Below are 57,671 nucleotides of genomic sequence, written 5' to 3'. Positions count from 1 at the left end.
AAACTCTATAATCTATTGTATTAACGGAAGTCGATGAAAACAAAAAAGCTGAACAAAGATCACTTCATTCAGCTTTTATAAAAGTATGTGTTTTTAAATTATAATTTACTCATATTTTCAGCAAGCGTATTTACAAATTTCCCAATTGGTCCTTTGATCATCATAGACATCATTGGGTTGAATTTGCCTTCAAATACCAATTGTGCTTCACATTTTCCTTCTCCAGCTTCCTGAATGTTTCCTGTAAGTGTAAATGGTAATTTATCTGATGCAGCACCAAGTACAACTTGACTGGTTGGTGTGCTTTCTTGTAATTTTAATACAATTTCGGGCATCCCTTTCAATGCGAAAAGAAATTTGCCTTCTGCCAAAACTTCAAACTTGCTGATATTTTCAGGCATTAGTTTTTCAAAATTTTCAACATTCGTCAAAAAATCGTAAAGTTCTTGGGGAGATTTATCTACGTTTACTTTTGGGCTTTCTATGTTCATCTGTGTGTTATATTATTTTAATTCTGTCAGATGGAATTCGCCAATAACTATTTTTGAATGTATCAATATTAGTAAAAGGCTCATTTCATATTGTTATTTTTCAGTAATTAATCAATTAGCGTTCCAATTTGCAGGATCTTTTCGCCAATTCTCCAAAGTTTCTAACTCTGCAGATGTAATGTAATTGGTATCTAAGGCTTGCTCTAAAAGATTTTCGTAGTTGCTTAATGTGTGTAAATTGACACCAGCATTTTTGAAGTTTTCTTTAGAAATATCAAAATTATACGAAAAAATAGCAACCATTCCTTTTACATTTACTTCAGCAGCGTCTAATGCTTTTACGGCATTTAAGCTACTTTTTCCTGTACTAATCAAATCTTCTACAACGACAACATTTTGCCCTTTTTGGATAAATCCTTCAATTTGATTTTGTCTTCCGTGTTTTTTTGCTTCAGGTCGTACATATACAAATGGGACACCTAAATATTCTGCTACTAGAATTCCAATTCCAATAGCGCCAGTAGCTACACCAGCAATAACATCAGGCTTTCCGTACTCTTTGTCAATGTGTTTTGCAAACTGCTCTCTTAGGTAGTTTCGTATCGGTGGAAACGATAAGGTAACTCTATTGTCGCAGTATATTGGCGACTTCCAACCAGAAGCCCAAGTAAAAGGTTCTTGTGGTTGTAATTTAATTGCGTTAATTTGCAACAATAATTCGGCAGTCTTTTTAGCTGTATTCTTATCAAAAATCATAGTGCAAATGTATAAAGTTTTTATCAATGAAAAGCTCATTATTCTATCAAATGAAGTTCAAAAGAGTGAAATTTCTGACACCTATCTGCTGAAAGACGTTGATTTAGAGTGGCTTATAGGGAAATTGGGAGCGGGAAAAATAGATAAAGCGATACTTTATCACGATAAAAGCGAAGAGTTGCTTCCATTGCTTTACACAAAGCTTCCATTAGTAGAAGCGGCGGGCGGTTTGGTGAAAAATGACAAACAAGAAACCTTATTTATTTTTAGAAACGGAAAGTGGGATCTGCCGAAAGGCAAAACTGAAAAAGGCGAAAATATTGAAGAAACAGCCATCCGAGAAGTGGAAGAAGAAACTGGCGTAACAGGTTTGTCAATTACCGAGTTTTTAATGAAAACCTATCATATCTTTAAAAGAAATGGTGAATATCGCTTGAAGTTAACGCATTGGTACAAGATGGAAACGAAATACGAAGGCGAGTTGCTTCCACAGATTGAAGAAGATATTATGCAAGTGGAATGGAGAAATGATGCAGATGCAGTATTAGCATTGCAAAATTCGTATGAAAATATAAAGTTGTTGTTTTAGTTTAGACTACTTAGACTTGTTAGATTTTTAGATGATTAGACTTTTTTATTTTTGATCTAACGATCTAACGATCCTAAAAATAGGATAACGTAAATGTGCTTTTTCGTAATGATCGGATTTTTTGTAAATCCAACGTAATTGTTGTGAAGCACTTTCTGCAAATTCTTTATCGGTAGCTTTTAGTTGTTCAAATTCAGTTTTCCATTCAGGGTTTTTTGCGAGCAATTCTTTGGCTTCATCTTCAAAAACATAGGCTGAAAACCCTTCTTTTTGCTGTAATATAGTATCGAAAAAATTCCAATTAAAGAACGAATCTACAGCTTCTGGTTCTAGTGTTTCTAGTAAATAGCGAAATGCTAGTTGATTGGTGTTTACAATAAAATCACCTTTTTTAAAACTAATTTTTTGCAAGGTTTTAGTTACTTCAGTATTGTAATGTGTATAATGACCTTCAAACGGATTGGTATAAGTTTTAAAATCTTTAATGTGATACACTTCTACATCAATAATAGTATCGTTTTTAAAAGTTTCAAGCGTCACATTATTCAGTTTTAACAAATCAATAATATGATGCCAACCTTGCGGAATAATGTATGCTTTTGGTACGGAAACTTTTTTGGTTATCTTAAAATAATTATAATAATCTACTTCTTTCGTAAACGGTTTGCTAGGATCGTATTTTAAACGCTTTTGACCAGTTAGATCACTATCAACAAAGTTTCCTTCAAAACCTTTAAAGTTTAAGGTGCTTTTTTGCTCTCTATCCAATTTCCATTGCACAGGATACGTTTTAGCATTTACAAAAGATTCGTGTGTTTTTTTGCGAATCGATTTTATGTCTGAATGATGTTTGGTTTCAATATTCTCTATCAATGCATCCATCAACGCATAGGTTCCTTCTACGCGTTGTTTATATGGTTTTAACATGTGTGTTTCTACCATTAAACCTAAGGTGTTAAACAAAGTTGTGTATCCTGTAGAGTAGCGTGGCGAATCCATAAATTGAGAGAATCCCGATTCTGGCGTACGCCCAAAAACATTTACATACGGCGTAATGTCCCAATTAGTTTTTTGTAATGTAGCTTCCAAATCGGGCATCATAGTATTGTGAAGAAATGCTCCAGCTTCATGTCCTAATTTGTTGTGTTGCGTAAATAAATGTGTCAATGTGTATTGATAATCGGCACCATTACTCACATGATTATCTACAAAAACATCTGGTTGTACTTTGTGAAATATTTCTGCAAATGCTTTTGCGTTTCGTGTATCCGATTTGATAAAATCACGATTCAAGTCATAATTTTGAGCATTTCCTCGAAAACCATAGGCTTCTGGACCATTTTGATTGGCTCTTGTGCCAGAATTACGATTTAAACTTCCACCAACATTATATACAGGAATTGCTGCAATTACTACATTTTTAGGCGCTTCTTTTTTTCCGTTTGCCAAATCACGCATGAGCATCATTGTAGCATCAATTCCATCACTTTCGCCAGGATGAATTCCATTATTGACTAATAAAATGGTTTTTTCTTTGCGAATGTTCTCAAAATCAAATTTCCCATCAGGGTTAAAAGTGACTAAGTGTAACGGTTTGCCAGCATCCGTATTTCCAATCGTTTCCAAATGAATTTCATTGTACGCATCCGCCAAAGCGGTATAATAGGAAATTACTTCTGAGTATGTTGGTGTTTGTGTTCCGCCAGATTTTTCAAAAATAGTTGTAAAATCGTAAGTAGTTTTTGTGTCCTTTTTTTCTGAAGAGCAGGCAAAAAATAAAGAAACACAGCAGCAGAATAGTATTTTTTTCATCGAAATAGGTTTTGGCTTTTCAAACTTAGGCAAAAAAATAGAAACGCTACTTTTTAAATTTTATATATAAACGTAGTGCGCACACGAGCTATGTTTTTGTAGTTGCAATTCATATATCGAAAAAACTTGTCAATAGAAATAATAACTGTATTTTTGCCGCTTCTTAATTTTAAGAAAAATTAGAGCAAATAATTATGACTGAGTTTATTAGAAAGCGCGCGGCAAATGCCAAAAATGATATTTTAAGTGGATTAACGGTAGCTTTGGCATTAGTGCCAGAAGCAGTTGCGTTTGCTTTTGTGGCAGATATTCCTCCAATGGTTGGATTGTATGGAGCTTTTATGATGGGAATTATCACCGCAATTTTTGGTGGACGACCAGGAATGATTTCTGGTGCTACAGGAGCCATGGCAGTAGTAATGGTTGCTTTGGTAGCGAAAGGAAATGCGTTTGGAGTTGATGCTGGAATGGGCAAGCAAGGGCTGGAATTTTTATTCATTACCTTATTGATGGTTGGTGTCATTCAAATGTTGGCAGGAACTTTTAAACTTGGAAAATTTGTTCGATTGATTCCACATCCTGTAATGATGGGATTTGTAAATGGTTTGGCAATTGTGATTTTTATGTCGCAATTAGAAATGTTCAAATCAGGAAGTGGAGATACTAAAGTTTGGCTAGAAGGTGTTGCTTTGTGGATTATGCTTGGTTTGGTAGGATTAACGATGTTGATTATGTGGGGATTACCAAAATTAACCAAAAAATTGCCAGAGGCTTTAATTGCTATTATTGTGGTTTCTGCAATTGTTATTTTAGGAAATTTTGATGATGTAGCTACTGTAAAATCATTTATTGTAGAAGGTAGTGATGGAAAAAGTACAGGATTGAAAGGTGGCTTACCACAATTTCAAACAGGTATATTCTCTGCTGAATTGTGGAGTTTGAAAAACCTGTTAATCATGGCACCTTATGCATTTATTTTAGCAGCAATTGGATTGATAGAATCATTAATGACGTTAAATTTAGTAGATGAACTTACAGAAACTCGCGGAAATAGTAACCGTGAATGTTTGGCGCAAGGTGGTGCAAATATTTTAAACGGACTTTTTGGTGGAATGGGAGGTTGTGCAATGATTGGACAATCTATCATTAATATAAAAGGTGGTGGACGCGGAAGACTTTCTGGAGTTGTTGCCGCTGTTGCTTTATTATGTTTTATTCTTTTTGCTTCTGGTTTAATAGAACAAGTACCAATTGCCGCATTAGTAGGAGTGATGTTTATGGTTGTAATTGGAACTTTTGCTTGGAGTAGTTTTAGAATTCTTAATAAAATACCTATTAGTGATGCTATTGTATTAATTGCAGTTTCTTTAATTACTGTTTGGAAAGATTTAGCAGTAGCAGTTATTGCGGGTGTTATTATTTCTGCATTGGTATTTTCATGGGAAAATGCAAAGCGTATTCGTGCACGTAAAAAAGTATTGGAAAACGGAACTAAAGTATACGAAATCTTTGGTCCTTTATTTTTTGGAAGTATTCAAGCATTCAACAGTAAATTTGACATAAAGAATGATCCGGATGTTGTTGTAATTGACTTTATGGAGTCACGAGTTTCTGACCACTCTGCATTGGAAGCAATTTTTAATTTGATACAAAAATACGAAACAGCAGGAAAGCAAGTACGTATCAAACATTTAAGTGAAGACTGTAAAGCGTTAATGGTTAAAGCTTCTCCAAAGTTGGCAAATGTAATTGAGGATGCTATAGATGATCCTAGATATTATGTAATGATGGATTTGCAAAAATAATCTAGTGCTGATAGCGTTAAAAAAATAAAAAGCTACGCTAATTTTTGTATCTTCTGCACCGATTTATAGCCTACTTACTAAAACATGGTTGCCTTACGATTGTTTTTATTATCTTTTGTCTTTGCATCTGTATTGCATGGACAAACAAATCGTACCATAGTAAAAGATAGTATTATCCAACTTCAAGAAGTAGCTAAAGAGCTCTCAGTAAAAAGAAAATTTAATCAAGCAATTAGATATAGTGAGCGTGCATTAAGGCAAGCTATTCATGTAAAAAACGACAGTCTTATTGCTGAAAGTTATTGCACACTTGGTGTGGTGTATGTTCATATGCACTATAAGGAGCGCGCTGTTGAAAATTACAATAAGGCGATTGTATACTTCACAAAAAAGAACAACGAAAAACGTTTAATGCAAATTCATAGTGATCTTGGTTATTACTTATTTCAAAACGGAGAACTAGAAGCAGCAGAAACTCATTTAAAAGTAAGTTTAGTACTTTCCAAAAAATTTAGTAATGACATAAGTTCTATAAGACCAAAATATCATATTGGGCAACTACATGTTGCCAAAGGAGTTTATGGTAAGGCGAAAGATTGTTTTCAAAAAGTTATTGAATATTGTATGGATAATCCTAATTATCCGCCAAATGAAGCTATGCTTCAAGGTTCATATTATTATAGTGGGAAATCTGCATTGTTGCAAGGAAAAATTGATGAAGCTGAAGCGTATTATAAAGATGCAATTTCTATGTGTGATGATTCTCATAAAGAACATTTGGAATTGTTGTCGTTTGCATATAAAGATCTTGCAGATATTTACATAAAAAGAGGAGACAAAAGAGCAGAACTAGAAGCGTTAGCAAAACATATTGAAGCTTATGAATTATATAACTTGTATAAAAAGTCTGCACTACTCTCCGAAATTGTACTAAAATATGGAATTGAAGAATATGAAGGGAAATTGGAAAAAATTGAGCAAGAACAAGAAGATAAAGAGTTATATATAAACGACTACCGAAAACTAACAACGATCTTTATTATCATTTTAGTGATTTTGGTCTTGCTAACAGGTGTTTTCTATTTAAATCAACGAACACGAGTTCGAACAAATGCTTTATTAAGCGGACAAAACAAGCAACTAGTTGAAGCAAAGAAGCAAATTGAAAATGTTTCCAAAATTCGAACAAACTTCTTTTCGTTAATCAGTCATGAATTGCGTACACCTTTGTATGCTATTATCGGAATGACCAATTTATTATTATTAGAAAAACCAGCGGAATTTCAAGAGCGTTATTTAAAGTCTCTAAAATTTTCGGGCGAACATTTACTTGCAATTATTAATAATATTCTTCAAATGAATAAAGTAGAAGCAAGCAAAATGGAAGCTGTTGAAGAAAATGTTGATTTGCGTAAAAATGTAAAAAATGTAATTACTTCCGTAAACTTTTTGGTGAAAGAGAATCGCAATAATATTGATATTAAGATTGACGAAAATATTCCGAACTTATTACTTGGTGACAGCCTAAAGATTTCGCAAATCCTTTTCAATCTGTTAGATAATGCTGTTCGTTACAATATGGAAGCCAATGTTCGATTAAAGATTAATCAGATAGCAGAAACCAATGAAACAGTTACGTTGAAGTTTTCGGTTAAAGACAATGGTTTAGGAATTCCTCAGCAAAAAAAACATGTAATTTTTGAAAACCTTGAAAAAGGAATTGTGCTCAATGAAAATAATGGTTATCTGGATTTAGGTTTAGGATTAACCACAGTAAATAATTTACTAAAAGTATTAAAATCAAAACTGCATTTACGGAGCGTATTAAACAGAGGTACTGAATTTTATTTTGAATTGGAATTGCAAAAAGTAGAAGCTTCTAATGTGGAAGACGAAATTGAGTTTGAAAATAAAACCTATAATTTTAAAGACTTAAGCATTTTAATTGTGGACGATAATGCTGTGAACGGATTGTTGACGCAAAAAATTCTAGAACGAGAACAAATACAAACCAAAGTTGTACTCAGTGGTTTTTCTGCATTAGATATTATAGAAAAGCAAAAGTTTGACCTGATTTTAATGGATATGTTCATGCCTAAATTAAACGGTCTGGAAACGATTCAAAAAATTAGAGAAAACAATAACAACGTTCCAATTATTCTTTTAACAGCAATGGAAATTTCAGATGCGTATTCAAAAGTGGTCAATACTAAAATTAGCGGCGTAATTAGCAAACCATTTGAGCCAGAAATGCTGTACGATAAAATAGATTATGTAATACACCAATCAAGTGAAGAGTAACTATATCTTACATATCATTCTTTGCTGGTTTGCTTGTGCACAATTAAATGCGCAAGAAATATCTATAGATAGTATTTACTCGCTAAATGGTAAAGCATTTAAGCTTGCAAGAGACTTTAGTTTCGGGCAAGCACTTTCATATAGTTACATTGCCATTCAACATGCTACCAATAATGAAAATGACCAAGCATTAGCCTATTCCTATAGTATATTGGCTACTACATATAAGCGAATGCAATATTTAGGAAAAGCAAAGAATTATTATGAAAAATCACTCAAACTATATACGGAACTAGGCAATAAGCGACGAATTGTATTGATATATCACGATTTGATTCGAATGGCAACAATGCAAGAAAACTTCCGAGAAGGACATAATTACCTTAAAACTGGTTATGCTATTGCTAAAACTACACAAAATGTAGAGGATATATTGGTGTTAGATTGGGCAAAAATAGCTTTGTTGCAAGCCGAAAAACGATATGTAGGCGTATTGAAATTTGTTAAAGAAATAGAGCAACGTGTGAAAGCATCTTCAAATAATAAAAACTTTTTTACTGCCAGAATGAACTATCTGGAGTTTACAAAAGGCGATGCATATTATTATTTGGATGACTATGAAAATGCACAAAAGTTCTTAGAGAAACATATCGCAAACGAATATGTCCATGTTAACGATTTAGCAAGTTCGTACCGACAATTAGCCGAAATATATAAGTCGAAAGGAGAAATTGATAAAGAGAGAGAAGCTACGTTAAATTATCATCAAAAGTTAAAAGAGAAACTAGAGAAAGATCGTGCAAGCTTACAAGAAGAATTGTTGGCAAATTATAGTTTAAGTAAAGATCAACTTAAACTTGATGTTTTAGAGGAAAAAAATTACCAAAAAAGCATCATTGTCAACCGATTTAAAGTAGTGTTAGTCATTATTGTTTTGTTATTGATTGGCTGTATTATTTTGGGAACATTGATCGTAAAAGCAATTTATAAAAAGATAAAAAGTAACAAATTGTTGCGAATCAAACAAAACAAATTGGAAGAAGCAAAACTGAAAGCAGAAATGACTTCAAAAACCAAATCAAACTTCTTCTCTATGATGAGTCACGAATTGCGAACACCTTTGTATGCAGTTACAGGAATCACACATTTGCTTTTAGAAGAAAATCCAAAACCATCACAACAGCAATATTTAAAATCGTTAAAATTTTCGGGAGATCATTTATTATCGTTAGTAAATAATATTCTGCAAGCAAATAAACTAGAAGATAACACGATTACAATTGGTGCGTCTACGTTTAATTTAAAAGCGAATATTGATAATATAATTAAGTCGTTTGATTTGTTGATAAAAGACCGAGAAAACGAACTTAATATAGCGTATGATAGGGAAATTCCAGAATTGTTAGTAGGTGATAGTTTGAAAATTTCTCAAATACTAATCAACCTTATTAGTAATGCAATTAAGTTTACCAAAAATGGAATCATTCGTTTGAGTGTTGAAAAACTAGATGAAACAGATGACGATGTGCAATTGCATTTTTGTGTTCAAGATACAGGAATCGGAATTCCGAAAGAAAAGCAGGAAAAAGTATTTGAAATGTTTTCACAAAATTATGATGCAGTCAATGAAGAATATCAAGGTTCTGGTTTAGGATTGTCGATTGTAAAAAAACTTTTGAAATTATACAATAGTGAGATTCATTTAGAAAGTAAAGTGAATGTCGGAACTACATTTACTTTTGATATTAGTTTCCCAAAAGCAACGGATAATGTTGACTTGAATATTGAAACTAGTATTGAAGATGTAGATTTTAGTCATTTAAAAATGTTGGTGGTTGATGATAACAAAATCAATCAGATGTTGACGAAAAAAATCCTATCTACAAAACAAATCACAACAGATATTGTAGCAAGTGGTGCAGAAGCCATTGAAATTGTAAGGAACAATCATTACGATTTAATTTTGATGGATATTCACATGCCGGAAATGGATGGTTATGAAGCAACGAAAGTCATTCGAGGATTCAATAAAAAAGTGCCAATTATTGCATTTACGGCAGTTTCATTGGATGATAGCTTGCCTAAAATCGTCAATTCAGGAATGAATGATATGATTATAAAACCGTTTGTGGCATCGCAATTATTTACGCTGATTCAGAAATATATGGATTGATTTAGACTTGCTTCGCTCTTAGATTTTTAGATTATTAGACTCGCTTCACTTTTGGGGATATAAGAACATTGAGCGGAGTCGAAATGTAGATCGCTTCGCGTGTATTCTTAAACTTCTTTGAAACGTCTTTGCGAGTGTTTTGATAAAAACTTGCGACAATCTCAATCTGTTTCTCAATAACTCAACACGTCACTTCGAGTGAAATTTTAGTATAAAATTTTGTATCGAGAAGTACTTTGAAACCCTTTTTTATTTAAGATTTTACCTAACACCTAACACCTAACACCTAACACCCAATCTAAACCCTAACCGTATCAGGAACTAGTAACGTATAATCTCCATTGTGGCGAATAACTTCACGAACAATAGAAGACGAAATATAAGAAGTACTTGCAGCTGTTAATAAGAAGACAGTTTCAATCGGTGCTAAATCACGATTGGTATGTGCAATGGCTTTTTCAAACTCAAAATCGGCAGGATTTCTAAGTCCGCGTAAAATAAAATCCACATTATGTTTTTCACAGAAATCAACCGTTAAACCTTCATAAGTTACTACAGTAACTTTTGGTTCATCCTTAAAAGAATCTTCAATAAATTTCTTGCGCTGTTCTAGACTGAACATATATTTTTTAGCAGAATTTACACCAATAGCAACAATAACTTCATCAAACAATTTGATGCCACGTTTTATAATATCGTAATGTCCTAAAGTAATTGGATCAAAAGACCCTGGAAAAATAGCTCGTTTCATGTTGTGATGATTGTTATAAAAAACTAGGACAAGGTACTACTTTTTAGCAAAAGCCAATTCAACAGCATTGCCAAATAATTGTTCAAGGGAAATTCCAGCTTCTTTTGCTTGTTGCGGTAAAATACTTTCTTCGGTCATTCCTGGAACCGTATTTACTTCTAACAAATAAGGTTCATCATCTTTAAAAATAAATTCACTTCGCGAAAAACCATCCATTTTTAAAATTTCATAAATAGATTTTGCAGCTTTTGATACTTTCTCGGTTAATTCTGGAGAAATTCGTGCAGGTGTAATCTCTTGCGATTGTCCTAAATACTTAGCTTCATAATCAAAGAAATCATTATCGGAAACAATTTCGGTAATAGGTAAAACCGTAACTTTTCCTTGATAATTTATAACACCAACAGAAACTTCTACACCATCTAAATAGGATTCAATAATAACTTCATCATCTTCTTTTAAGGCTACAGCAATTGCATTTTCAAGTTCTTCAGTTTTATACACTTTAGAAATCCCAAAACTACTTCCAGCTTTGTTTGCCTTCACAAAACAAGGCAATCCTACTTTTTCAACAATAGCAGTTTTATCAATTGCATCGCCAGCATTCAAATAATACGAAGTGGCGCACTTAACTCCGTAAGGCTTTAAAGTAGATAACAAATCACGTTTGTTAAAAGTCAATGCAGCTTGGTACATACCACAACTTGTATGCGGAATTCCTATAAGTCCCAAATAGCCTTGTATGTAACCATCTTCGCCAGGTGTTCCATGAATAGCATTAAACACACAGTCGAAAGTAATTTTAATGCCATCAATCGTAACAGAAAAATCGTTTTTATCAATTGGGAATTCGGCAGCATCTGTAGTAACACAAACCCATTTTTCTTTAAAAATATGTACTTTGTAAACATTATATTTCGCAGCATTTAAATGCTTAGATACAACATCTCCAGTTTTCAATGAAATGGCGTATTCACTTGAATAACCGCCCATAATGATGGCAATATTTTTCTTCATTTTTATAAGAAATAAGACAAATAAACGTTCTAAAAACGAAAGTAAATGTATTTGTGGACAATTCAAAGTAGAATATTAGGAATAATAGTATGTATATTTGTCCCATTAAAACGTATTAGAAATGAATTTTAAAAAGCTTCTTTCGGCAATCAAAGCCTTTTTTAACCGATTTCCTATATTTAAAGTATTTTCAATACAGATAGGAATTGCTATTGGAATTGCTATTGTATTGGTTTTTTTAATTACAACATGGCTTAGTTTTTCTACGAATCATGGAGAATTTAAAACAGTTCCTAATTTGGCAAAACTTTCATTTGAAGATGCCAAAATTAAATTGGAAAATACTGACTTGAGCTATACCATACAAGATACTGTAAATTACAATCCTGATTTTCCTGCATTTTCAATCATTGAGCAACATCCAGTTGCAGGGAAAAAAGTAAAAGAAGGACGAAAAATATATCTAAAAATCAATCCATCAAAATATAGAGAAGTAACTGTTCCGCATGTAATTCAAATTACAAGAAGAACAGCCGAATCAACTTTAAAAGCAGTAGGTTTTGGAGTGGAAAAAGTAACATATAAAGATAATATTGGGAAAGATATGGTGTTGGGAATGCAATACAAAGGCAAACCTTTGAAGCCAAATGAAAGACTTCCAAAAATGTCAAAAATAGAATTGATACTTGGAAATGGAAAACGTCCAGGATCAAGCAATACAGACGAAAACGACAACAATGCAGGAGAATAATTTTCCACAACCACAAGAAGAATCAGACGATTTATACGAACACTATTCATTTACTGCCGAAAAAGGACAGCAACCATTACGTATAGATAAATATTTGATGAATTTTATTGAAGGAGCAACCCGAAATAAAATTCAACAAGCTGCCAAAGATGGTAATATCTATGTTAATGATACACCTGTAAAGTCTAATTATAAAGTAAAAGGAAACGACGTAATTAAAGTATTATTTGCGTATCCGCCGTATGAGAATTTATTGGTTGGAGAAAACATTCCGATTGATGTTGTCTACGAAGATGACGATTTACTAGTCGTAAATAAACCAGCAGGAATGGTAGTGCATCCAGGGCACGGAAACTATTCAGGAACGTTGATTAATGCGTTGATTTATCATTTTGATAATCTTCCAAAAAACTCAAACGAACGTCCAGGATTGGTACACAGAATCGATAAAGATACTAGCGGATTGTTAGTAGTGGCTAAAACAGATGATGCAATGACACATTTGGCAAAGCAGTTTTTTAATAAAACTTCGGAGCGAATTTACTATGCACTTGTTTGGGGAAATGTAGAAGAAGATGAAGGTACTGTAGAAGGAAACATTGGTCGTCATCCTAAAAACAGATTGCAAAACACTGTGTTTTACGGTGATGATGCCGACAAAGGAAAAGCAGCAGTTACACATTACAAAGTCTTAGAGCGTTTCGGATATGTAACGTTGGTTTCTTGTCAACTAGAAACTGGTCGTACACATCAAATTCGTGTGCACATGAAACATATTGGTCATACTTTATTTAATGATGAACGTTATGGCGGCGAGCGCATTTTAAAGGGAACAACCTTTACGAAGTACAAACAATTTGTAGACAATTGCTTTAAAATTCTACCAAGACAAGCATTGCATGCAAAAACACTCGGATTCATTCATCCAAGAACAGGAGAGAAGATGAGTTTCAATTCAGAAGTTCCAACAGATATTGCAGAGTGTGTAGAAAAATGGCGTAATTATGCCAAGCATATAGACTTGTAGTTTTTTGGGTATTAGGTATTTGGTGTTAGGATTGAGAAGTTTCAAAGAATATTTTGAGACTCTAATGCACTTCAGCAAGTTTAGTGTAAACAATAGGTTTGTAAGTTTACGAGTTTTTACTATGCAACTACATGTAGTATTTTACTTTCTAACAAGTCTAACAAGTCTAAGAAAGTCTAAGAAAGTCGATTGAGCGGAATCGAAATCATTTCTTCAAATCAAACAACAATGACTTATTCTTAAAATCAAGTTGAATTTGAGTGTATTTTTTCTTTTTAATAAAATTCAAATCTTTCTTTGTGATTTCAAAGCTGATCTCTGTCAGCCAACGATTAAAAACATCTGAAAAATCAGATTTAATTTCACCGCTATCTGATGTTAATTTTAATTCAGTATCACCTAAAAAAGTCATGGTAACACCTTTAAAAGTCTTAATTTTAGTAGTATCTAAAACGATCAACTCCATAAAAACATAACCGTTCAATTCTTGTAATGCAGCCCAAATTCCTCCAGCTTCAGAAACCGCAAGTTGCTCACCAGGGATTTTTTTTATGACATCTGCTGTTAATGGTTCGTTATAAGCACGATCAGTAGCTTTTGAACTTCCCATACGAGCTAACACTTTATCAACGGATTTGAATAATTTCATCTTTATGTAATTTATTTTATGAGTCCTAAATTTTAGCGCTGCAAGATAGTATTTTTTATGAAGTTGAGCCGTGTATGCGTTTAGAAGTTTATTGTCAAATCTACGGAAGTGAAAATAAATAAGGTATAAAGAATGTTAAATGCTAAATGTTGAATTTTAAATAAATTGCCAAACACCAAACCTAAACCAACAACAATTCATCCAAAACATCCAAATGGGCTGTTTCACTTCTTAATTCAATTATTAACTTGCCATTTTTCAATCGAATTTTAAAGATTTCTTCAGATTCAAAAAGAGGTGCTAAAATTTGAATTATTTGTGAAGCAAAGATTGATGATTTTCCTTTTGACGTGATGACATATTTATGATTTTTTGCTTGTGAAAATTTTGGATTTAATCGATCTAAAAACTTCTTTTTACGAATAAAAAAAGAGGTATCATTCGTGTCTATATCATTACATATCCATTCTGCTAACGTCAGTACAACTTCATTTCTATATAGCAGTGAAAAAATACTTCCTGTACTTGAATAAATAGCGCGTTTGTACTTTAAGTCCCAATCGTAGTTTGCAGTAATCTTTCCATAAATCAAATAACTCCACGCATTAAACTTTCCCTTAACCAATCCGTTTTTGCTCGCTACAAACTTTTCAAAGGTTTGGCAAAACTCTTGATTCTTTTGATAAAAAGGAGAATTTAGTTCTTGTGGAGCTGCGTTAGATTTGATTTTCATATACAAATAAGTGCAAGAAAATACCGTTTTGTTACAGCAAATAGTTACTACCTTATTCTTTGGACAATACGTTCAATTCTTTTTATATCATCAATATTGACCAATTTCAAGGTCTTTATCAAAAGATACGTGTCATTTATTTCAATTTCTAATCCTTTTTCATTTTCAAAAATCTTCAAAAATCGATCAATCGTTTGAATATTTTTAGAACGTCTTATTGTAAAACTTTCGTAATTTTTTAAGTCCAAATCATCGTCTTTTCTCAAAAGGTCAAAGAATTTTTCTGAAACATCTTTTTCTCTTAAATAATAATGCCCTTTTAAGGAATTAATTTTTATTAAAAACATGAGCAATGAGCCATCTAAGCCATCTCCTACTGTAGGAAGAAAAGCATAGCCTTTATCAAATTTTAAAGTGTTGGAGTAGTACCAATCTTCATATTTGCTCAATATATTACTTGACTCTATAATATCGTATTCAGTATCAGGAAGCGGACCAGTTTTTGTATAATATTGACTCTTATTAAGATAATCGACTGCAATTTTAAGATTGTCTCCTTCTTCAGATAATTGTAGTTCAGGTAAATAATGTTTTTCTCGATCGTCTGTAGACCATTGACCAGATTCTGCTTCTTCCAATGAAATATATACACCAGTTTCAGGATCAAAAATGCGATCGTCTTCTAAACTTTTTTTTAATCGAGCTTTTTCCTCCTTTTCTTCAGCAGTCAGTGGCTTAAATACTGTGTAAAGAATAAAAGTAAATCCAATTCCAGAAACAATAAATAGTGCTGTAATCATATAATAGTATTGAGTGCTGTAATATAGGAAACCTTTATTTCAATATAAAAGATAACTCTTTAAAAGCCTATTTTCTTTTTCTGGAAAACATTATTTTTATGCTATGAAAATTAACGAACTCACCCTTTTTACAACAAACTTAGAAGCACAGCAAGAATTCTACACGCAAGTGTTAGAGATGCCTTTAGTTGCCGCTTCCGCGGGAACGTTTACAATAAAAGTTGGTGCTTCTTCTTTAACTTTTGTGAAATCGGAACGAATATATCCTGCACATTTTGCAATTGCTATTTCGCCCAATAAAATTCAACAAGCGTTAGAATGGACTCAACAGCGAACAGAAATTTTGTTGTGTGAAGGTGAAACTGTTGCTGATTTTTCTAACTGGAATGCAGAAGCCTTGTATTTTTATGATATTGATGGAAATATTGTCGAATTTATTTCGCGAAAAGATACAAACAACGTAAGTACAGACCCTTTTTCAACGACAGACATACTAAGTGTTTGTGAAATTGGAATCGTTTCTACACATATTGAAACGATTTATAATCAACTAAATGCAATGCGTCCTATTGCGATTTATGATGGTGGATTTGAACGATTTTGCGCAGTAGGAACTTCCGAAGGTTTATTTATTCTGGTAAATAATATCAAGAAAAAATGGTTCCCAACGCAAGAAGAAGCGCATCCAGCCGACTTTTATATAAAAGGCGACTATAATTTTGCCTTTTTAAACGGAACAATAGTCACAGAAAAAGCGTAATTTTAACAATCAGAAAATAAACAACATACAAATGAAATGAGTCGTAACAATCAGTTCCTATCAACCGATAGGATTATTGGCGAATTCCATTTGACAGCATTCATAAAATAAACAACATACAAATGAAAATTGTAATATCTCCAGCAAAGTCATTAGACTTAGAAAGTAGTATTCCAACAGAAAAATATACCGAAGCTTGTTTTTTAAAAGAAGCAGAACGATTGAGTAAAATCTTAAAAAAGAAATCTCCTAAAAGTTTATCTAAATTGATGAAGATTTCTGATGCATTAGCAGATTTAAACTATCAACGAAATCAAGATTGGGCATTGCCATTTACCATAAAAAATGCACGACCAAGTATCTACACATTTAGTGGTGCAGTTTTTCAAGGATTAAACGCGGTTACACTTCCCGAAGAAAAAATTGATGTATTACAAAATACGTTGCGAATTTTATCAGGACAATATGGATTGCTAAAACCATTAGATTTAATGCAAGCATATCGTTTGGAAATGGGCACAAAACTTCCTGTAGGTAAAAATAAAAACCTATATGAGTTTTGGAAAAAGAAAATTACAACGCAATTAAACAGTGAACTTGAAGACGGCGAATTGTTTGTGAATTTAGCCAGCAACGAATATTACAAAGCAGTTGATGCAAAAGGGTTGAAAGTCCCTGTAATTACGCCTGTTTTTAAAGATTTTAAGAATGGCGAATATAAAACTATCATGACCTATGCAAAACTAGCTAGAGGGTATATGACACGTTTTATTATTGACACAGACGCAAAAACGATTGACGATCTAAAAGGGTTTAACTATGAAGGTTATGGCTTTAGTGAAGAACTATCTAACGGAAACGAATTAGTATTTACACGATAAAATATGATTCGTTTTTTAACACCTGTTTTAATACTTCAAGTATGCTGTTTGTATCATGCATATAAAAATGGTAAAGATTATTTCTGGTATTTAATAATATTAATGCTTCCGCTATTAGGAGCTATTTTATACATTTTAACACAAGTAATAAATAAAACGGATATTGAGAAAGTTACTGAGGAAATAGCAACAGTAATTGCGCCATCACGAAAGGTAAAAGAAGCAGAAAAACGTTTGGCTTTTTCAGATACATTTCAGAATAGAGTAGCATTGGCAGATGCCCATTTTGAAAATCGTGATTATGAAAATGCAAGTATTCAGTATGAAGCGGCTTTGAAAGGAAATTTTCAAAAAGATTTTTATGTCATAACTCAGATGATTAGCGCAATGAGTCAATCTCAAAATTATGAAGAGGTGATTCGTTTGGCAGATCAAATCAAAGATAATCACGAGTTTAAAAATTCTAGATCACAATATATTTATGGTTTGGCATTAGATAAATTAGGACGAATAGAAGAAGCAGAACAAAACTTAAAAAATATTGATCAGCGGTATTCTAATTATGCTGAACGTTTGATATTGGCTAAATTTTACCATAAAAACGGAAAAAAGGGAAAAGCGATCGAAATATTAGATGAAGTCATTACGGAATCGGACCACATGACGCCACAAAATAGGAGAACATATCGACAAGTCGTTACGAATGTGCGTAAATTTCGTGAAGAATTGGACAATCAATACTAGGTATGTTTCTACACAAACATCCATACCAACCTTTTATTCAGCCAGATACTGAAAAACTAATTGTTGGCACATTGCCACCACCGCGATTTTCCACAGGCGAATTACTCGAAAAGGATGTCAACTTCTGTTACGGAAGTTACTATAACTCGTTATGGTTGTTTATTGATGAAATATTCAATTTGAAATTGCGCTATGACAATTCGCAAGAAGCCATTGATCAACGAAAGCAATTCTTTATCAAGCATAAAATTGGCGTTTGCGATATTGTAGACAGTTGCGAACGTCAAAAAATAGATGCATCTGATTTAGGAATGCAAAACATTCAATTACGTGATGTAATAGGATATTTACAGCAATATCCAAGCATTCATACCATTCTCTTCATTGGTGGAAACTCTAAAAATGGTCCAGAATATTTTTTTAGAAAACATATCAAACCGTATAACCTCAAACTCGAAGTTGTTTCGGATACGGTGCCAAGAATTCATCAATTTGATTTGAGCTTAGCTGAAAAAACATGTCATGCTGAACTTGATTCAGCATCTGCTCAACCTTGTCACATCGAGCGCAGTCGAGATGCTGTTAAAATGCAATCGCGAATCATTAAAACCGTTTCCTTAACCTCATCTTCTGGTGCAGCCAATCGTGCTATTGGAAGTATTCCGTTATACAAAACACTCAAAAAGGAAAACCCGAAATTCACAACTTTTGATTTTCGGGTTTTGCAGTATCGCGAGTTTTTTTAAAATAGGTGTAGTATTCCTATAAAATAGATTTCTTATAATCTATTGAAGTATATGTTTTATAAGCTTGGAATATTATAGTTTAGACTTTAAGTGTTTTTCTAACTTTCCTTTTTTCTTTAATTTTTTATAACGCTCTATAGGCTTTATTTTACCTGTTGTTTTTTTGTTAGCGTTATAAAATGCAATCACACTTTCTATTCCACGAACATTTCCTTGTAACTCATTTTTATAGTCTTTATTCTCAATGCAATAGGAAGCCCATCCAGCAAGGTAAATCATAAATGATTCAGGAGATTCTTCCATAAATGTGACAATATCGCTATTGATATTAAAAGTAATATTTGGTGTTCCTTCAAACCATTTGAGTAAAAAAGCATTCACTTTAGCGCGTTTATTCGCTTGAGAGTTGATTGGTGTTTCAATAAGCCATTTTGTTGCCGCAACGACATCTTGTTCATACTTAGCATAATCTTCTGCTTTTTCAAATACATAATTCGGAACTTTAAAATCTTGTGCTTGAATAGTCGCAAAAGTGCAAAGTAGTACTGTTAGGATACATATTTTTTTAATCATAATAAAGGTTTTAATGTACTCAAATATATAAAAACTATCTGATTAAAAAATAGGTGTAAAAAATTATAGTTTTTCAGACTGTTTTTTGAAGATTAAAAAAATGCTTTAAAATCTTAAACCTCTTGTGTTTCCTGTAGTTGCAGCATGCTTAGTGCTAAATATTTCATCACGCGGAAGCGATAAATTATCTTTGTAATAGATAAAAAATAAAGATAAAAATGATGAAAAAAACACTTAAAATTTTAATGGTAATGATCGGTATGTTGTGTGTAAATAGCATATCTGCGAACGCTACTAAAATGAACAAAATGGAATCTGTAACGAATGATTATGCAGTGCTACCATCTAACTTTGATTGGTCGCAAGCAGCATCTTTCTCACCAAATATTGTGTGGGTTATCCGTTCAGATTTTGACTTAGGAGGAATTACGGTAAACATGCCAATAAATGTTACACTTCGATTTGAAGGCGGAATGCTTTCAAATGGAACTTTAAGAGGGAATAATACGAAAATTGAAGCGCCTTTAGGGCAAATTTTTGAAACTTCAATTGTATTATCAAACACTGTTGTATATGATACATTTTATCCAGAATGGTATGGCGCAAAAGGAGATCTTTCGGTAGATGATTACGCAGCGATCAATGCAGCGTGTCAAAATGCCAATCATGTAACCTTAACACAAGACTACGTTATAGGAACTGATACTAAAATTGTAGTAAATAGAGCAGGAGATTTTACATTGATAGGTTATGGAAGCCTACTTACCAACAATACAACAACACATATAAGTTTAGAAATCTTTGATTTTATAGATTTAGACAATCTTACAGTAAAAGGAATTACGGTTGATGGAGATAAAAAAATGGCAAATGCATTTCGAATAGAAAATGTAGATAATGTTACGCTAAGAGATATTACAATATCAAATTTGTTAAATATTAGACATGATTATAGAGCTGCAGGAATACAACTATTTATAGTAGATGGTAGTGTAGTAAACGGTGATAACTTGAGAATCTCAGAAATTAATGGAGGACAAAACGGCGAGATTAACGATGGAGTAGGAATTGCACGCGCATTATTTTATAACATAAATCATACGGATACGATTGTAGCACCTCGAAAAACCAAAGTTACTATGACGAATTCTGTTTTTGAATGGGTTTATGGTGATGATGGCGATATCATTCACATTGTAGATCAAGATTATATTTCTGATGCTGCACATCGTTTTATTTTTGACAATTGTACCATTCGTTATGCTTTTAGAAGATTGGTAAAAGGTTCTGCAAGTGGAATTCAGTATTACAATTGTAAATTTGATACTGCAAGCTTAGATGACTTAAAAGTAAAAATGGGTATAACAGGAGACTTACCATCAGGAATTAAACCTTCAGGCGGCGTGAATTTTAGAAATGAAGATCCAACTGCTAATCCTGATTTCAGGAATATGCATGGAAAAATGATCAATTGTGAATATCGTAACACAGGGAATTTAGTTATTGGCTCTGGAAGTAGACTATTAGCAGCGTATACAGATGGATTAGAACTGAGAGGAAATAATTTTTATGATATGGGAGTTAAACTTCAAAATGGTTCTGGAAATGCTAAAATTGTTGGAAATACATTTCATAATACGAGTGTTCAAATATTTGTAGATGTATGGTATAAAGGAAGAACGTATATCACAGATAATATTGGGTATTATATTTCTCCAGTAACAGGAGATCATCCAGCATTTATAAATATAAAAAGTGATTTTCAAAATGTGACTGTTCGTGGAAATAAGATATTCTCTGATGAGACATTTGTTGAAGGAGTTTCTACGCCTTTTTTCTTAGGGTTAATTAGACATACGCTTGAATCAAATTCTGGAATTCCAACTACAGCTTCTGAGGTATATGTTTCGCAAAATCAAGTTGTCAGAACAAATACGGGGCGAAGTGAGTTAATGTATTCCAATCAGCTTTGGGATAGCACATGTAAAGTTTTCGATAACTTTAATAATAGGACAGGAATAGGAGCTCGCTTTAATTATCTTGGACCAGTTGATACTAGTGGAAATGTCTTTTTTCGCTCATGGGAAAACGTTGATGGTAATGGCGATCCGATTAATAATTAATATCTAGAATAAATACATAAAAAACCTCCAAAATTAACTTTTGGAGGTTTCTGTTTTTATCATCGATTTCCTTTTTCAAAAGGAGGTTTCCAATTCTTGGTCTTCATAATGGCTTTGACTTCTTCGTACGATAACGGATAAAAGTCGTGACAATCAACACCGATATCAAATGATAAAGAAGTATCAATATCAGCTAAGGTTCCGTGTGAATGTCCATACAAATGATATGTTCCCCAATGTGAGGCATTCCATTCGCGCAACGCATAATGAAATAATACAATTAGTTGCTCACCACGTTCAAACTCGTCGTCTTTTACAACCAACTCATAATAGTCTTTAATCCATTCAAAACGTGTATGACAGGCTTGCGCAGATTTTTCGTGGTTTCCATTAATCAAATAGATTTTCCCGTGTAAACGGTCTAAAATCTTTCTTAATTTCCCTGAAGAAGCAAGTCCCACATCACCTAAGTGATATACTTCGTCTTCGGGTTTTATTTTTTCATTCCATCGTTGGATCAATACTTCATCCATTTCATCAACATCCGCAAACGGTCGTTCAGAAAATTTAAGAATGTTTTTATGTCCAAAGTGATGATCTGAAGTAAAAAATATAGTACTCATTTTTTTAATTTTTAATTCAATAGTATTTTTTAAGCTTCGGTTTTAATTGAAATCGAAATTTCAACTTTGGACGCATCAAATTACATTTTTTGAGTTTTAAACATGTTTATGATTTTTAATTTTGAGAAGCAAAAGTAGTGAAAATAACTACTGAACAGTATCTTTTACCTGTTCTTGTTCTTTAAGCTTTTGGATGCGGACGTCTTCTATCTTAACATGGTAAACTAAATCGGCAATCGTAATCAAGTCAATACTTCTATATACGCGTGTATTATAATCGCCAAAAGTTTTAGGGATTTCAGGTTTTCTGCTCTCAGTATTGAAAGTAAAAAGCAATGGAGGAATTGAATAAATTGGAGTAACTCCTGATGCTCTTGTAGAATTGACATATCCCTTTATTTTTAAACTCTTTTCACCAAGTACGTCAAGATACTTCATGTATTTTTTCTCGTACGCCATGTTGATACTTTTAGTAGAATCTTTCAAAACAAAATTAAAGCCTTTATTGTATTGCCAAATGGTATTGAACGTATTTTTATCTATTGTGCTGTATAAATTTTTAATGTCTTCATACGTAAAGGTCTCATTGATATCATTGAAATAATTTTCAAAGTATGTGCCTAAAAATTCTTGATATGCTTTATCAATATCATCTGTCTTAGTTTTTGCTTTCAGTTCTTTTTCAACATACGAAACCAACATTTCAATGTCTTTAATTTCTTGTTCGTTAAAAATTTGTGTCAATTCTGGGCTCGTTCGTGAGTTGTTTTCTTTCTGACAAGAAAAAATTAAAAATAAGCTAGAAATGAGTAGTGTAAACGTGATAACTTTTTTCATAACTATAATGGTTTTAAGACTATCAGAAATTTGTTTGGTAAAGCTTTTCCAATAGCAGTTAATGTTTCTATATACCATTATCAGTATGAAACTTCACCTCATTTGTTACAATTGAAATGTATCTAAGTTTAGAAATTAGTGTTGAAACGACCACACCACAATCCGACTAATCTTATTTCCTTGTCCCATTGGAATCGTTTTTACTGTCTTAGCTTCTACACGTTTTAAAGCATCATAAATTGCGGGTAAATTAGCTTCTTTAGAAACCAACGTCGTAAACCATTGGCACTGTTTTGAAAACTGTTTACTCTCTTTAATCATGTTTTTAATGAACTTCTTTTCGCCACCTTTACACCACAATTCATTGCTTTGACCGCCAAAATTGAGTTCCGTTTTTACAGGTTTCTTACCTTTTAAATTCTGTAATTTTCGTACTGTTCCAGCTGCAGCTTCTTTTGCAGAGGTATGAAAAGGCGGATTGCAAAGTGTAATGGTAATTTTTTCTTTTGGAAGAATGATTCCGTTAAAAATGAACTTCGGATTTTCTTGTTGGCGAATTTCAATACGATTGTGTAAACGTTTGTTTTGAAGAATAATCTCTTTAGCATTCGCAATAGAAACGGTGTCAATGTCTGATGCAACAAATTTCCAATCATATTGGTGCGTTCCAATAATTGGGTAAATGCAATTGGCGCCTGTACCAATATCTAAACAAGTAATTTTTTCTCCTTTCGGAATGTTTCCGTGATTGTGTTCTGCTAGAAACGTCGCTAAATAATGTATATAATCTGCTCTACCAGGAATTGGTGGACACAAATACCGCTCAGGAATATCCCAAAAATCAATCGCGTAAAACTGTTTCAACAATGCTTTATTGAGCATTTTAACCGCTTTCGGATTAAAAAAATCAATTGATTCATCACCAAATTTGTTCAACGCTACAAACTGTTTTAATTCGGGACACGCTTTTATTAGCAAACCAAAATCATAACGTCCTTGATGTATATTTAACGGATGTAATTTAGATTTCTTTACTGTACGCTGCTGTTTTTTTGAATCCATGCATTTATTTTATCTTCCAACAACTGCAACGGAATACAACCTGTACTCAACACTTGATTGTGAAACTCTTTAATATCAAACTTATCACCTAAAGCTTCTGTTGCTTTTGCGCGTAATTCGCGAATTTTTAATTGTCCAATTTTATACGACAACGCTTGCCCCGGATTTGCCATATAACGTTCAATCTCAGAAATAATACTCGCTTCGCTTTCGGCTTCATTATTCAATGAATACTCAATTGCCTGTTCACGTGTCCAACCTTTTGCGTGTAAACCTGTGTCTACAACCAAACGAATGGCGCGGTGCATTTCCATACCCAGCATTCCAAAATACTGATATGGATCTGTGTATAAACCTAATTCTTTTCCTAACGATTCAGTATACAATGCCCAGCCTTCGCCATAGGCACTATACCAAAGTGTTTTTCTAAAATCGGGTAGTTCTCCATTTTCTTGTGTCAGCGAAATTTGATAATGATGTCCCGGAATGGCTTCATGTAAAAACAGCGCTTCATCAGAAAAGACATTATACTTTGTAGCATCAGGAATTGGCGTATAAAAAATACCTGGACGTGTTCCGTCTAAAGAACCTGGATTGTATTCTGCACTGGCAGATGCTTCTCTAAAAGCTTCTGTACGGCGGACTTCAAAAGGAGTTTTTGGTTTTAAATCGAATAACTTTTCAATTTGAGGTTTCATTCTGTCATGAATCGCATTAAAATTATCAATAATCTGTTGTGGTTCTGTATATGGCATTAACTCTTTATGCTCTCGAACATAATTAAAGAACGACTTTAAATCACCTTTAAAACCAACTTGCTTTTTTACGTTCTCCATTTCTGCTAAAATTCGAGCAACTTCTTTCAAACCTAACTCATGAATTTCATCGGCAGTCATATTGGTTGTTGTGTATTCTTTAATCGAATACTCATAATAAGCATCCCCGTAAGGAGTTCCATCAATTCCGCTATTTTCTCTACCTGCGCTGAGGTAATCGGTCTTTAAAAATTGAGACAAATCACCAAATGATGGAATCAGTTTTTCTGTTAAAAATGTCTTGTATGCTTTTGTTATATTTTCTTTGTCTGCATCTGAAAAATCTGCTGGAAAGTTTTTGATCGGCGTATAAAATAAATGATCTTCAAGATTCGTTGAAGCCAAAACTTCAAACTGCGGAATCACTTTTTTGATCAATGATTTAGGCAATACAAACTCTTCTGTAATTCCTTCTTGCATATTTGTTTTCGCCGTTTTTAACCATTCATTATAGCCTTCCAAACGTTTCAACCAATTATTGTAATCTTCAACTGTCTTAAAAGGTTGAGCAGATGCGCCGCTTGCCAATTGACCAACAACTAAGTTTAGAGACCACATTTGATCGATAGGCATCAAACGACCATTTTTAAAGCTTAATTTCCTTAAACTCATATCGCAATCCCAATACAGAATTGCTTTGCTCATTTTTTCACCTTTCTTAAGATTCGTTTCATCAAAGTTTTTCAACGTATCTTTAAATTTACGGTAATATGTTTTTAACTTTTGATGATGCTCTTCTGATAATAAATTTGGAAATTGGTCATTATATCTATGGTCACCAGCAAATGTTGCATTTAGAGGATTGAGAGCCAAACCTTCTTCATAATAAGCTTCTAAAACACCTGCGAGAGATAGTTCACTTTTTGAAATTGGTTCTTCTTTTTTCTTGTCACTTCCACAAGAAACACATATGAGTAAAGAGAGAATAAAAGCGTATTTTTTCATCTGTTCAAATTTTAATAGTTTTTAAAAATACTATTTTTTTAAAGTAACGAAATATCTTTTTGCTGTATTTAACATAGATTGAAAATAAACTGGAAGAATGAGCGAAAGATTGTGATTGAAAACTTTAACTTAAAATTGCCACTTTTTAATTTGATTTTATACGAAATTCATTTAGTTTTAGTTTTTAACTAGATTGATATGAGAAGCTTAAGCTTAGTTAAAGTAGAAATAATAGGAGTTCCTGTTATAGGTAGGTTGTGATACATTCAAGAAAATGGTAAATAACATTAAAAAATCGTCTTTGATTATTCTGTTTTTGATAACATTTAGTTGTCAAAATATAGAGCAGAAACCAATACAATTAATTGAAAAAGAATACGGACTTTTCAAAAATGAAAATGACAGTATTGGAGTTGAATTAAAGCTGAGCGAATTTAATAATTGGAAAGAATTACTAGAACGAACTGAACGAATTGCGTGTAGTGATAGTTTGCCAAAACTTACCTTAAAATCAGCTACAGATCTTAAAACCGTTTATTTTGGAAATCCTTGTTGGGAAGATTTTGGTTGTATATTAATTAAACAGAAAAATACAATTCAAATACACAATGATACAATTAGTAAATCAGACAGGTTTTATTACCCGTTAGATAGTTTAGGAACTGTTTTAAAAAAAGACTTTGAGAATAATGGGAAAATTCCATCTTGGAGTGTTAGTCCAGAAAAACTTATGATTTTCATTTCTTACGACAATGGGAAAATGGAAAAATTCCCAAAAACATTGAGAAGAGTAGTTGATGAATATGAAAAATTAACAGACAGCGTTGTCTTAAAAATATGGTTGAATGAAAAGCTTGCTATTCAGCCTCCACCACCACCTCCGCCACCTCCGCCACCGCCACCGCCTGTGGATTGGAAAGAGGAAACGAAATAAGATTGTGCAAACGGATTCTGCAAATTTGATAACTACTATAAATGGCCAATTCAAATAAAAACATATTACTAACGAGATTAAATGATTTATTTGAAAAACCTGTTTACACGAGTTTGAAAGTATACACAAAGGGAAATAAGATATATGTACTCAAAGATCTAGATTTTCAGACGTATATATTGATCATTCCTCAAGCACCGTTAAATGAAAACCAAAGTAATGCTTTACTAAGTTTAGGATACAAGGAATTGCGGGAAAAGATCAATTATGAGAACTATTTTAATTATTCGGATGCTTCTTCGCGAAATCAACTAATTGATACTATTGATTCAATTTTTACTAAAATTTTTAAGGTTGAATCTGAACGCAAATGGCGGTATAGTTTACATACAGGAATGGCAGCTCTTAAGGACAATAAAACTCCTTTGTTAACAATGTCTGAAAGACTTGAAAGAAACAAAAGGAAAAGGAGACGGTTAAAAATAATATGCAATGACATCACATATTCTTTAGCATTATCAGTAATTATATTTCTTATATTCTTTAATGAAAACCTGATTGATTCTTTAACAATAAAAACAAGTTTAATTGTATTTGGAGTTTCTTTTGGGATCATTAAAATCGGTCAATTTGTGATGAAATTAAAGGTTTCATCTTTTGGGAAGAAACGATTTCTAAGCACAGAGTATTCGAATTATTTTAAGCAAAATGGATTCAATAAAAAGGGCGATAGGTATACAGGACTGATGCAAGGTTTCTCAGTAGAATTAATGTTTTCGGAGTATCATAACTGCATGATAACTGTTTACCATAAAGAGATTGGTTGGGATAACGTTTTAAAAATGCCTAAAGGGAAACGTTTTAGCAGTACTTCATATAATTGGACAGGAAAGTTCTATTCTCAAAAACTGATTAAGCTTAGATTGCCAAAGGAAAAGATATTATATGAAGCAAAAGACTTTGTTGAACTAATAATAAGTCAGGAAATTGAAAAATAACATACCTTTAAAACTCAGTATAAAGCAGTGCAGCAAAATACTGAGTCTAGAAGTAGTTACTTGTTTAGAACGGCTGTAAATTTTAAATTCGTCTTTTAAAATATAAAGTTAGGTTACAATTCCGAATTCAATATCTGTGTTGTAAATTCCTTGATGGACTTAGTTCCGTTTTTTGTCAAATGTTTAATGAAAGCACTTCCAATAATAGCGCCTTTTGCTTTGTTAGTGGCTTGTGTAAATGTTTCATGATTGGAAATTCCGAAACCGACAATTTGCGGATTTTTTAAATTCATGTTTCCAATGCGATCAAAATAAGTTTCTTGTGTATTTCCAAAACTATTTTTAGCACCTGTAGTTCCTGCCGAACTTACCATATAAATAAACCCGTTAGAAATGCTATCGATAAATCGGATGCGTTCCTCAGACGTTTGTGGCGTAATCAAAAACACATTAATCAAACCGTACTTCTCAAAAACTGCTTGAAACTGTTCATGGTATACATCTACTGGCATATCGGGAATAATTAATCCATCAATACCAACTTCTTGACATTTGGCGCAAAATGCTTCAATTCCGTATTGCATCATCGGATTCAAATATCCCATAATAATCAATGGAATAGAAACCGTTTCACGAATGTTTTTTATCTGATCAAACAAAACTTTGCTGGTCATTCCATTTTCCAAAGCTTGTGTAGAACTTGCCTGAATCGTTGGTCCATCTGCCAAAGGATCGCTAAACGGTAAGCCAATTTCGATCATATCGACACCGCTTTTTTCCAACTCTTCAATCACACCAACGGTATCATTCAAACTTGGATATCCTGCGGTAAAATATATAGATAGTAACTTTTTATCTTCTTGTAACTTTTGGTTTATTCTATTCATGCTAATAGTATTGAGTATTGAGTTATTAGTATTGAGGTGTGAGTCTTGTCTCATATCTCATTACTAATTTCTCACTACTATAATTTAAAATAATCAATATACGTATTCAAATCCTTGTCGCCACGACCTGATAAGTTCAACACAACAATTTCGTTTTCTTTGAATTTTCTTGTATCAAAAACGGCTAATGCATGTGAACTTTCAATCGCTGGAATAATTCCTTCCAATTGTGATAATTCCAAGCCAGCAGTCATAGCTTCATCATCAGTAATAGAAATAAATTCGGCACGTTTACTTTCATATAAATGTGCGTGCATTGGTCCAACACCAGGATAATCTAAACCAGCCGAGATTGAATAGGGTTCTGTAATTTGTCCGTCTTTGCTTTGCATCAATAAAGTTCTACTTCCGTGAATAATTCCATCTTCACCCAACACAGAAGTTGCAGCACTTTCACCAGAATGAATTCCTTTTCCAGCAGCTTCCACAGCAATTAAATTGACGCGTTCGTCATCTAAATATTGATAAAAAGCGCCAGCTGCATTACTTCCGCCACCAACACATGCAATCACATGATCTGGATAGGAACGACCTTCTTTTTCTTGTAATTGCCATTCCATTTCCTCCGAAATTACAGCTTGAAAACGCGCTACCATATCTGGATACGGATGCGGTCCAACGACCGAACCAATAATATAATGTGTGTTTATTGGATTGCTAATCCAATCGCGAATAGCTTCATTAGTGGCATCTTTCAACGTTCTACTTCCAGACAATGCTGCACGAACCTCAGCACCTAACATTTTCATACGTGCTACATTTGGTGCTTGTCGTGCAATGTCAATTTCGCCCATATACACAATACATTCCATGCCCATTAATGCACAAACAGTAGCTGTTGCAACACCGTGTTGTCCGGCACCAGTTTCGGCGATAATTCGAGTTTTACCCAAACGTTTTGCCATCAAAATTTGTCCGATGGTGTTATTTACTTTGTGCGCGCCAGTATGGTTTAAATCTTCACGTTTTAAATAAATTTTTGTGTTGTATTTGGCAGACAAACGTTCTGCATAAAATAACGGTGATGGACGCCCAACATAGTCTTTTAGTAATTGTTGAAATTCTTTTTGAAAAGAATCTTCATACATAATCTCCAAATACTTTTGACGCAGTTCTTCTACATTCGGATATAACATTTCAGGAATGTATGCACCTCCGAATGTGCCGTAATATCCTTTTTCGTTCACGTGATAACTCATGATCTTATATATTTTTTAAACGTGTTGCTGTAATTATCTTGATAGGTGATTTTAGTAATCTGTTTTAATTTTTCTTTAATAGGTTCTAGAAGAATACCTTGTGCATTAAAGCGGTTAATTGTAGCATTTTTATTTGAAATTTTTTGAATATGTCCAATAGAAAAATAGCCATGTTTTTCGCGTTCACATTCAACGATAACACATTCTTTTTGTTTTTTTAAGTTCTCGAAAATGGTTTGAAACGAAGTAATATCAATAGCATTGTAACGCTTGATTATTTTCTTGAACCCTTTTGGAGATTCCTTTTTTAAAATCATTTCGAAATATTCATCCGTTTTATTACGTCGAATCTCTGTAATTGTTTGAACAGGAATACAATTAAAACCTGAAAAAGTAAATTCAGCAATGTTTGCAATCATTATAAAGTCGTCAGAATATGCTAGTATATAACCAGTAATGTTATGGAAACTTTCATTTTTGAATCCTCTACTAATTTGTACGTATTCTTTGTTTTTTATATGTGTCGCTATTCTTTTTTTTAATTTTTTGTTGCTCATGATATAGCTTTTTTAAACGTTGTCAATTTCTCAATATCTTTCAACCCTGGAACAATTTCAAATTTACTATTCACATCTAAAGCATAACAGTATTTTGAAGCTTTACTTTTTAAAAATGCTTCCAGTTTTTGAGTCGTTTCTAAACCAATTCCACCACTTAAAAAGAATGGTTTTGTTGATGGATAATCTTCCAATACAGTCCAATCGAATGTAACACCATTTCCGCCAGGTAATTTTCCTTTTGTATCAAACAGAAAATAGTCAACACAATGTTCATACAGTTTCAAAGTCGAAAAGTCAAATTCATTTTTTATCGAAAATACCTTGATGATTTCAACCCGAGCATTGGGCGGAGTCGAAATACGTTTCTTTAATTCAATACAAAACTCAGGGCTTTCGTTCCCGTGTAATTGTACAGCTTGCAAATCATATAATTTTATTTTTTTACAAATATCTTCTATAGATGCATTTACAAAAACACCAGTTTTTTTAATTCCTTTTGGAATTTCTGGAATAACCGTATTAAAAAAACGTGACGATTTTTTATAGAAAATAAAACCCAAATAATCTGGCTGTAATTCGCTTACAGCTTTCATATTGTCTTCATATTTCATTCCGCATATTTTGAGTTTCTTGTGTTTCATTAAATGATTAAAATATTTAAGATTTAGGTGTTAAATTGATACTTTTAATAACTCATAACTCACGAATAAACTCCAAAGCACTTAGCCCTGGGTTTTCAGTCTTCATAAAATTTTCACCAATTAAAAAACCTTGATATCCATACGGTTGTAAATCTTTGATTGCTGCAACAGAACTAATTCCGCTTTCAGATACTTTTACAAAATCATCTGGAATATGTGTTGATAATTCTTTGCTGATGTCTGTGCTAACTTCAAAGGTTTTTAGGTTTCTATTATTAACACCTAACATGTCTAATGACGGCATGATTGATTTTTGCAATTCTTCCAAATTATGTACTTCTAACAATACATCCAATCCTAGGTTTTTTGCTGTTTCCGATAAGGTTTTAATTTCGTCTCTCGTCAACACGGCAGCAATCAATAAAATAACATCTGCACCATACGATTTTGCTTCAATGATTTGATATTCATCAATGATAAATTCTTTTCGTAAAATAGGTAATTGTGCGCTTGCTCTTGCCAACAACACATCGTCTAGTGAACCGCCAAAGTATTTTCCATCTGTCAAAACAGACATTCCACAAACACCTGCGTTTTCATACCCAGAAGCTACATCTTGTACGCTTGCACTTTGGTTAATGACAGCTTTGGATGGCGAACGTCTTTTAAACTCAGAAATGATTCCTGTATCACTAGCTTTTAATGCGGCAGACAAAGAAGAAGTTTCACGACCGAACAATGCCGAACGCTCCAAATGCGACACTGATACGATACTTTTTTTCAGTGAAACCTCTTTGTATTTATCTGCTATAATTTTGTCTAAAATGGTTTTCAATGTTGAAAAATTTTATGTTTATTTTTTATTTGCTCAATTCTTGTAATTTCTTCAATACTTGCAATGCTTTCCCCGAATGCAAGGATTCTTTAGCAATTTCGAAACCTTCTTTGGCTTGTAATCCGTTTACCGTTGCAATTGCCATTCCTGCGTTGGCACAAACAACATTATTTTGCGGATCGGTTCCGTTGCCTTCTAAAATATCTGTAAATATTTTTGCTGCAGATGCTACCGAATCGCCGCCATAAATGGAAGCTTGAGTATGTTGTGGTACGCCAAAATCTGCTGGTGTAAGCATTTCTTCAGAATTGTTTCGAATAGCTTTTGTAGCACCTGTGAGTGAAATTTCATCGTACCCATCCAAAGCATGTAAAATGGTGTAATTTTTATCTGTGTTTTGATATAAATAGCCATACATTCTTGCCAATTCTAAGTTGAATACGCCAACCATTTGATTTTTTGGAAATGAAGGATTTACCATTGGACCAAGCATATTAAAAAATGTTTTGACGCCTAAAGCTCTACGAATGGGCGCTACATTTTTCATAGCTGGGTGAAATAAAGGCGCGTGTAAAACACATATTCCAGCTTTGTCTATAGACTTTTCTAAGAAATCGACATCATTGGTGAATTTGATTCCTAAATGTTCCATTACGTTTGATGAACCACTTACAGAAGAAACTCCGTAATTTCCATGCTTGGCAACTTTTACTCCAGCGCCAGCTGTAATGAAAGAAGCTAAGGTCGAAATGTTGAAGGTATCTTTTCCATCGCCGCCAGTTCCGCATAAATCGATTGCATTGTATGCAGATAAATCTACAGGAATACATAATTCTAACAGCGCATCTCGGAAGCCTTTTAATTCTTCTAACGTAACGCTTCGCATCATAAAAACAGTGAGGAAAGAAGCAATCTGACTTGGATTGTACATGTCTTTCGATATGTTTACAATTACTTGTTTAGCTTCTGCTTCAGTAATGTTTTCTTGATTGATGAGTCTATTTAGTAATTTTTTCATTTTTGTTTTTTTATAGTATTGAGGTTTTAGTAGTTAGTATTGAGACGAGTTCAGATAACATTTATAATTTCACAAGAAACAGATTGTTTCGGCTATCGCCTCGCAAAGACGTTTCAAACAATTTCAATACTCAGTTCTCACAGCTTATATCTATTTTTTTATTTTCATAGTACTTCTCGATACAATTTTCTCCTAAAATTACTCGAAGTGACGTTTGGTACTTCTTTAGCAATTATATTTCTTAGAATATCACTTTTACATTTAAAATTTAGCATTCAACATTTATAATTTCCTAGAAACAACTTGCTTCGGTTATCATTTTAAAAGCAGTTTCAAAGAACTTCACTTTTACATTCAACATTTATAATTTAACCACGTACCCAATTTTCTAAAATTTGTTTTCCGTGTGGCGTCAATACAGATTCTGGATGATATTGTACACCACGAACATCATATTCTCTATGACGCAACGACATAATTTGTCCGTTTTCATCATACGAAGTCGCTTCTAAACTTGCAGGAAGCGGACTTGCCACAATCCATGAATGGTAACGCCCAACTTCGAAATTTTTTGGTAAACCATCAAACAACGATTCGTCATCCACTGAAACTTCTACCTTGGTTGCAACGCCATGATAAACTTCTGCTAAGTTGGACAATGTTCCACCAAAAACTTCTCCAATAGCTTGTTGACCTAAACAAACACCTAAAATGCTTTTTGTAGGCGCATATTTTGCAATTATTGGTTTTAGTAAACCAGCTTCATCTGGAATTCCAGGACCTGGCGAAAGAATGATTTTTTCATAATCTTCAACCTCTTCCAACAAAAGCTGATCGTTTCTTTTTACCGTAACATCACAATCTAAATCTTCCAAATAATGTACAAGATTATATGTGAAGCTATCGTAATTATCTATGACTAGTATTTTTTTCATTTTTTATTGGCTTTTCGCTTCTAGCCTATAGCTATTGGCTTTTTTACTTTTTATTTTCAAAGTACTTCTCGATACTATTTTCTTTTAGAAAATCACTCGAAGTGACGATTTATTTTTTATTTATAGTTTCCAAGAAACAACTTACTTTGGTTGTCGTTTTATAAGAATGTTTCAAAGAGGTTCACTTTTACATTTAGCATTTAAAATTTTACATTTATAATTCCTAAATCGTTTCCGCAATTTCCAACGCCGTATTCAGCGCTCTTAATTTGTTATATACTTCCTGATTTTCGTTTTCTTCATTTGATTTTGCTACAATTCCTGCACCAGCTTGGTAATGTAATTTGTGATTTTTACTTAGGAATGTTCTAATCATAATGGCATGATTAAAGTTTCCATGAAAGTCCATAAAACCAATAGCGCCACCATAAAAATCACGATTAGATGTTTCGTATTTTTCTATCAACTGCATGGCTTTGTGTTTTGGTGCGCCGCTTAATGTTCCTGCGGGAAATGTGTCTGCCACAACTTGCATTGTTGGAACATTTGTATGTTTTTGCGCCGTTACTTTAGATACTAGATGAATAACATGCGAAAAGAATTGCAATTCTTTATAAGTTTCCACTTGTACTTGATTTCCGTTTCGGCTTAAGTCGTTTCGTGCTAAATCTACTAGCATCACGTGTTCTGCATTTTCTTTGGGATCGTCAAAGAGCCTTTTGGCAGATGCTGCATCTTCTTCATCGTTTCCTGTACGTTTAAAAGTTCCTGCGATTGGATGAATTTCTGTGTGATTGTCTTTTACGACCAATTGCGCTTCTGGTGAAGAACCAAATATTTTAAAATCGCCATAATCAAAATAGAAAAGATATGGTGAAGGGTTGATACTTCTTAACGCACGATATACATTGAATTCGTCTCCTTTAAATTTTTGGATGAATCGTCTCGATAAAACCAATTGAAAAACGTCTCCACGATAGCAATGTTTTTTGGCTAATGCAACATTTTGTTTGAACTGCTCATCGTTTAAATTAGATTCGCGTTCACCATCAATTTTAAAGTTATATGTGGTGAAGTTTTTTGAACTCAATAAATGTTCAATCGAAGCAATATTATCTTCTTTTTCATAACAATGCGAAAAGATGTACGCTTCGTTTTTAAAATGATTGAACGCAATGATGTTTTGGTAAATCGCATAGTACATATCTGGAATGTAAAGCGATTGTTCTTTTTTAGAAATTTCTACCGATTCAAAGTAACGAACAGCATCATAAGCAATATAGCCAAACAAACCGTTATTGATAAATTTGAAATCGTTCGTATCTGTTTCAAACTGTTTTGAAAATTCGTGAATTAACGCTGGAACATCGGTTGTTGCTGTAATAGGAGTAGTGTCTGTTGCGCCGTTTGGATATTCGCGCGTAAGCGTTTCATTTTCCACCTTAATACTTGCAATAGGATTGCAACATACATATGAAAAACTGTTTCCGCTGGCGTGATAATCACTACTTTCCAATAGCAAACTGTTTGGGAACTTGTCCCTGATTTTTAGATACACACTTACGGGAGTAATCGTGTCTGCTAATATTTTTTTATAGGTAGTTTTTAATGTGTACATGGTTCAATTTGTTTCAAAAAAAAAAGACTTGTCGTGATCGACAAGTCTTTTTATATATCTATTATTTGTAAATAGGGACTTAGCTCACGATTCTGAAGTTCGTAAGTTCCACCACCAAGTATTTACTAAATTTAATTTCATTTGTTGTTTTGTTATGACAAATATATAGAAATGAATTTTAGAATAAAAAATATTTTAAAATTTTAATTCTACTTGCAAGTCAAATTCGTCGCTAATTGCTTTGTCTTTCAATCCGTCAAAGAAAGAAGCAGAACCGTACTTGATTCCATATTTTGTGCGGTCTACCTTTAATTTTGTTTCTGCAGAATTGCTTTCTAATTCAAGATTAAAAGCTACAGGAGATTTTATTCCTTTAATTGTTAAATTGGCAGCTACTCTGTACACATTATCATCTGTTTCTACTACTTTTCTAAACTTTAAAGTTGCAGTAGGAAATTTTGCTACCCCAAAAAAGTCATCAGATTTTAAGTGACCATCTAAATTACCTTTAGATTCTCCACTTAAATCTGTAGTGTTAATTGTTGTCATATCAATTGTAAACATTCCATCAACTAATTTTCCATCTTTAAATTTTAAAGTTCCCTCTTTAATATTAATGGTTCCTTCGTGTTGACCTATTACTTTATGACCAGTCCAAGTAATCTTACTTTCTTTTACGTTTACTTTCTTCTCTTGTGCAACTGCTGTTGAAATGGTTGCAAATGCAAATAAGGCTACTAATGTTAAAATACGTGTTTTCATTTTTTTGTTTTTAATGTATGTAGATAGTGTTTTTAAGGGCAATTTTATTGGGATTGCGAACCTCTTAATTTTTCTAATAATGTATTTAATGTTTCAGCTTCATTTTTTGTGAGTGGTTCCATTATAGTTTCTTCTAAAGCACTCAGTTTCGGATCGATGGTTTCTAGTAAATCCAATCCGTTTTTTGTAATGATAATTTCTACTTTTCTTCGGTTTTCTGGACAAATAGTTCTTTCAACAAAACCTTTTAAAATTAACTTGTCAATCAAGCGCGTTGTATTGCTATTCTTATGAATCATTCGTTCTTGAATCGTAGCTAAATTTGCAGGCTTTCCTTTTTGACCTCTTAATATGCGTAGCACATTATATTGTTGTCCTGAAATATCATATTGCTTGAAAAATGCTAAATACGCTTCAGCAATAATTTTGTTTGTTATCACAAAATTTAGAGATGTTCTCTTTGCTAATGGTAATTCAACATTACTCTTTAATACTTCTTGAAGCTTCATATTTGTATGTACAATATTTGTATATACAAATGTAATAGTATTTTGAAAATAAAAAAGTGGAGTAGTGTTAAAGTTTGATTAAATTTTGTTTGGGCTTGTTTAACTTTTAGGTTTTTGAAACGTCTCTCATTACTAATTATTCACTTCTTATAAAACTTCAACTTTTCCATTTTTATAAACTTTAAGGTTGTATGTAAATGGACTTATATATCCAATATGCCATTCACCAAATTCAAAATAGAAGTTTAAATGATCGCCAATAAGTTCTTTTTTCTCGTATCTCTTTTTAGGGTTTACTCTTTTGATTTGTAAGCTATCATTGTCTTGCGGAATATAGTCAAAGTCAAATAATTTTTTTGAATTGAGTTCTTTTAGTATAAACTCAGGAAGTAATTCGTCTAGTTGTTCAGAAGGAAACATGGCAAGCCCATCCATTCCACTATCACTAAAACCTACTACGCGATCTAATGTCCAAACATAAAAGATACTTTTAAGATGTTTCGTAGCTTTTGCTAGATTATCTTCACAACTACAAAATCGGATTGTTTTAGATGCTTTACACATTTGTATTTAAAATTGTTTTTATTTAAAACTAGAAGAATTTTAGTTAAGATCAAAATACCAAATTAAACTTTTTCAACGTTTAAGAGTCACACTATACAAATTGATTATTATGACTTTACAAGAAATCGTGCATTTGTACAATAGAGTTGGCTTTGGAATTTCATCTTCGGAAGCAACTAGTTTGAAAAGTCAATCACGTACACAAATTGTTTCGCAATTGTTTGAAGCTTCTCGCAATTTTGAACCTTTATCCATCGATATATCTGAATTAACAACAATTTTAAAAGGGTTGAAGATGAAAGATAGAAAGAAGGCACGTGCACTGTTTAAGGAAAGCGCTAAGAAAATACACGAAATGAATATTGCTTGGCTCTATAAACTTGGAAATACAGAACAATTATTAGTTGAGAAAATGACTCTTTTTTGGGCAAATCATTTTGTGTGTCGTGATGAAAATATTGTTCACTTTCAACAGTATCAAAATATACTTCGCACACATGCACTAGGGAATTTTAAAGATTTTGTGGTTGCTATTTCAAAAGAAGCTTCCATGATGAAGTATTTGAATACAAGGCAAAATAAGAAGCAAAAACCAAATGAAAATTTTGCGCGCGAGTTGATGGAGCTATTTACGCTTGGACGCGATCAATATTCTGAAAAAGATATTAAAGAAGCTGCACGCGCATTTACAGGTTGGAATCATAGTATTATGGGCGATTTTCGTTTTCGTCGTCGTCAACATGATTATGGAGAGAAAACTTTTTTAGGTAAAACAGGTAATTTTGATGGTGACGCTATTATTGAAATCATCTTACAGCAAAAACAATGTGCACAATTTATTTGCGAAAAGGTTTATAGATATTTCGTGAACGATCAATTAGACGATTCCCGCGTAAGCGAAATGACCGAACTTTTTTATAAAGACTACGATATTGGAAATTTAATGCGTTTTGTGTTGACTTCAGATTGGTTTTATGATGCGAAAAATATCGGCACAAAAATAAAATCACCTGTAGAATTCTTGATTGGTGTACATAGAGTCGTACCAATGCGGTTTGAAAAAGAACGTGAATTAGTCTATCTGCAAAAACTATTAGGACAGCATTTATTGTTTCCGCCAAATGTAGCAGGTTGGAAAGGTGGCAGAAATTGGATCAATCCAAACACAATGATGTTACGCTTGCGATTGCCTTCTGTTTTATTGGCAAATGGAGAAATAGAATTGGATGAAAAAGGCGAGTTTGAAGACGATTTTCAACGATTTAATAACAAGCGAAATCGTCAACGGAAATTAAAAGTTGTTCCTGATTGGGAAGCGTTTCTATCACGGGAAAAAAATACATCGACCAAGCAGTTACAGCAAACATTATTGACAAGTGCGCTAAATCGTGGAACAAAAGAATATTTAGAAAAACTAGCAGATCAAGATTTGAAAGAATTCTGTATCCAGCTCATGTCTTTGCCTGAATATCAATTGTGTTAGATGACAAAAAAAGTTAAATGAGATTCCCGTTTTCATGGGAATGCAAAACAAGTTTTGTATGAATAGAAGAAATTTTTTAAAACAAGCTTCCTTAGCAAGTACAGCTATGTTTCTGCCAAAATTCGTTTCAGGATTCAACCTGATCGATAGTGCAGTTGCCACAGGAAAAAAACTCGTTATCATTCAGCTTTCTGGAGGAAATGATGGTTTAAATACGGTTGTGCCATTCAGAAACGATATTTATCACAAAAATCGATTGTCGTTGGCGCAAAAAAAGTCAAACCTCATCGGAATTACAGATGAAATTGGTTTTCATGAAAGTCTCATCGCGCACAGCAATTTATATAATAATGGAGAATTGTGTGTGGTAAACAATGTTGGATATCCAAATCCGAATCGTTCACATTTTCGATCTACGGATATTTGGCATACAGGAAGTGATGCTAACGAACATTTACAATCGGGTTGGGTTGGACGTTATTTAGATGCTACTAAAAATACATCTTTAAACGCTATCGAAGTAGATGATAGTTTGTCGTTACTGTTGAAAGGTGAGCATACAGATGGAATTGCTATGACAGATCCGAAATTATTCTTTCGTACTACACACGATCCGTATTTTAGAAAAGTAGTAGAACATCATGATGCTGCGCATTTAAGCGAACACAATTTGGGCTATTTATACAAAACGATGGTCACAGCTTCGTCGTCGGCAAAATACATTTATGAAACTTCTAAAACGTATACGACTCAAACAACATATCCAAAAAATAAATTTTCAAAACAGCTCAAGCAAGTTGCTCAATTTATCAACTCAGGATTGCAAACCAAAGTATATTACACTTCGCTTGGAGGATTTGACACACATGTAAATCAACTAAACAAACAAAAGCGTTTATTAAAAATATATGATGAAGCGATGGCAGCTTTTATCAAAGATTTAAAACAGCAAGATTCGTTTAAGGATACATTGATTTTGACCTTTTCCGAATTTGGGCGACGCGTACAACAAAATGCTGCTAATGGAACCGATCATGGAACGGCAAATCAAGTGTTTTTGATTGGAAATCAGTTGAAGAAACAAGGTTTTTACAATCCGATGGCAGATTTATCGAATTTAGATTCTAATGGCGATTTAAAATATGATATTGACTTTCGAGAAATCTATACGTCCGTTTTGAACAATTGGTTGGAAGTAGATGCCTCGAAAGTCATTAACAAACCATTTTCAGGTTTAAACATTGTTTAAATGTCTCCACATACAGGAACTTGCCCCGTTTGTGCAGTAGATATGCAAGTGCATGAAGGCGCATAAGTATCATTGTAACATATAACGCATGTATCAGGTCGACCAGACTCTTTTCCTCCTTTTGTGTTTTTTAAATTGGAAATAGATGTTTTGTTTAAGTTTAGATTTTTAAAGTGTCTTTTTTTCATAATATAAAATTTTAATTTGTGTCAATTTACCTAAGTAGTTTTGAATTTATATAAGGTAAAACCGTATTTAACTAGTTGAGAATCTTAAAATTTGTTAAATAAAAAGTGAACCGATAGAGTTTTCGTATTTTTAAGGACAATTATATACCATCATGAAAAAAGTATTATTTATCTTCTGTGTTGCTGCGTTGATTTCGTGTGAAAATGAAACAAAACAAAAAGATGTAGCTACGAATATAAAATCTGAAGTGAAAGCAGAAACAGAGAAATTGTCTGCGGAAGTTTCTGAAATCCCAGTTTTAAATTTTGAAGAGTTTGAAAAATACCTAAAAATTGAAGATGATAATATTCATGTAGTCAATTTTTGGGCAACTTGGTGTGCGCCTTGTGTAAAAGAATTGCCACATTTTGAAGCTGTCAATGAAGAATATAAAGACAAAAATGTAAAAGTGTTGTTGGTAAGTTTGGATTTTAATTTGAAAAAACTGAATTCATTCTTAGCAAAAAACGATTTAAAATCTGAAAAAGTACTTTTAGATGATCCCGATCAAAATGCCTGGATTCCGAAAGTATCTCCAAAATGGTCAGGAGCTATTCCGGCAACGGTTATATACAAAAAAGGAAAACGAAAGTTCTATGAGCATTCTTTTACGAAAGCAGAACTTGAAAGTGAATTGAAAAATTTTATAAACTAATAAAAACCCACTAAAATGAAAACGATAAAATTAGCAGTAATCGCGTTACTTTTTATGACTGTGTCTTGTGCAGAGAAGAAAGAGAAAGACGCAGAAAAGAAGGAAGTAAAAACAATTGCTGAAAACGTAGAAAAACCAAAGAAAGTTGTAACGAACGGTTATCAAGTTGGCGATATTGTAAAAGACTTTTCTTTGAAAAATGTAGATGGGAAAATGGTCTCTATGGCCGATTTTAAAGATGCAAAAGGATTCATTCTTACGTTTACATGCAATACCTGTCCATATTCTGTTGCTTATGAAGATAGATTGATTGCTTTAGATAAAAAATATGCAAGCAAAGGATATCCTGTAATTGCTATAAATCCAAACAGTCCAGAAGCAAGACCAGATGATAGTTTTGAAAAAATGCAGGTGCGCGCTAAAGAAAAAGGATTTACATTTCCATATATGTTGGATGAAGGACAAAAAGTGTATCCAGAATTTGGAGCTACAAGAACGCCACACATGTATGTAATTGCAAAAACACCAAAAGGACACCAAGTAAAATATATTGGAGCTATTGATGATAATTACAAAGATGCTTCTTCGGTGACAAAACGCTATATAGAAGATGCAGTTGACGCATTGTTAGCAGGAAAAGAAGTTGAGGTAAAAACAACAAAAGCAATTGGTTGTTCTATTAAAGTGTAATTTAGACTTGTTAGACTAGCTTAGATTTTTAGACTGACCTAGATTCTGCAATCAATTAAAAAATAAAGTCTCTATCATTTATAAAGAGAAATTTGGAAAAAGCATATTATTGATTTAATATGCTTTTTTCAGTTAATAGATTATCTTTATTAAACTTACAATCAAAAAAGGAACAGTATGTCCAAAGAAGCAATTGATATTTTTTTAGCGCAATTTTCAGAACTTACCGAAAATGAGAAAAAAGAATTGGCAACAAAACTTACTACGAAAAGCTTCAATAAAAAAAATGTTGTACAAGAATTAGGTAAAATTCCTACTCACTGTTTTTTTGTGCTTAAAGGTCTTGTTAGAGAATGTAAAATAGTCGATGGAATAGAAAAAACGGTTGAGTTTTATTCTGAATCGCATCCAGCAATACCTTCTGAATGTTATATGAAAAAAATACCTTCAGATACATTTCTTGAATGTGTTGAAGATTCTCTTTTGTTTATTGGTGATCACGATAATGAATCAAAATCAATAGAAGATATTCCTGCTCTAAAAACTATAATGATGCGAATGGCAGAAGAAGAGTGGATTAAAGCTGCTAAAAAACTAGCTACTTTTAAAATTCAATCTCCCGAAAAACGTTACTTAAGCTTCTTGGAAGAAAGGAGTGATTTAAAAAATAGAGTGTCAGGAATTCATATAGCAAATTACTTAGGGATTACTCCTGAATCTTTTAGTAGGATAAAAAAACGACTCATACAAAAAGAAAAAAAACGATAAATATATTGTTTTAAAAAAAAGACTCTAGTCAAATTAATTTCTTAACAAAAGTCAAGGTTTAACGGATAATCACTTTCATATTTTTGCGATAAATTCAATAAAATGAAGACAAAGAATATGAAAGCGGCTATTTGTACAAAATACGGTGATCCTGAAGTGATCCAAATTCAGATGGTTAAAAAGCCTAGCCCTAAAGAAGATGAAGTGTTAGTAAAAGTTGTAGCAACTACTATTAACTCTGGTGATGTAAGTGTCAGAGGACTTAAAGCTAAAGGGTTAAAAAAACTAGCTATGAAATTTATCTTCGGATTTTCAAAACCAAGAAAACCAATTCTTGGAACGGTATTTTCAGGAGTAATTGAACAAGTTGGAAGTAAAACGAAAAATGTTGTTGTTGGAGATGAGGTTTTTGGGGTTACTGGTTTTAAGTTTGGAACTCATGCTGAGTATTTAACTATTTCGAGTGAAAAATTAATACTAAAAAAACCTTCTAATGCAACACACGTTGAAGCTGCTTCAATTGTTTTTGGTGGACAAACTGCAATTTACTTTCTTCATAAAGCTAAAATTCAAAATAAACAACGTAGCAAGGTTTTAATAATTGGGGCAGCAGGTTCTGTTGGATCGGCAGCAATTCAAATTGCACAATATTACGAGTCTGAAATAACAGCGGTTTGTCATTCAAACGATAAAGAATTTATAAAAGATTTTAAAATTGATCATGCCATATTTTACAATCAGGAAGATTTCACAAAGAATAATTCATCATTTGATATCATATTTGATACATCTGGTAAATTTTCTAAAAAACAATGTAAAAGCTTGTTGAAAAACGGTGGAATCTTTAAAACAGTTGGAGGACTAGAATATGCTACAGAGACTATGGAACAACTTATAATGTTAAGAGAATTGTATGAAAAAGGAAGATACAAAGCTATTATCGATAAAGTGTATCCATTCGATAAAATTATAGAGGCACACAGGCATGTAGACTCGGGAAGAAAAAAAGGTAATACAGTAATAGAAATGTGAAAAAAAGCCTAGCAATTCTATCACAAAAGCTAAATAGTTATAAAATATAGAAGCTTAACAAATAAAAAATAAAGGCATGACTATTGCCTGTAAAAAGCCGAAGTAAAGAACTTCGGCTTTTTTTTGAATAATTTCTAATGAAAAGTTTAACTTTGAATATAAAATTACAAACAACACTATTTTAATTAAGCTATGGCAGATTTAACACAACAAGAATGGCAAGAGCAACTTGCAGCTGATGCAAATGCAGTAATTATAGACGTTCGTACACAAGATGAAGTGGACGAAGGACACATTCCGGATGCAAAGCATATTGATATCTTTTTAGGACAAGGATTTATTGATGAAGTAAAAAAATTAGATACTTCTAAGACTTACTATGTATACTGTCGCTCAGGCGGAAGAAGCGCACAAGCATGTGCTGTAATGAACAGCGTAGGTTTTGATAATACGCACAATTTAATGGGCGGATTTTCAGAGTGGCAAGGTGCTAAAACGAGTTAAAGATGATTCAAAATGCAACCTAAAAAACCAACTCTCGTAATTGGAATGCTGTTTTCAATGTTACTTTTTTTTGGATGTACTCCCGTACTCAAGGAAAATACCATTACTGTAACTGAATTTCATGATCTATTAAGCAATCAAGAAGTAATTTTGTTAGATGTACGTACACCAAAAGAAGTTGCACAAGGGAAAATAAAAAGGAATGCGTTGGAAGCAGACTTTTTTGAAGATGATTTTATTGAAAAAATAACTTCGCAACTTCCCAAAGATAAAGACGTGTATGTGTATTGCAGAAGTGGAAAAAGAAGCGGGAAAACAGTCACCAAATTACGAGAGTTGGGATATTCTAAAATCTATAATGTAGAAGGCGGAATCAAAGCTTGGAAAGCGAAAGGCTTCGAAATAGAATAGTGCCAAGCGAATCAAAAATTATACAGTAAACTGAATAGAAATGTACATGTTGAGTGAAGTCGAAATACTACACATTCGCATCAATAACTTTCAATAAGGCACTTGGCTCTGGGCGAACGCGATAATTGTCTGTTTGATTTACATATACTATTTGTTCGTTGGAATCTGTAATAATAATTGTAGGCATTATGGTATGCGATTTAAAACCAAAAGCTTGAAAGCCGAAAGGCAAACCATTCGCATCAAAAATGTTTAATTGTTTTGCAACTTCACCATTTACATCTACTAAAAACTGAAAATCTAAGGGATATTTCTTTGCTAAATTTTCACTAAAACCATGTGGTTGCGAACTTATAAAAACGGTATTAATGTTTCTATCCGCTAATTCTTCATGATGTGTTACCATTTCCTTGATTTGCGCCATGCAAAACGGACACCAATTACCTCTATAAAACATATAAATACTAGGCGTTCCCGCAAATTTTTCTGAAGTAATTTCTTCTTTCGCAGTATTTTCAAACCGTAACAAAGGCAATGTGTTTCCAACTTTTAAAATGGAATTCTTTGCTGCGTTTCGTTTCTGAAAAAACGAATACCAAAGTAAATACAAAATCCAGCCGACTGTCAATATTATATTACTTACTGTACAAGTAATTCTAAAATTGGTTTCTTCTTGAAGGTTTTCAGCAAGTAAACTTAGCACGCAACCTAAAAACACGCAAAATGTATATACGATTAAAATATGGTCTGTTCGGGCTATAGGTTTGATAAAAGCTTTAATAAAAAAGAATGTAATAGTTCCTGCTGTAAGAAGATGTGAAACATGTTGCAATGATATTCCTGTTTGGAATATAAACCAACTACTTTCTATTAGTACAACAAGTGCAAAAACAGGAAAAACAAAAATGAAAATTGACTTAGTTAGGGAGTTCATTCATTTAAAAAGTTCAAGTAACGGTAGGTTATTGAATTAATTGTTCTTTACAATTTATAAAATAAAATGTAAAAAAGTGTATTTTTACACTATTAATCTTACGTAGAATAAGAAATCCTTTTCCCTCATTGAGTTTATTAAGAATTTAATAATTATCAATATGACCGTAAGAGAAGATTTCTTGTATTATTTGTGGAAATTTGGAAAACTACAGCTGCAAAATATACAAACAACTAAAGGCGAACTTGTAGAAATTATAAATTTAGGTACACATAATCATCATGCTGGTCCCGACTTTTTTAATGCGCAATTAAAAATAGGAAATCAAATTTGGGCAGGAAATGTAGAAATGCATGTGAAATCGTCTGATTGGTTTGTACATAACCATGAAAATGATCGAAACTATGACAATGTTATTTTGCATGTTGTTTGGGAACATGATATTGAAATTCACAGAAAAGACAATTCGGTTATTCCTACACTAATTCTCAAACACTATAGTAATTCGGTTGTATTGCAACGTTATAGAGACTTGCTCAATTCGCCTGAAGAGTGGATTTCATGCGGAGCAGATTTCCCTGTGTTGAATAATTTTGAATTTGAAAATTGGCTGGAACGTATTTATATTGAACGATTAGAAACCAAAGCCGATGCAATAGAGCAATTAGTTAAAAAAACGGAATACGATTGGGAAGCAGTTTTATTCAGATTACTTGCCAAAGGTTTTGGACTCAAACTCAATAGTGATGCATTTTTTGAAGCAGCGTGTTCGGTTGATTTTACAATTATTCGAAAACTAAGTGCTAAAAGAGGTTCGTTGGAAGCTTTCTTGTTTGGAATCTTTGGATTGCTTTCGCAAGAAGTAACTCAAGAATCATACTATGACGAATTACAACAAGAGTTCAAGTATCTATGTCATAAATTTCAGCATGTAAAAAAGACAACTGTTCCATTGCAATTCTTTAGAACACGCCCTGCAAACTTCCCTACCATTCGCGCTTCTCAATTGGCAACAGTATATCACCAACAGAGCAATCTGTTTTCAAAAATAGTAGCCACCACTTCGTTAGAACAATTATATGATTTGTTGCAAGTGCCAACGAGTTTATTCTGGGAAACGCATTACACATTTGAGAAATCTTCGCCCAAACGCATTAAAAAAGTATCAAAAAAGTTCATCGATGTACTTTTAATCAATAGTATACTGCCACTAAAATATTGTTATGAAAAATATATAGGCAAGCCGAATGTAGAGAATTTGCTAATGCTATTACAAACAATCACACCTGAAAAAAATGCAATCATTCAAAAATTCAAAGCAAAAGAAATAACTATTGAAAATGCTTTACATACACAGGCATTATTAGAATTAAAGAAGAATTATTGTGACAAACAACAATGTTTGCAATGTGCTATAGGAAATCGTTTGATTGTTAAAAAGATTGAATATTAGTGGATTATACAAGTTTTTTGAAAAGGGGTTGTGAGTTTTAACTCGAAAAAGAATATTTTTTTGTAGTAAAAAACTTAATCATAAAACAGTTTTTTATCATTATTAGCTTGAATAATTGTAGTTCAGCGAAAAGCCTCAATTTTTGTAGTAAAAAGCTTCGTTTCTTTCTATGTTTAGAACATTATTAACCAAAAAAGACCAAAAATCTTCAGTATGAAAACCAAAAAACTTTTATCAATGTTAATTGCATTTACAGTTGTATTTGCAGTATTTACAGCATGTCAGTCTGACCAATCTGACGAACCTTTACAGGAAGAGGGAAAAATAAGTCCTGAAATTTTAGCAAAGCTTGATGCAGCTTATTTTGATACTTCAACAGCGTTTGAAACAAACTTCATGGGAGAAGATGGAGTTGCAGTAGAAGACATGTTTTTTACCTACGCACAAATTGACGAACTGCAGCCAGTAGATCCATTGGCAAAGCATTACCGTACGAGAAACATCGTGGATGCATTACCAAGAGTTATTACGATAAGTGTCGATCCAGATTTAGGAACTATAGGTTCTGATGCGCTCGATGAAACTATTCAAATGTATAATGATCTTAACCTTCGCATTTCTTTTACTAGAGTTACTTTTGGGCTAAGAGGAAGAAACAAAGCGGATATTGAGGTAACAGAATTTTACGAATTAGAGTCTGGCGGATTTATCACTTTAGGAAGAGCAGCAGGTTTTCCGTCACGTAGAGGTGATCCAGCAAAAGGATTTGGAATTAACAGTCGTTGGTTTGAATTATCAATTGCACCTAATGTAAGCGAATTGGCAGGAACAATGGTACATGAAATAGGTCATTGTATAGGTCTTCGTCATACAGATTACCAAACACGCGAAAGTTGTGGGGTAAATATAAATGAAGGTAGCGCTGGTGTTGGAGCAATCCATATTGCTGGAACACCAACAGATTCAGACTTTTCATCGATTATGCAATCATGCGGACCAGCAATTGATTTCAACAATAATGACATTACAGCATTGGAAGCACTTTATTAGAAATAATAATGATTATAAAAATCAAAAAGTCACTACTTAGTAGTGGCTTTTTTTGCTAAAAACTTTATCTTGCAAGACCATTAAAAAAATAAAGATGAAGTTTATATACAAACTGCGTTATTTTTTTGAAAAACACGGCTTCGGAGCATTGTCTCGTTTAGCAGAACGCTTAGGAATGCGTGCTAAAAATGTACGCTTATTCTTCATTTACGTAACATTTGCAACTTTGGGGGTTAGTTTTGCATTATATCTTACCCTAGCTTTTATATTAAGATTAAAAGACTTAATTTACACCAAACGAACTTCTGTATTTGACTTATAATATATGTTTAGATTCTTTCGGTCAAAATTTTATATTGCCTTAACGCTACTACTCCTAGTCTTACTTATTGGAGTTATAGGATTTATGTCCATATCAGGAAGTAACTGGATTGATGCTATATACATGACTGTCATAACCATTACTACGGTTGGCTTTAAAGAGGCAGTTGTTTTAGACGATCAAGGGAAATTATTTACGGTATTTCTAATCATTATTAGTGTCTTTGTCTTTGCGTATGCCATTTCTGTAATTACCGAATATATATTAAGTAGAAGTACGCTAAGAAGAATAATACAACGCAAGACCTTAAAAAAAATCAGACGCATGGAAAATCATATCATTATTTGTGGATTTGGACGCAATGGAAAACAAGCTGCTGAAAAATTACAGACACACAATCAAGAATTTGTAATTATAGAAAAAAACAGAAGTGTTATTGAACGATATGAAAACTTAGAGGTATCCTTTGTAGAAGGAAATGCTAGTGAAGATGAGGTGTTGGAAAAAGCTGGAATTCACAATGCAAAATGTTTAATTACGGCGCTTCCAAGTGATGCAGACAACTTATTTGTAGTACTTTCGGCTAGACAAATAAATGGAAAATTGCTTATTATTAGTAGGGCTTCAGAAGAATCTTCATATAAAAAATTAAAACTAGCTGGAGCTGATAATGTAATTATGCCCGATAAAATTGGCGGTGAGCACATGGCTTCGCTTGTTGTAGTTCCAGATTTAGTTGAATTTATAGACAATCTTTCCATCAGTGGGAAAAATACAACCAATGTAGAAGAAATACGTACAGAAGATATAACACCTTCTGGTAAAGAGATTTCACTCAAAGAATTAGACCTACGAAAAGAAACGGGATGTACTGTTATTGGTTATAAAACCCCAGATGGTGAATATATCATTAATCCTGGAGCCGATTTAAAATTAGCCAAAGAATCCAAAATAATCGTCTTAGGTCGCCCAGAGCAAATTGAATTATTAAAACGAAAATACAATCTTTAAAAACGGTTGATAAGCCTATTTAACAAGTGAAAACTTGATTAAGCAATTTTTTTTTAGCATCTTGCTACCTTTAAATTACCCAAAAACAAATATTAACTAACTGAAACAATACCATGAAGAAATATCTTCTTTCATTATTTGCAATTCTATTGCCACTACTAACATTTGCACAGGATGCAGCCGAAAAAGGTCTCGATAAACAAATCGATGAAGCTTTTGGAAGTGCTACAGGCTGGTTTGTGAATTTTATCTTTTATCAAATTCCTTTTACGGATGATATCAAAGTATTTTGGGTATTATTTCCGTTAATTTTAGGAGCACTTTATTTCACTGTATATTTCAAATTTATCAATTTTAGAGGTTTTTTAACTTCTATAAATATTGTTCGAGGGAAGTATGACGATGTAGATCATCATGAATCTATGGTGGCTGCAGGAGATTCAACACCAGGAGGTGATAATATTGAAACAATTGCAATTGAAGGACATGAAGGAGAAGTTTCGCACTTCCAAGCCTTAACAGCAGCGTTATCAGCAACAGTTGGTTTAGGAAACATTGCAGGAGTTGCTATTGCAGTATCTATTGGTGGTGCAGGAGCAACATTTTGGATGATTATAGCTGGTTTCTTGGGAATGGCATCAAAATTTGTAGAATGTACGCTTGGTGTAAAATATAGAGACATTGGAGAAGATGGAACCGTATATGGTGGACCAATGTATTACTTGACAAAAGGACTAAAAGCAAAAGGACTAGCCGGACTAGGAAAAGTATTAGCCGTATTATTTGCCATATTCGTAATTGGAGGTTCATTTGGAGGTGGAAACATGTTCCAAGTTAATCAAGCAGCACAATTATTTGAACACATGACTGGAGGAGAGGAATCTTTTATTCATGGTTATAGATGGGTATTTGGTCTTGTAATGGCTATTTTAGTTGGTATTGTTATTATTGGAGGAATTAAGAAAATAGCGAAAGTAACAGACAAAATTGTTCCTTTTATGGTAGTGATTTATGTCGCAGCTTCTTTATTCGTAATTTTTGCGAATGTAGGTATGGTAGGAGATGCGTTTGTTCAAATATTTGATGGTGCATTTAGTCCTGAAGGAGTTGCTGGTGGAGCTATTGGTGTATTAATTCAAGGATTTAGACGTGCAGCATTTTCGAATGAAGCAGGTATCGGTTCTTCATCAATTGCACATTCAGCAGTAAAAACAAAATATGCAGCAAGTGAAGGAATGGTGGCTTTATTAGAGCCATTTATTGATACAGTTGTAGTATGTACAATGACAGCATTGGTATTAATTATTACTGGTAATGTAACAGCAGCAAATGCAGGTTTAGATGATGCAGGGGCTATTTTATTAACTTCTGGAGCATTTGAAAGTGCAATCAGTTGGTTCCCTTATGTATTAACAATTGCAGTTGTATTATTTGCTTTTAGCACCATGATATCTTGGTCTTATTATGGATACCAAGGTTGGGCATACCTATTTGGAAGAACTAAAAAAATGGAATATGCATATAAAGTATTATTCTGTTTATTTGTTATAGTTGGAGCTGCAATTAGTTTAGGTTCTGTAATTGGATTCTCAGATGCAATGATTTTCGCAATGATGGTTCCAAACATGATCGGATTGGTATTACTAGCGCCAAGAGTAAGAGAAGAACTTTCAAGATATATGAAAGCTATCAAAAAATAATCTATAGATTATCGTAGAATAATAAACACCCAAAATACTCATGTGACGATCACTTAAAACATCGAACACATGAAAAATATAAAATCTCACTTCACGTTTCTCAAAGCAGAACGAAGTGGGATTTTGTGTATTATAGCCCTAATCTTTATAGTGCAAGGAATCTACTTTTACACAAATCCCACAAAAACAGCTACAAAACTATTTTCAGATGCAAAAGTTGTAGCGTATCAACAGCATATTGATTCGTTAAAATTACTTGCACTAAACACGAAGCCAAAACGCTATCCGTTCAATCCAAACTTTATCACCGATTACAAAGGGTTTACTTTAGGTATGTCTACAGAAGAAATAGATAGGCTACACGAATTTAGAGCCACAAATAAATATGTAAACTCAGCAAAGGAGTTTCAAACAATAACAAAGGTTTCTGATTCGCTACTAAACGAAATCAAACCCTATTTCAAATTCCCCGAATGGGTAAAACGTAAAAAACAGAAAGCAACTTATACTAATAAAAAGTACCTTGAAAAAGAAGGAGTTGTTCTGAAAAAGAGCGACATTAATAAAGCTAGCATAGAAGAACTTAGAAAAGTATACGGCATTGGTGAAAAACTCTCTGCGCGAATTGTAAAATACCGAACAAGATTGGGCGGATTTACAACAGAATCACAATTAGAAAAAGTATATGGTTTAAAACCAGAGGTAATCCAGAAAGTTTGGAAGCGTTTTTATATAGGAGAAATAACGATTTCTAAAATAGATATTAATAAAGCTAGCATAGAAGAACTTAGAAAAGTATATGGTATTGGTGAAAAACTCTCTGCACGAATTGTAAAATATAGAACAAAATTAGGTGGATTTGTGACGGAATCACAAATAGACGATGTATACGGACTCAAGCCAGAAGTCATTGAAAAACTATGGAAACGTTTTTATTTAGAAAAACCAACTATTGCAAAAATAAATCTGAACACCTGTACTTTGGAGGAGTTACTGAAAATACCATATATAAATTATGAGGTAGCAGATGAAATTATGAATCAACGAACACTTCGTGAAGGATTTAAAAATTTTGAAGAATTGACAAAAATTCGAAACTTTCCAGCGGATAAAATAGAGATAATTGAAGTATATTTGCATATTCAATAAAAAAACTAAAAAAATTGCCATATATGGAAAGCATGTACTTTAATGAAGAACACCATCTTTTTAGAGAAAGTTTACGAGATTTTTTAAAGAAAGAAGTTGTTCCACACATTGAAAAGTGGGAAAAAACAGGAACCATAGAACGCTTTATTTGGGAGAAGTTTGGTGAAATGGGATTCTTTGGAATTGCTTATCCAGAAGCTTATGGCGGAATGGACTTAGATCTTTTCTATACAGTAATACTTTTAGAAGAACTACAACGTATCAATTCTGGTGGATTTGCAGCAGCTATATGGGCACACGCATATTTAGCAATGACACACATAAATAAAGAAGGAAATCACGATATAAAAGAACGTTACTTAACGCCAAGTATCACAGGTGAAAAAATTGGTTGTTTATGTATAACAGAACCTTTTGGAGGATCGGATGTAGCAGGAATGCGTACTACGGCAGTTAAAAAAGGAGACAAGTACATTATAAATGGTTCAAAAACATTCATTACAAATGGTGTGTATAGTGACTATTTAGTAGTAGCTGCAAAAACAAATCCTGAACTTGGAAACAAAGGAATTAGCATTTTTGTGTTAGATCGTGACATGCCAGGGATTTCAGCAACTAAATTAGACAAACTAGGTTGGAAAGCTTCTGATACTGGCGAAATTGCATTTGACAATGTTGAGGTGCCTGTAGCAAACTTAATGGGAGAGGAAAACATGGGATTCCCTTACATTATGCAGCATTTTGCATTAGAAAGACTCATTATGGGAATCAATGCACATGCTAGAGCAGAATACGCGATTGAATATGCTATACAATACATGTCAGAACGTCAAGCATTTGGTAGAACAATCGACAAATTTCAAGCATTACGCCACACAATTTCAGACTTGGCAGCAGAACTTGAAGTTTGTAAAACCTATAACTATACTGTAGCCTACAGATTAAATAAAAAAGAATATGTAGTAAAAGAAGCTACAATATCTAAATTGCAATCGACTAAAATGGCAGATACTGTTGTGTACCAATGTTTGCAAATGCTAGGTGGATATGGTTATATGGAAGAATACCCAATGGCACGTTTACTTCGTGATAGCCGCTTAGGACCTATCGGTGGCGGAACGTCTGAAATCTTAAGAGAGATTATCGCTAAAATGATTATTGACGGAAAGGACTATAAGCCTGCAACATAGTTAGTTTAAAATCATTTTGCGAAAATTTCAAAAAAAGATTATCGCCAAAATGATTATTGACGGAAAAGACTATAAGCCTGCAACATAGTTAGTTTAAAATCATTTTGCGAAAATTTCAAAAAAAGATTATCGCCAAAATGATTATTGACGGAAAGGACTATAAGCCTGCAACATAAGAGACACTCATGAAAAGCTACACGTCACTTCGAGTGATTTTTTGCACATTGAGCGGAGTCGAAATGAAAGAAAATAGTATCGAGAAGTACTTCGGAAAACAAATCGTAAAATCAAAAGATCACTATAACAAGTGATCTTTTTTTATGGGTTAAAGTGAAGCCCAATACTTACGGTAAAACCATATAAATAAAAAACTTATCAACACGAAAACGTTTGCGTTAAATAGATGATTATAACATGCTGAAATAAATATTTACATTGAAAAAGAATACTAATATTTATAACCAAACCAGACATGAAAAAAAATCAAATTTTCTACTTCTTGTTGATTAGTTTATGTATCATAAGCTGTTCAAAAGACGAAATTGCTTCAGAAAATGAACAAAGCAAAGAACCTACAAAACAAACTATCACGGCAAAAAATAGATCCAATCTAAAACCAATTGGTTCAGGTGTTATGATGCAAGCATTCTATTGGGATGTGCCAGCAGGTGGAACGTGGTGGAATGTTGTAAAAGGAAAAGTAGCCGATTGGAGCAATGCAGGGATCGACGCAATTTGGCTTCCGCCAGCTTCCAAAGCACAAAACGGACCTTTCTCCATGGGATACGATCCATTTGACTACTTTGACTTTGGAGAATACAATCAAATGGGAAGTATAGAAACACGTTTTGGTTCTACAGCCGAATTGCAAAGTCTTATAAATACAGCACACAACAATCGATTAAGTGTCATTGCAGATATCGTCTTAAATCACAACAGTGGAGGAGATAGTGAGTACAATCCATTCAAAGGAACAAACACGTATACAGATTATCAACCGATGTCTGGAATGTTCAACAGAACCTACTATGACTTTCATCCAAATGATTATCATGCCAATGACGAAGGTGTATTTGGCGGGTTTGCAGACTTATGTCATCACAAAACCTATGTGCAAGATTGGCTCTGGAACAATTCAAACTCAGTCGCAAAATACTATAAAAATGTAGTAGGGTTTGATGGTTGGCGTTTCGACTATGTAAAAGGATTTGCACCGTGGGTTGTAAAAGACTTCAAAAATGCTGCTGGCGGATTCTCTGTAGGAGAATATTGGGATGGAAATGCAGCAACACTCGATTGGTGGGCTGGACAAGCGGAATCAAGTGCGTTCGACTTTGCTTGCTATTACAGAATGCGAGATGCTTTTCAAGGAAACAATCTAAACAGACTCAATGATGATATGTTATGGAAGCGTAACGCATCAAAAGCGGTCACCTTTGTAGCAAACCATGATACAGATGAAATTATCAACAACAAAATTCTCGCGTATGCGTACATACTAACGCATGAAGGCTATCCAACACTCTTTTACCGCGACTATGAAGAATGGTTAAACAAAGAGCGCTTAAACAATCTAATATGGATTCACAACAACCTTGCTAGCGGAAACACATCAATCCTATATACAGACAACGACGAATATGTTGCTAGGAGAAATGGATACAATGCCGCAGGTTTAGTTGTGTATATCAACAACTCTAACAACTGGCAAGAGCGTTGGGTAGAAACCAATTGGTCTAATACGCGCATCAAAGACTATACAGGGCATTCCAATTGGGAGCCTGTAACACAAGGAGGAAAATGGGTTAAAATTCAAGCACCACCAAAAAGTTATACCGTTTGGTCTGTAAAATAAATGATGCGGGTTTTGGGTGTTAGGAATTAGTTAGTTTATCAACAATCAATAAATAAACCTACCCACAACAATAAGTAAACAAATTCACAAATGGACGAATGAACAAAAGAGCAATAATGGCATTCCGCAGAAAATGCGGCCGCGCTTTCGGCTATATCTCACGAGAAAATCGTGAGGATGCCGCCTCTATCGCTAATGCAAAATAAATACATAAACTATTTGAAATTAAAAAATAGTCTGTATATTTGCACCCACAAAATCTAAAAGAGAGGAGGTTAAGTACTATGTTAATTATACCAGTAAAAGAAGGAGAAAATATAGACAGAGCGCTGAAACGTTTCAAAAGAAAATTTGATCGTACAGGGGGAATGCGTCAGTTAAGAGCTAGAAAGCATTTCACAAAGCCGTCAGTAGCTCGTAGAGCGCAAATACAAAAAGCGCAATACATACAGCACCTTAGAGATCAAGAAGAAATTTAAGATGCTCTCACAAAACTTAAAAAGGTTTCCATAACGGAAACCTTTTTTTATACCTATAATTTAAATCATAGCATTTAGTTTAGTAACTTTAAATCAACAATCAAAAAAATGTAAAGTTTAAAAGTTTACACTTTGATTTAAAAATTGTATAAACAACTTAACAAACAACAAACAACAAACAACAACAACAAATGCCCTTCACCTCTTTTATAGAATATCTAAAACTTGAAAAGAACTATTCAGTACATACGATAACAGCGTATGAAAACGATTTGTGTTCTTTTTCAGATTTCTGTAAAGAAGAATATGAAGATGACGATATAACAAACATACACTATGTGCAAATTCGAAATTGGATAGTTTCTTTGGTGGAAAGTGGTTTGCAAAACGCGACGATCAATCGAAAAATATCATCGCTTAAAACGTTTTATAAGTACTTACTCAAAACAAAACAAATAGAAATCAATCCGTTAGTAAAACATAAAGCTTTAAAAACAGCTAAAAAAGTACAAGTACCATTCTCAGAAAAGGAAATGGAAACGGTATTGGTTGATATAAGCTTTACAAATGATTATGAGGGAGTAAGAAATAAAACAATTATTGAAATGTTTTATGCTACAGGAATGCGAAAAGCAGAACTAATCAATCTAAAACTATCAGATATAGATTACGCTGCAAAAACAATTCGAATACTAGGTAAAAGAAACAAAGAGCGCATTGTTCCATTATTAGGTAAGCTAGAAAATCAATTAAAAGAATATGATTCATATAGGAAACCAGTTGATGTGCATCAAAAAGAAGAATTATTTTTAACTGGAAAAGGAAATAAAATCTATCCGAATCTTGTATATCGTTTAATAAATGATTATTTTAGTATAGCATCTACGAAAGTAAAAAAGAGTCCGCATATTCTGAGACATACCTTTGCGACTCACTTATTAAATCAAGGTGCAGACTTAAATGCTGTAAAAGAATTACTTGGCCATGCTAGCCTCGCTTCAACACAAGTATATACACATAACAGTTTAGCTGAACTTAAAAATGTATATGCCAAAGCGCATCCTAGAAACAAAAAGTAATCTTTTAAACAAACAGCAAAAACCTAAAATATAACCTATAAAAATGCCGCGTATGAAAGTAAACATGCAGTCCGTAAACTTTACGGTAGATCGTAAGTTAGTAGATTTCATTCAAAGAAAAATGGATAAACTAGAAACATACTATGATAAAATCATAGATGCTGATGTCTATTTGAAGGTAGAAAACACAAGTGCGAAAGAAAATAAAATTGCAGATGTGAGAGTGAATATCCCTGGAGATGATTTAATGGTAAAAAAACAATGCAGAAGCTTTGAAGAAGCCATAGATGAAGCTACAAATACATTACAAAGAGCGCTACTAAAAAGAAAAGAAAAAGTACGAACGCATTGATGAGTAAAAAAAAATTAAAAATAGTTTTGATTAAATAAAATAATCTATACATTTGCAGTCCGTTAGAAATAGCGGGCTTTTTTTATGAGCAAAAGCCGATGTAGCTCAGCTGGCTAGAGCAGCTGATTTGTAATCAGCAGGTCGTGGGTTCGAGTCCCTCCATCGGCTCAAAAAGTAAATAAAAAAAGAAGAGTGAGCTTCTGGCTTATAGCTAAGAAATTTGAAATATTGATAATTTATTGGGGAGATACTCAAGCGGCCAACGAGGGCAGACTGTAAATCTGCTGACTACGTCTTCGCAGGTTCGAATCCTGCTCTCCCCACTAAATAAAAAGCGAAAGTAGCTCAGTTGGTAGAGCGTCAGCCTTCCAAGCTGAATGTCGCCGGTTCGAACCCGGTCTTTCGCTCTATATATTTCTTGCCGGTGTAGCTCAGGGGTAGAGCGTTTCCTTGGTAAGGAAGAGGCCACGGGTTCAAATCCCGTCATTGGCTCATAGAATGTATAAATTGAACACTAATATATAACTAAGATTAAAAAATTATTAAATCATGGCAAAGGAAACTTTTGATCGTTCCAAACCGCACTTAAATATTGGTACTATTGGACACGTAGATCACGGTAAAACTACTTTAACAGCTGCTATTACTAAAGTATTAGCTGATGCTGGTCTTTCTGAGGCAAGAGATTTCGATACTATCGATAACGCTCCTGAGGAAAAAGAAAGAGGTATTACAATTAATACTTCTCACGTAGAGTACCAAACTGCAAATCGTCACTATGCACACGTTGACT

General features: G+C 33.2%; 59 protein-coding genes and 4 tRNA genes. 37 read left to right on the top strand and 26 right to left on the bottom strand.

What is annotated here, in order from left to right; translation table 11 throughout:
• Window positions 1–98: 98 nt before the first annotated feature.
• Together ACRBBL_RS16090 and pyrE are read right to left on the bottom strand one after the other, a co-directional pair.
• Entirely contained in the window at window positions 99–491 is a 393-nt protein-coding gene (locus ACRBBL_RS16090; RefSeq protein ID WP_431370094.1) for an SRPBCC family protein, read from the bottom strand.
• 111 nt (window positions 492–602) lie between these two features.
• The gene (gene pyrE, locus ACRBBL_RS16085) at window positions 603–1,247 is read right to left on the bottom strand and encodes an orotate phosphoribosyltransferase (protein WP_431370093.1); all 645 of its coding nucleotides are present in this window, start codon (window positions 1,245–1,247) and stop codon (window positions 603–605) included.
• Between the two features lie 7 nt (window positions 1,248–1,254).
• Between pyrE and ACRBBL_RS16080 the strand changes: the two genes are divergently transcribed.
• Window positions 1,255–1,836: an NUDIX hydrolase gene (locus ACRBBL_RS16080; protein ID WP_431370092.1), complete on the top strand. Its 582-nt coding sequence runs from the start codon at window positions 1,255–1,257 to the stop codon at window positions 1,834–1,836.
• A gap of 45 nt (window positions 1,837–1,881) precedes the next feature.
• On the opposite strand, the gene ACRBBL_RS16075 is transcribed toward ACRBBL_RS16080, so the two are convergent.
• On the bottom strand, window positions 1,882–3,648 hold the full coding sequence (locus ACRBBL_RS16075; RefSeq protein WP_431370091.1) for a M14 family metallopeptidase: 1,767 nt from the start codon (window positions 3,646–3,648) through the stop codon (window positions 1,882–1,884).
• 194 nt (window positions 3,649–3,842) lie between these two features.
• On the opposite strand from ACRBBL_RS16075, the gene ACRBBL_RS16070 reads away from it, so the two are divergent.
• From ACRBBL_RS16070 to ACRBBL_RS16060, 3 genes are all read left to right on the top strand, one after another.
• The gene (locus ACRBBL_RS16070) at window positions 3,843–5,453 is read left to right on the top strand and encodes a SulP family inorganic anion transporter (protein ID WP_431370090.1); all 1,611 of its coding nucleotides are present in this window, start codon (window positions 3,843–3,845) and stop codon (window positions 5,451–5,453) included.
• A gap of 84 nt (window positions 5,454–5,537) precedes the next feature.
• On the top strand, window positions 5,538–7,754 hold the full coding sequence (locus tag ACRBBL_RS16065; RefSeq protein WP_431370089.1) for a response regulator: 2,217 nt from the start codon (window positions 5,538–5,540) through the stop codon (window positions 7,752–7,754).
• A complete protein-coding gene (locus tag ACRBBL_RS16060) occupies window positions 7,744–9,927 on the top strand; it encodes an ATP-binding protein (RefSeq protein ID WP_431370088.1) in 2,184 nt (727 codons plus the stop codon). Before ACRBBL_RS16065 ends, ACRBBL_RS16060 begins: the two co-directional genes overlap by 11 nt.
• A 298-nt stretch (window positions 9,928–10,225) precedes the next feature.
• Here ACRBBL_RS16060 and coaD read toward each other — a convergent pair whose 3' ends face one another.
• Together coaD and ACRBBL_RS16050 are read right to left on the bottom strand one after the other, a co-directional pair.
• Entirely contained in the window at window positions 10,226–10,678 is a 453-nt protein-coding gene (coaD, locus tag ACRBBL_RS16055) for a pantetheine-phosphate adenylyltransferase (RefSeq protein ID WP_431370087.1), read from the bottom strand.
• Between the two features lie 36 nt (window positions 10,679–10,714).
• Window positions 10,715–11,695: a D-alanine--D-alanine ligase gene (locus tag ACRBBL_RS16050; RefSeq protein WP_431370086.1), complete on the bottom strand. Its 981-nt coding sequence runs from the start codon at window positions 11,693–11,695 to the stop codon at window positions 10,715–10,717.
• A gap of 121 nt (window positions 11,696–11,816) precedes the next feature.
• Between ACRBBL_RS16050 and ACRBBL_RS16045 the strand changes: the two genes are divergently transcribed.
• Entirely contained in the window at window positions 11,817–12,446 is a 630-nt protein-coding gene (locus ACRBBL_RS16045; protein WP_431370085.1) for a PASTA domain-containing protein, read from the top strand.
• Window positions 12,433–13,473: an RluA family pseudouridine synthase gene (locus ACRBBL_RS16040; protein WP_431370104.1), complete on the top strand. Its 1,041-nt coding sequence runs from the start codon at window positions 12,433–12,435 to the stop codon at window positions 13,471–13,473. The genes ACRBBL_RS16045 and ACRBBL_RS16040 overlap by 14 nt, the downstream gene beginning before the upstream one ends.
• Before the next feature lie 205 nt (window positions 13,474–13,678).
• Here ACRBBL_RS16040 and ACRBBL_RS16035 read toward each other — a convergent pair whose 3' ends face one another.
• The 3 genes from ACRBBL_RS16035 to ACRBBL_RS16025 form a co-directional block, all read right to left on the bottom strand.
• Window positions 13,679–14,122 (bottom strand): hypothetical protein, encoded by a 444-nt coding sequence (locus tag ACRBBL_RS16035; RefSeq protein WP_431370084.1) that lies wholly within the window; start codon window positions 14,120–14,122, stop codon window positions 13,679–13,681.
• Between the two features lie 181 nt (window positions 14,123–14,303).
• Window positions 14,304–14,855, bottom strand: a complete 552-nt coding sequence (locus ACRBBL_RS16030) for a hypothetical protein (RefSeq protein ID WP_431370083.1) — start codon at window positions 14,853–14,855, stop codon at window positions 14,304–14,306.
• A 47-nt stretch (window positions 14,856–14,902) separates the two neighbouring features.
• Window positions 14,903–15,655 carry a hypothetical protein gene (locus ACRBBL_RS16025; protein WP_431370082.1) on the bottom strand — a complete coding sequence of 251 codons (753 nt, stop codon included), beginning with the start codon at window positions 15,653–15,655 and terminating at the stop codon, window positions 14,903–14,905.
• Window positions 15,656–15,758: 103 nt separating this feature from the next.
• Between ACRBBL_RS16025 and ACRBBL_RS16020 the strand changes: the two genes are divergently transcribed.
• From ACRBBL_RS16020 to ACRBBL_RS16005, 4 genes are all read left to right on the top strand, one after another.
• Window positions 15,759–16,415, top strand: a complete 657-nt coding sequence (locus tag ACRBBL_RS16020; RefSeq protein ID WP_431370081.1) for a VOC family protein — start codon at window positions 15,759–15,761, stop codon at window positions 16,413–16,415.
• A gap of 122 nt (window positions 16,416–16,537) precedes the next feature.
• Window positions 16,538–17,296, top strand: a complete 759-nt coding sequence (gene yaaA, locus ACRBBL_RS16015) for a peroxide stress protein YaaA (RefSeq protein ID WP_431370080.1) — start codon at window positions 16,538–16,540, stop codon at window positions 17,294–17,296.
• 3 nt (window positions 17,297–17,299) lie between these two features.
• Window positions 17,300–18,040 (top strand): hypothetical protein, encoded by a 741-nt coding sequence (locus tag ACRBBL_RS16010; RefSeq protein ID WP_431370079.1) that lies wholly within the window; start codon window positions 17,300–17,302, stop codon window positions 18,038–18,040.
• 2 nt (window positions 18,041–18,042) lie between these two features.
• Complete coding sequence (locus ACRBBL_RS16005; protein WP_431370078.1) at window positions 18,043–18,786, top strand: uracil-DNA glycosylase family protein; 744 nt, start codon at window positions 18,043–18,045, stop codon at window positions 18,784–18,786.
• Window positions 18,787–18,858: 72 nt separating this feature from the next.
• On the opposite strand, the gene ACRBBL_RS16000 is transcribed toward ACRBBL_RS16005, so the two are convergent.
• Window positions 18,859–19,359, bottom strand: coding sequence for a hypothetical protein (locus ACRBBL_RS16000; protein ID WP_431370077.1), 501 nt, complete (start codon window positions 19,357–19,359; stop codon window positions 18,859–18,861).
• A 218-nt stretch (window positions 19,360–19,577) separates the two neighbouring features.
• Between ACRBBL_RS16000 and ACRBBL_RS15995 the strand changes: the two genes are divergently transcribed.
• Window positions 19,578–21,482 carry a hypothetical protein gene (locus ACRBBL_RS15995; RefSeq protein ID WP_431370076.1) on the top strand — a complete coding sequence of 635 codons (1,905 nt, stop codon included), beginning with the start codon at window positions 19,578–19,580 and terminating at the stop codon, window positions 21,480–21,482.
• Window positions 21,483–21,541: 59 nt separating this feature from the next.
• On the opposite strand, the gene ACRBBL_RS15990 is transcribed toward ACRBBL_RS15995, so the two are convergent.
• From ACRBBL_RS15990 to ACRBBL_RS15975, 4 genes are all read right to left on the bottom strand, one after another.
• Window positions 21,542–22,105 carry a metallophosphoesterase family protein gene (locus ACRBBL_RS15990; protein WP_431370075.1) on the bottom strand — a complete coding sequence of 188 codons (564 nt, stop codon included), beginning with the start codon at window positions 22,103–22,105 and terminating at the stop codon, window positions 21,542–21,544.
• Between the two features lie 147 nt (window positions 22,106–22,252).
• Window positions 22,253–22,942, bottom strand: coding sequence for a hypothetical protein (locus tag ACRBBL_RS15985; protein WP_431370074.1), 690 nt, complete (start codon window positions 22,940–22,942; stop codon window positions 22,253–22,255).
• A gap of 135 nt (window positions 22,943–23,077) precedes the next feature.
• Window positions 23,078–24,004 (bottom strand): 23S rRNA (adenine(1618)-N(6))-methyltransferase RlmF, encoded by a 927-nt coding sequence (gene rlmF / locus ACRBBL_RS15980; protein WP_431370073.1) that lies wholly within the window; start codon window positions 24,002–24,004, stop codon window positions 23,078–23,080.
• Window positions 23,974–25,764, bottom strand: coding sequence for a DUF885 domain-containing protein (locus tag ACRBBL_RS15975; RefSeq protein ID WP_431370072.1), 1,791 nt, complete (start codon window positions 25,762–25,764; stop codon window positions 23,974–23,976). The genes rlmF and ACRBBL_RS15975 overlap by 31 nt, the downstream gene beginning before the upstream one ends.
• Before the next feature lie 274 nt (window positions 25,765–26,038).
• Between ACRBBL_RS15975 and ACRBBL_RS15970 the strand changes: the two genes are divergently transcribed.
• Both ACRBBL_RS15970 and ACRBBL_RS15965 read left to right on the top strand, forming a co-directional pair.
• A complete protein-coding gene (locus ACRBBL_RS15970; protein ID WP_431370071.1) occupies window positions 26,039–26,698 on the top strand; it encodes a hypothetical protein in 660 nt (219 codons plus the stop codon).
• A gap of 41 nt (window positions 26,699–26,739) precedes the next feature.
• A complete protein-coding gene (locus tag ACRBBL_RS15965) occupies window positions 26,740–27,696 on the top strand; it encodes a hypothetical protein (protein WP_431370070.1) in 957 nt (318 codons plus the stop codon).
• 113 nt (window positions 27,697–27,809) lie between these two features.
• Here the strand turns inward: ACRBBL_RS15965 and trpA are convergent, their stop codons facing one another.
• The 11 genes from trpA to ACRBBL_RS15910 all read right to left on the bottom strand — a co-directional run bounded on the left by trpA (window position 27,810) and on the right by ACRBBL_RS15910 (window position 37,284).
• Window positions 27,810–28,583, bottom strand: a complete 774-nt coding sequence (gene trpA, locus ACRBBL_RS15960) for a tryptophan synthase subunit alpha (RefSeq protein ID WP_431370069.1) — start codon at window positions 28,581–28,583, stop codon at window positions 27,810–27,812.
• Between the two features lie 77 nt (window positions 28,584–28,660).
• Entirely contained in the window at window positions 28,661–29,842 is a 1,182-nt protein-coding gene (trpB, locus tag ACRBBL_RS15955; RefSeq protein WP_431370068.1) for a tryptophan synthase subunit beta, read from the bottom strand.
• Window positions 29,839–30,399: a hypothetical protein gene (locus ACRBBL_RS15950; protein ID WP_431370067.1), complete on the bottom strand. Its 561-nt coding sequence runs from the start codon at window positions 30,397–30,399 to the stop codon at window positions 29,839–29,841. The genes trpB and ACRBBL_RS15950 overlap by 4 nt, the downstream gene beginning before the upstream one ends.
• Complete coding sequence (locus ACRBBL_RS15945; protein ID WP_431370066.1) at window positions 30,396–31,043, bottom strand: phosphoribosylanthranilate isomerase; 648 nt, start codon at window positions 31,041–31,043, stop codon at window positions 30,396–30,398. Before ACRBBL_RS15945 ends, ACRBBL_RS15950 begins: the two co-directional genes overlap by 4 nt.
• Before the next feature lie 52 nt (window positions 31,044–31,095).
• A complete protein-coding gene (gene trpC, locus ACRBBL_RS15940) occupies window positions 31,096–31,878 on the bottom strand; it encodes an indole-3-glycerol phosphate synthase TrpC (RefSeq protein WP_431370065.1) in 783 nt (260 codons plus the stop codon).
• Between the two features lie 25 nt (window positions 31,879–31,903).
• The gene (gene trpD, locus ACRBBL_RS15935; RefSeq protein ID WP_431370064.1) at window positions 31,904–32,896 is read right to left on the bottom strand and encodes an anthranilate phosphoribosyltransferase; all 993 of its coding nucleotides are present in this window, start codon (window positions 32,894–32,896) and stop codon (window positions 31,904–31,906) included.
• Window positions 32,897–33,264: 368 nt separating this feature from the next.
• Window positions 33,265–33,831 (bottom strand): anthranilate synthase component II, encoded by a 567-nt coding sequence (locus ACRBBL_RS15930; protein ID WP_431370063.1) that lies wholly within the window; start codon window positions 33,829–33,831, stop codon window positions 33,265–33,267.
• 223 nt (window positions 33,832–34,054) lie between these two features.
• On the bottom strand, window positions 34,055–35,449 hold the full coding sequence (locus ACRBBL_RS15925; protein WP_431370062.1) for an anthranilate synthase component I family protein: 1,395 nt from the start codon (window positions 35,447–35,449) through the stop codon (window positions 34,055–34,057).
• Between the two features lie 195 nt (window positions 35,450–35,644).
• A complete protein-coding gene (locus ACRBBL_RS15920; protein ID WP_431370061.1) occupies window positions 35,645–36,211 on the bottom strand; it encodes a YceI family protein in 567 nt (188 codons plus the stop codon).
• Between the two features lie 44 nt (window positions 36,212–36,255).
• The gene (locus tag ACRBBL_RS15915; RefSeq protein ID WP_431370060.1) at window positions 36,256–36,720 is read right to left on the bottom strand and encodes a MarR family winged helix-turn-helix transcriptional regulator; all 465 of its coding nucleotides are present in this window, start codon (window positions 36,718–36,720) and stop codon (window positions 36,256–36,258) included.
• A gap of 147 nt (window positions 36,721–36,867) precedes the next feature.
• Window positions 36,868–37,284, bottom strand: coding sequence for a hypothetical protein (locus tag ACRBBL_RS15910; RefSeq protein WP_431370059.1), 417 nt, complete (start codon window positions 37,282–37,284; stop codon window positions 36,868–36,870).
• 109 nt (window positions 37,285–37,393) lie between these two features.
• Between ACRBBL_RS15910 and ACRBBL_RS15905 the strand changes: the two genes are divergently transcribed.
• Both ACRBBL_RS15905 and ACRBBL_RS15900 read left to right on the top strand, forming a co-directional pair.
• Entirely contained in the window at window positions 37,394–38,767 is a 1,374-nt protein-coding gene (locus ACRBBL_RS15905) for a DUF1800 domain-containing protein (protein WP_431370058.1), read from the top strand.
• A 58-nt stretch (window positions 38,768–38,825) separates the two neighbouring features.
• Window positions 38,826–40,016, top strand: coding sequence for a DUF1501 domain-containing protein (locus ACRBBL_RS15900; RefSeq protein WP_431370057.1), 1,191 nt, complete (start codon window positions 38,826–38,828; stop codon window positions 40,014–40,016).
• On the opposite strand, the gene ACRBBL_RS15895 is transcribed toward ACRBBL_RS15900, so the two are convergent.
• The gene (locus ACRBBL_RS15895) at window positions 40,013–40,204 is read right to left on the bottom strand and encodes a hypothetical protein (protein WP_431370056.1); all 192 of its coding nucleotides are present in this window, start codon (window positions 40,202–40,204) and stop codon (window positions 40,013–40,015) included. The two genes, ACRBBL_RS15900 and ACRBBL_RS15895, sit on opposite strands and share 4 nt — an antisense overlap.
• 152 nt (window positions 40,205–40,356) lie before the next feature.
• Here ACRBBL_RS15895 and ACRBBL_RS15890 point away from each other — a divergent pair, with 152 nt between their 5' ends.
• The 6 genes from ACRBBL_RS15890 to ACRBBL_RS15865 all read left to right on the top strand — a co-directional run bounded on the left by ACRBBL_RS15890 (window position 40,357) and on the right by ACRBBL_RS15865 (window position 44,304).
• Window positions 40,357–40,899, top strand: coding sequence for a TlpA disulfide reductase family protein (locus tag ACRBBL_RS15890; protein ID WP_431370055.1), 543 nt, complete (start codon window positions 40,357–40,359; stop codon window positions 40,897–40,899).
• Window positions 40,900–40,914: 15 nt separating this feature from the next.
• Complete coding sequence (locus ACRBBL_RS15885; protein ID WP_431370054.1) at window positions 40,915–41,589, top strand: thioredoxin family protein; 675 nt, start codon at window positions 40,915–40,917, stop codon at window positions 41,587–41,589.
• A gap of 177 nt (window positions 41,590–41,766) precedes the next feature.
• Window positions 41,767–42,357, top strand: a complete 591-nt coding sequence (locus ACRBBL_RS15880; RefSeq protein WP_431370053.1) for a Crp/Fnr family transcriptional regulator — start codon at window positions 41,767–41,769, stop codon at window positions 42,355–42,357.
• Window positions 42,358–42,459: 102 nt separating this feature from the next.
• Window positions 42,460–43,389, top strand: a complete 930-nt coding sequence (locus ACRBBL_RS15875; RefSeq protein WP_431370052.1) for an NAD(P)-dependent alcohol dehydrogenase — start codon at window positions 42,460–42,462, stop codon at window positions 43,387–43,389.
• Window positions 43,390–43,581: 192 nt separating this feature from the next.
• Window positions 43,582–43,893 carry a rhodanese-like domain-containing protein gene (locus ACRBBL_RS15870; protein WP_431370051.1) on the top strand — a complete coding sequence of 104 codons (312 nt, stop codon included), beginning with the start codon at window positions 43,582–43,584 and terminating at the stop codon, window positions 43,891–43,893.
• A gap of 12 nt (window positions 43,894–43,905) precedes the next feature.
• A complete protein-coding gene (locus tag ACRBBL_RS15865) occupies window positions 43,906–44,304 on the top strand; it encodes a rhodanese-like domain-containing protein (protein ID WP_431370050.1) in 399 nt (132 codons plus the stop codon).
• A 67-nt stretch (window positions 44,305–44,371) separates the two neighbouring features.
• Here ACRBBL_RS15865 and ACRBBL_RS15860 read toward each other — a convergent pair whose 3' ends face one another.
• On the bottom strand, window positions 44,372–45,238 hold the full coding sequence (locus ACRBBL_RS15860) for a peroxiredoxin family protein (protein ID WP_431370049.1): 867 nt from the start codon (window positions 45,236–45,238) through the stop codon (window positions 44,372–44,374).
• A 160-nt stretch (window positions 45,239–45,398) separates the two neighbouring features.
• Here ACRBBL_RS15860 and ACRBBL_RS15855 point away from each other — a divergent pair, with 160 nt between their 5' ends.
• The 16 genes from ACRBBL_RS15855 to ACRBBL_RS15780 all read left to right on the top strand — a co-directional run.
• A complete protein-coding gene (locus ACRBBL_RS15855; protein ID WP_431370048.1) occupies window positions 45,399–46,691 on the top strand; it encodes a DUF2851 family protein in 1,293 nt (430 codons plus the stop codon).
• Between the two features lie 213 nt (window positions 46,692–46,904).
• Window positions 46,905–47,741 carry a M57 family metalloprotease gene (locus ACRBBL_RS15850; RefSeq protein WP_431370047.1) on the top strand — a complete coding sequence of 279 codons (837 nt, stop codon included), beginning with the start codon at window positions 46,905–46,907 and terminating at the stop codon, window positions 47,739–47,741.
• Between the two features lie 94 nt (window positions 47,742–47,835).
• Window positions 47,836–48,063 (top strand): PspC domain-containing protein, encoded by a 228-nt coding sequence (locus ACRBBL_RS15845; protein ID WP_405299403.1) that lies wholly within the window; start codon window positions 47,836–47,838, stop codon window positions 48,061–48,063.
• A gap of 3 nt (window positions 48,064–48,066) precedes the next feature.
• On the top strand, window positions 48,067–49,074 hold the full coding sequence (locus ACRBBL_RS15840; RefSeq protein ID WP_431370046.1) for a potassium channel family protein: 1,008 nt from the start codon (window positions 48,067–48,069) through the stop codon (window positions 49,072–49,074).
• Between the two features lie 113 nt (window positions 49,075–49,187).
• Window positions 49,188–50,774 carry an alanine/glycine:cation symporter family protein gene (locus ACRBBL_RS15835; protein ID WP_431370045.1) on the top strand — a complete coding sequence of 529 codons (1,587 nt, stop codon included), beginning with the start codon at window positions 49,188–49,190 and terminating at the stop codon, window positions 50,772–50,774.
• Window positions 50,775–50,843: 69 nt separating this feature from the next.
• Window positions 50,844–51,923, top strand: coding sequence for a ComEA family DNA-binding protein (locus ACRBBL_RS15830; protein ID WP_431370044.1), 1,080 nt, complete (start codon window positions 50,844–50,846; stop codon window positions 51,921–51,923).
• A 23-nt stretch (window positions 51,924–51,946) separates the two neighbouring features.
• Window positions 51,947–53,113: an acyl-CoA dehydrogenase family protein gene (locus ACRBBL_RS15825; RefSeq protein ID WP_431370043.1), complete on the top strand. Its 1,167-nt coding sequence runs from the start codon at window positions 51,947–51,949 to the stop codon at window positions 53,111–53,113.
• 472 nt (window positions 53,114–53,585) lie between these two features.
• The gene (locus ACRBBL_RS15820) at window positions 53,586–54,968 is read left to right on the top strand and encodes an alpha-amylase (RefSeq protein ID WP_431370042.1); all 1,383 of its coding nucleotides are present in this window, start codon (window positions 53,586–53,588) and stop codon (window positions 54,966–54,968) included.
• A gap of 284 nt (window positions 54,969–55,252) precedes the next feature.
• Window positions 55,253–55,447 carry a 30S ribosomal protein S21 gene (gene rpsU / locus ACRBBL_RS15815; protein WP_046758270.1) on the top strand — a complete coding sequence of 65 codons (195 nt, stop codon included), beginning with the start codon at window positions 55,253–55,255 and terminating at the stop codon, window positions 55,445–55,447.
• A 191-nt stretch (window positions 55,448–55,638) separates the two neighbouring features.
• Complete coding sequence (locus ACRBBL_RS15810) at window positions 55,639–56,526, top strand: tyrosine-type recombinase/integrase (protein ID WP_431370041.1); 888 nt, start codon at window positions 55,639–55,641, stop codon at window positions 56,524–56,526.
• Between the two features lie 52 nt (window positions 56,527–56,578).
• Window positions 56,579–56,878 carry a ribosome hibernation-promoting factor, HPF/YfiA family gene (gene hpf, locus ACRBBL_RS15805; RefSeq protein WP_431370040.1) on the top strand — a complete coding sequence of 100 codons (300 nt, stop codon included), beginning with the start codon at window positions 56,579–56,581 and terminating at the stop codon, window positions 56,876–56,878.
• Window positions 56,879–56,972: 94 nt separating this feature from the next.
• A tRNA-Thr gene (locus ACRBBL_RS15800) sits at window positions 56,973–57,046 on the top strand.
• A 73-nt stretch (window positions 57,047–57,119) separates the two neighbouring features.
• Window positions 57,120–57,201: transfer RNA gene (locus tag ACRBBL_RS15795), tRNA-Tyr, on the top strand.
• A gap of 11 nt (window positions 57,202–57,212) precedes the next feature.
• Window positions 57,213–57,285, top strand: a tRNA-Gly gene (locus ACRBBL_RS15790).
• 13 nt (window positions 57,286–57,298) lie between these two features.
• A tRNA-Thr gene (locus tag ACRBBL_RS15785) sits at window positions 57,299–57,370 on the top strand.
• Window positions 57,371–57,427: 57 nt separating this feature from the next.
• Window positions 57,428–57,671: GTP-binding protein (locus tag ACRBBL_RS15780; RefSeq protein WP_431370039.1), on the top strand; the 244-nt coding region annotated here is incomplete at its 3' end.

Source organism: Kordia sp. (assembly GCF_050633145.1).
Classification (GTDB): domain Bacteria; phylum Bacteroidota; class Bacteroidia; order Flavobacteriales; family Flavobacteriaceae; genus Kordia.
Note: the sequence above shows the minus strand (reverse complement) of the source record. Positions and strands in the feature narration are given on the sequence as shown.

Coding starts and splice junctions, on each gene's coding strand:
- ACRBBL_RS16080 (WP_431370092.1), top strand. CDS start 1,255: ATGTATAAAGTTTTTATCAATGAAAAGCTCATTATTCTATCAAATGAA.
- ACRBBL_RS15880 (WP_431370053.1), top strand. CDS start 41,767: ATGTCCAAAGAAGCAATTGATATTTTTTTAGCGCAATTTTCAGAACTT.
- ACRBBL_RS16020 (WP_431370081.1), top strand. CDS start 15,759: ATGAAAATTAACGAACTCACCCTTTTTACAACAAACTTAGAAGCACAG.
- ACRBBL_RS15865 (WP_431370050.1), top strand. CDS start 43,906: ATGCAACCTAAAAAACCAACTCTCGTAATTGGAATGCTGTTTTCAATG.
- ACRBBL_RS16000 (WP_431370077.1), bottom strand. CDS start 19,359: ATGATTAAAAAAATATGTATCCTAACAGTACTACTTTGCACTTTTGCG.
- ACRBBL_RS15840 (WP_431370046.1), top strand. CDS start 48,067: ATGTTTAGATTCTTTCGGTCAAAATTTTATATTGCCTTAACGCTACTA.
- ACRBBL_RS16050 (WP_431370086.1), bottom strand. CDS start 11,695: ATGAAGAAAAATATTGCCATCATTATGGGCGGTTATTCAAGTGAATAC.
- ACRBBL_RS15915 (WP_431370060.1), bottom strand. CDS start 36,720: ATGAAGCTTCAAGAAGTATTAAAGAGTAATGTTGAATTACCATTAGCA.
- pyrE (WP_431370093.1), bottom strand. CDS start 1,247: ATGATTTTTGATAAGAATACAGCTAAAAAGACTGCCGAATTATTGTTG.
- ACRBBL_RS16045 (WP_431370085.1), top strand. CDS start 11,817: ATGAATTTTAAAAAGCTTCTTTCGGCAATCAAAGCCTTTTTTAACCGA.
- ACRBBL_RS15895 (WP_431370056.1), bottom strand. CDS start 40,204: ATGAAAAAAAGACACTTTAAAAATCTAAACTTAAACAAAACATCTATT.
- ACRBBL_RS16070 (WP_431370090.1), top strand. CDS start 3,843: ATGACTGAGTTTATTAGAAAGCGCGCGGCAAATGCCAAAAATGATATT.
- ACRBBL_RS15850 (WP_431370047.1), top strand. CDS start 46,905: ATGAAAACCAAAAAACTTTTATCAATGTTAATTGCATTTACAGTTGTA.
- ACRBBL_RS15920 (WP_431370061.1), bottom strand. CDS start 36,211: ATGAAAACACGTATTTTAACATTAGTAGCCTTATTTGCATTTGCAACC.
- ACRBBL_RS16025 (WP_431370082.1), bottom strand. CDS start 15,655: ATGATTACAGCACTATTTATTGTTTCTGGAATTGGATTTACTTTTATT.
- trpB (WP_431370068.1), bottom strand. CDS start 29,842: ATGAGTTATCACGTGAACGAAAAAGGATATTACGGCACATTCGGAGGT.
- ACRBBL_RS15900 (WP_431370057.1), top strand. CDS start 38,826: ATGAATAGAAGAAATTTTTTAAAACAAGCTTCCTTAGCAAGTACAGCT.
- ACRBBL_RS15990 (WP_431370075.1), bottom strand. CDS start 22,105: ATGAGTACTATATTTTTTACTTCAGATCATCACTTTGGACATAAAAAC.
- ACRBBL_RS15810 (WP_431370041.1), top strand. CDS start 55,639: ATGCCCTTCACCTCTTTTATAGAATATCTAAAACTTGAAAAGAACTAT.
- ACRBBL_RS15875 (WP_431370052.1), top strand. CDS start 42,460: ATGAAGACAAAGAATATGAAAGCGGCTATTTGTACAAAATACGGTGAT.
- ACRBBL_RS16010 (WP_431370079.1), top strand. CDS start 17,300: ATGATTCGTTTTTTAACACCTGTTTTAATACTTCAAGTATGCTGTTTG.
- ACRBBL_RS15870 (WP_431370051.1), top strand. CDS start 43,582: ATGGCAGATTTAACACAACAAGAATGGCAAGAGCAACTTGCAGCTGAT.
- ACRBBL_RS15860 (WP_431370049.1), bottom strand. CDS start 45,238: ATGAACTCCCTAACTAAGTCAATTTTCATTTTTGTTTTTCCTGTTTTT.
- ACRBBL_RS15910 (WP_431370059.1), bottom strand. CDS start 37,284: ATGTGTAAAGCATCTAAAACAATCCGATTTTGTAGTTGTGAAGATAAT.
- ACRBBL_RS15975 (WP_431370072.1), bottom strand. CDS start 25,764: ATGAAAAAATACGCTTTTATTCTCTCTTTACTCATATGTGTTTCTTGT.
- ACRBBL_RS15820 (WP_431370042.1), top strand. CDS start 53,586: ATGAAAAAAAATCAAATTTTCTACTTCTTGTTGATTAGTTTATGTATC.
- ACRBBL_RS15925 (WP_431370062.1), bottom strand. CDS start 35,449: ATGTACACATTAAAAACTACCTATAAAAAAATATTAGCAGACACGATT.
- rpsU (WP_046758270.1), top strand. CDS start 55,253: ATGTTAATTATACCAGTAAAAGAAGGAGAAAATATAGACAGAGCGCTG.
- ACRBBL_RS16040 (WP_431370104.1), top strand. CDS start 12,433: ATGCAGGAGAATAATTTTCCACAACCACAAGAAGAATCAGACGATTTA.
- ACRBBL_RS15930 (WP_431370063.1), bottom strand. CDS start 33,831: ATGAAAAAAATACTAGTCATAGATAATTACGATAGCTTCACATATAAT.
- ACRBBL_RS15890 (WP_431370055.1), top strand. CDS start 40,357: ATGAAAAAAGTATTATTTATCTTCTGTGTTGCTGCGTTGATTTCGTGT.
- yaaA (WP_431370080.1), top strand. CDS start 16,538: ATGAAAATTGTAATATCTCCAGCAAAGTCATTAGACTTAGAAAGTAGT.
- hpf (WP_431370040.1), top strand. CDS start 56,579: ATGAAAGTAAACATGCAGTCCGTAAACTTTACGGTAGATCGTAAGTTA.
- rlmF (WP_431370073.1), bottom strand. CDS start 24,004: ATGGATTCAAAAAAACAGCAGCGTACAGTAAAGAAATCTAAATTACAT.
- ACRBBL_RS16090 (WP_431370094.1), bottom strand. CDS start 491: ATGAACATAGAAAGCCCAAAAGTAAACGTAGATAAATCTCCCCAAGAA.
- ACRBBL_RS15985 (WP_431370074.1), bottom strand. CDS start 22,942: ATGAAAAAAGTTATCACGTTTACACTACTCATTTCTAGCTTATTTTTA.
- ACRBBL_RS16065 (WP_431370089.1), top strand. CDS start 5,538: ATGGTTGCCTTACGATTGTTTTTATTATCTTTTGTCTTTGCATCTGTA.
- trpD (WP_431370064.1), bottom strand. CDS start 32,896: ATGAAAAAATTACTAAATAGACTCATCAATCAAGAAAACATTACTGAA.
- ACRBBL_RS15995 (WP_431370076.1), top strand. CDS start 19,578: ATGATGAAAAAAACACTTAAAATTTTAATGGTAATGATCGGTATGTTG.
- ACRBBL_RS16035 (WP_431370084.1), bottom strand. CDS start 14,122: ATGAAATTATTCAAATCCGTTGATAAAGTGTTAGCTCGTATGGGAAGT.
- ACRBBL_RS15905 (WP_431370058.1), top strand. CDS start 37,394: ATGACTTTACAAGAAATCGTGCATTTGTACAATAGAGTTGGCTTTGGA.
- ACRBBL_RS15825 (WP_431370043.1), top strand. CDS start 51,947: ATGGAAAGCATGTACTTTAATGAAGAACACCATCTTTTTAGAGAAAGT.
- trpA (WP_431370069.1), bottom strand. CDS start 28,583: ATGAATAGAATAAACCAAAAGTTACAAGAAGATAAAAAGTTACTATCT.
- ACRBBL_RS15950 (WP_431370067.1), bottom strand. CDS start 30,399: ATGAGCAACAAAAAATTAAAAAAAAGAATAGCGACACATATAAAAAAC.
- coaD (WP_431370087.1), bottom strand. CDS start 10,678: ATGAAACGAGCTATTTTTCCAGGGTCTTTTGATCCAATTACTTTAGGA.
- ACRBBL_RS15885 (WP_431370054.1), top strand. CDS start 40,915: ATGAAAACGATAAAATTAGCAGTAATCGCGTTACTTTTTATGACTGTG.
- ACRBBL_RS16030 (WP_431370083.1), bottom strand. CDS start 14,855: ATGAAAATCAAATCTAACGCAGCTCCACAAGAACTAAATTCTCCTTTT.
- ACRBBL_RS15830 (WP_431370044.1), top strand. CDS start 50,844: ATGAAAAATATAAAATCTCACTTCACGTTTCTCAAAGCAGAACGAAGT.
- ACRBBL_RS16075 (WP_431370091.1), bottom strand. CDS start 3,648: ATGAAAAAAATACTATTCTGCTGCTGTGTTTCTTTATTTTTTGCCTGC.
- ACRBBL_RS15845 (WP_405299403.1), top strand. CDS start 47,836: ATGAAGTTTATATACAAACTGCGTTATTTTTTTGAAAAACACGGCTTC.
- ACRBBL_RS15970 (WP_431370071.1), top strand. CDS start 26,039: ATGGTAAATAACATTAAAAAATCGTCTTTGATTATTCTGTTTTTGATA.
- ACRBBL_RS15835 (WP_431370045.1), top strand. CDS start 49,188: ATGAAGAAATATCTTCTTTCATTATTTGCAATTCTATTGCCACTACTA.
- ACRBBL_RS15965 (WP_431370070.1), top strand. CDS start 26,740: ATGGCCAATTCAAATAAAAACATATTACTAACGAGATTAAATGATTTA.
- ACRBBL_RS16005 (WP_431370078.1), top strand. CDS start 18,043: ATGTTTCTACACAAACATCCATACCAACCTTTTATTCAGCCAGATACT.
- ACRBBL_RS15855 (WP_431370048.1), top strand. CDS start 45,399: ATGACCGTAAGAGAAGATTTCTTGTATTATTTGTGGAAATTTGGAAAA.
- ACRBBL_RS15945 (WP_431370066.1), bottom strand. CDS start 31,043: ATGAAACACAAGAAACTCAAAATATGCGGAATGAAATATGAAGACAAT.